Source organism: Curvibacter gracilis ATCC BAA-807 (assembly GCF_000518645.1).
In the GTDB taxonomy this organism is placed as follows: Bacteria; Pseudomonadota; Gammaproteobacteria; order Burkholderiales; family Burkholderiaceae_C; genus Curvibacter; species Curvibacter gracilis.
On record NZ_JADZ01000005.1, the window covers coordinates 1 to 57,362 of the forward strand.

Genomic DNA, 57,362 nt, shown 5'->3' on the forward strand with positions numbered 1-57,362 from the left:
CGGAAGTTCTCAATCGCATCGAAGTCGCTCTTGCCCTGCACCAGCAGGCCCAGGTAGCTGCGCAGGATGTCGCTGTTGGCAACGCCATTTCTCACGGGCAAGGCGGCATCGAGTCGCTTGAACACTGGCGCGAGTCGATTCAGGTGATGTCCGACCAGCGCCAGACCGGCTACCGGGGTGAGGTCGTAGTCGAGCTGCTTGACGATGAAGGGGCGCATTGGAAGAACTCAGGTACTGCGTTTGCAACAGGCCCATCAACGCCCCACACCTGTCTCGCGTTTACCAAACTACCTCAAATCGAACGCACCCGCAGGGTGAGGCACTTTCACTCTTGGGCTCACGGATTCAGGTCAAAATATAAATTAACATAATTTAATTATTTGTCAAGATTTATTTTTAAAAACAAAAAAACCTACTTTCGTAGGTTTGTTTTGCCCGCCAGGTGCTTTTTAATTTGATACTTTATTTTAAGCCGCACAAGTGCGGAACATAGATTTTTAAAATATCAAACCGTCCTTTATAATATGATTTATTTTTATTAATTTGTCAATAGCAATATTGAAATATTTTAATAATAAAAAAGCACCTCAAGGGTGCTTTTCTTGTTTTATGTATTTGAGATATGTTTCTTCAGCTTCTTTAGCTAACTTCTCAAGAAATTCTTTACTTTCTTCAGAGTTTAAAAGTTCTTCCCAAATCTCATCATCAGTTTTATTAGTGGTTGATGAGCAAGTCATCAAGTGAACCTCCTGCATTCAAATGAGCTTCAACCCATTTTGGTTTAATACCTCTGCCTGACCAAGTGAGGGAACCATCAGAGTTCTGATATTTTGGTGCTACTGAACCTGTTTTGGCAGGAGTAGGATTGAATTTGTTGTTAATTGGAAATACTGTAAAACCCAATTCTTGGGCAGTAATTCCATATTGAGAAATTTTAGCTTTAATATCTGCCACAACTTCAGCAAGTTCAGCTTTTCTCAATTCTTCAGCTTTCTCCTGAAGTTCTTTAATTTGAGCCAAAATTTCAGTGTAAGAACTAGACATTGGTTTGCTTTTTTTGGTTGATGAAGTAGCCATTGTACAGAAAAAATTAATTAGTGAAAAGATTCAAATTTTCATAAGAAAGTATTTTTTCTGTGGCATTTTTCAAATTAATAGGACTGTGCTTCTTGGAATATATTTTTTCATTTGTGCCTTGGCCTTCATGTCCTACCAAGTCTTGTCTGATTTCAGAATTTACACCATGTTGTTTTAGTCTGTTATTAACTGTATGTCTAAAAAAGTACATGGTTTTTCCATCAATTCCTATCGACCTTAAGAATTTAGAAAAATCTTCACTAATAAAAGTTGAATAAGTTTTGGCTGATGGTTTCCTCAAATCAAAAACCATTCCTAATGGTCTAGATTTTAAATAATCGAGAAAACCATTTTCGATAAGAATTCGATGAAGATATATAGTTCTTTTGCTTGCTTTTGTTTTTAATGTTTGTCCTCTATCTTTATTTTCTGTAATTCTAATATTGTAAATTTCATCTTCTTCATAAATATCATCAGTCCAAAGCTGACATATTTCATTAGGTCTTGCGCCTGTAGTGAGTAACAAAAGGCAGATGAAATAGAGTTTTTTATTAGACTTTAACCAATCATTTGTAAAGATTTTTTCCAACTCTTTACCTGTAAAAGGTTGCCTTTGTGTTTCCTCTACTTCCAAGCGATGACCTACAAACGGATTAGCTTCTTTGGCTTCTCCAATTGTCACTAAATAATTATAAAAAGTAGAAAGTACAGCAATAATATTCTTGATGGTTTTATCTGCTTTTTTCTCTGTTTTTTGTAGATATTGAATATAGGAAAAGGCTAATTTTCTATCGATTCCATCAATGGTTTTAATTTTGAAATTGTCACAGTATGAAATAAATTTATCTATTGTTGTTTCATATCTGTAGATTGTGCCTTTGCCTACTTTTAAATTTGACAAATAATCTTTAACTAAATCCTGAAGACTTTTTGAATTTTCTATTGGTTTTTTAACCTCAAGAGAGGATAGTATTCTTTCATAAAGGGCAAGCTTTTGCTGTCCCTTTTCTGTTGACAAAAATTCTTCTAATTCTCTTTCTTTTTTGATTTTTTTACTTTCTTCAGCTTCGGAATTTCTTTTAATTCTTTCGATTTCTCTTAATTTTTCTAGTTCTCTTTTATGCTCTTCAGCCTTATGAATTTCTCTTAATTTCAAAAATTCTTGAAGCTGAATTGAGTCTTCAGGACTGGTAACGGAAACAGATTTAATTTGATTTCTATCATCAAATTGAACTTCGAATTTTCTAATATTATTTGGGTCAATCATTTCAATACGAGCTTTGATTTGAATTGCCAAAATTTTAGCTACTTTAGGATTTCTTGTGTGAAGGCTCACACGTTTCGAAACCTGCTTGGAACCATCGAAGATGGTTTGTCTGAAGTAGTAGATTCCTGAACTTCTTCGTTCAAGGTTGTACCCATAGGTCATGGAAAGACTGACACCATACAAAGGGGTTGCTGTTGCAGGAGCACCCCTAGTTGTGGATGTACAATGACACACCCAACTGACACTGTTAGCCACTTTTGGCAGGACTGACTAGAAAAAGTTCTTTAAAATCAACAGCTTACGTTGTGCGGGTGTAGTTCAATGGTAGAACGGCAGCTTCCCAAGCTTCATACGAGGGTTCGATTCCCTTCACCCGCTCCAGATTCCTGTCTCATACGGCCTCAAGGCCTCTCAGAACCCGCTGACATCCCTCTGGCAGCGGGTTTTTTGTTGTCTCACGCCTGGTGCTTTCCTGATGTTCGTCTGCAACTTGGCTTTGAACCGGGACAGGGTCTCCTCAGCTGCGCAGGCACCCCACTTCTCGCTTCAGCGAGCTGACCCTCGTTCAACGGCACTGCACCTGCATGGGGCCGCTTCTTCGGTTGTTCCGCCGTCGGTGCGCGGTGACTGTCCCTGTTGCAGCCCCTTTGCGTTTAGCGGTGTGGCGCCTTCTCACCGGCACGCCATCCCGAGAGGGGAGCTGCCGATTCACCGATGCCCGTGGGGCCTCGAGCTTGAATTGGCACTGAGCTTGCCACCTGGGTGCTTGTGCGTTCGAGCTCTAAAAATACCAGGGACAACATCCTTCAAGCGGCCTGTGGCACTGCCAGAATGCAGGGGCAGGTCTTTTGAACTTTGTAACGTCGGAGACGAGGAGCAACCATGAAATTATCGACAAGGCTGGCAGGACTGGTGGCTTGTTCCGTACTCGGTCTGATAGTGATCGCGTTTTTTTCATTGTTGACGCTGCGGTCTTTGCTGCTGGACGACAAACGGGCAGAGATCCAGACGGTGCTGGGCTTGGCTGCGGCATCGGTCAAAGAGTTTCAGGCGCAAGAGCAAAGCGGCAAGTTGTCACGCGATGAGGCCCAGGCCAAGGCCGTTGATGTGCTGAAAACACTGCGCAATGGCAAAGCAGCCTACGTGTGGGTGCGTACAACGGGAGCTTTGGGCCTGGTCCTGCCCAATCAGGCGGATGTTGGCAAGGTGGACTTCGGGAAAAAATTGCCGGATGGGCGATTTGATTTTCAACGCTACCTCGACGGCCTGGCCAATCAAGAGATTGCCTATGTGCAGTTGATGGTCAAAAAGCCTGGCACCGATGTGGAGGTGCCCAAAATCAATGGGGTCGTCAAAGTTGCCGGCTGGGACTGGGTGATTGGCTTTGGCGTCTGGGTTGACGATGTGGACGATATTTTCTGGCGCACCGCCTGGAGCGTCATCGGTCTGAGCCTGGCCGTCTTTGTCGTCTTGGCCTTCTGGGCCGTGCGGGTCAGCCAAGGCATTTACAAGACGTTGGGAGGGGAACCCCAGAAGGCCGCCCAGATTGCGGCGTCGATCGCCAATGGCGACCTGCGTCGCCAGAACCAGGAGACCTATCGCCCTGGCAGCTTGATGGAATCGGTGTCGACCACCCAGGCCTCGCTCAACCAGTTGGTCACCCAGGTACGCAAGGCCTCTGAGAACCTGGAAACGGCCAGCATCGAAATCGCTCAAGGCAACCAGGATCTGAGCAGTCGAACAGAAAGCCAGGCCAGTGCGCTGGAAGAAACCGCAGCCTCGATGGAGCAACTGAGCAGCTCAGTGCGTCAGAACGCGGACAGTGCGCAAGTGGCCAACCAGTTGGCCCAAAATGCCAGCCAGGTCGCCGTGCGTGGCGGCGATGTGGTGACCCAGGTGGTGGAAACCATGAAGGGCATCAATGAGTCGTCCAAGAAGATCGCCGACATCATTTCCGTGGTCGACGGGATTGCATTTCAAACCAATATCCTGGCCTTGAATGCCGCGGTGGAGGCGGCCCGGGCCGGTGAGCAAGGGCGTGGTTTTGCCGTGGTTGCCTCGGAAGTGCGTAGCCTGGCCGGCCGCAGTGCGGCCGCCGCCAAAGAGATCAACACCTTGATTTCGGCCAGCGTCGAGCGAGTCGAACAAGGCAGTACCCTGGTTGACCAGGCAGGCAACACCATGAGTGAAGTGGTGGCCTCCATCCGCAGACTGTCAGACATCGTGGCGGAGATCAGTGCTGCCAGCAGCGAGCAAAGCATGGGCGTGGCGCAAGTCGGGGAAGCTGTCCAGCAAATGGATCTGGCCACGCAACAAAACGCTGCGCTCGTCGAACAGATGGCGGCGGCTGCGGCCAGCCTGGAGGTTCAGGCCCGCGATTTGGTGGGCACGGTCACTGTGTTCAAGTTGGACGTCTAAAGACCTCCAAGAAAGGCGGCAAGCCTCCAATCGCAGGGCTTCAACGCGTGGGCTGTGGGCCTGCCGAGACAGGGGCTGGGTGCGGTGTCTGAGATCTGTCGCGCAGCAGCGCCGCGGCCAGCATGGCGATGGCCACGGCGGCCATGTGGAGCAGCAGGCACACCTTGAAGTCCTGCGCGCCATAGGTGCTGAAATCTGTGCGGCCCCCATGCAGCCGATCGATCCAGTAGCCACTGAGCTGCTGCAGCAAGGCCGCCCCGAGGAAGCCGCCCGTGTTGGCGATGCTGACCGCCATGCCGGCGTGGGCGGGTGACGCGGCATCTTTGGCGCACGCCCAGGACAAGGTGAAGCCACTGGCCGAAAACCCCATCACTGCCAGATTCAGGGCCAGTGTGGGCGGGCGCACCGGTCCAGGCAAGCCAAACCAGGCCAGGGCGCATAAAAACAGCGCCCCCGTCAGCATGATCAGGGTTTTGCGCGATCCCAAGGCATCTGACACCCGACCCATGAAGGTCGACCCCGTCGCGAACGCAATGAAGAAGACACTGCTGAACAGGCCGCAGTCGGCCAGCGACAGGCCTTTGGCCTGCACGAGCAAAGAGCCTAGCCAAAGGCCCGAGAAAGACATGAACGAGCCGGTGAAGCCAAAGTTCACGACAAAGGCGGCCTGGATCTGTCGGTGTTGAATCAGGAGTCGGATGACCTCCAGCCACGGGCGCGTGTCGGCATCCTGGGGCCCGGGATGGGCGCCGGACGCTTGCCTGTCCGGGATCAGCATCCAGGCCAGCACGGCGACCAGGGCTGTGAGGCCTGCGCCGACCACCGAGAGGCAACGCCAGCCGAAGAGATCGGTGGCCCAGGCCAGTGGTGCGCCGGCTGCCACGGAGCCGCTGGCCCCCAGCAACATGCCCACACCCGTCATGGTGGCAAATTGATGGGGTGGAAAGTGCACCGCAATCAGTTTGATCATCGAGACAAACAGCACCGAGGAGCCCAGACCGATGAGCAGGCGCCCGAGCACCGCCCCCGGGTAGTCGGGGGTGAGTCCGAACAGGGCTGCGCCGGCGGCAACGATCAGGCAGCCCATGGCGATGAGTCGCCTGGGGCCGATCCGATCGCTCAGGACGCCAGCCGGAATCTGCATCAGCACCGTGACCCAGAAGTACACCGACGACATGAAACCGAGCGCGGAGGCCGTGGTGTGGAAGCTGTCGGCCAACCGTGTGGCCAATGTGGAGGGAGCCACCCGGAAGGCGTAGCTCAGAAAATAGGCGGCAATGGCGACCGCCAGGGTGGCCATGCGGCGCTCGGGGGCCTGGGTCATGCGAAGCCTTCCAGCGCCACGTGAGCACCGTGACGCGAGCTAGCGCGCTGCGGCCGGGTGTAACGCACGATGCCGTCGGTGCCGGCTTGAACCCTGGGCCCCAAACCTTCACGGGCGCTTGCCAGCACGTAGGTCCAGGCCATCAAAGGGGCCTCATCATCGGATGTGACAAGGATGAGCTGCCTGACAAAGACACACCGCGAGCCGCGGGGCGGTGGCCCTTGCCTGCCGAAGTTCAGTTCCTTGCTGTCCAGTTGTGCCAGGGTGCTCAAGCTGCAGTGCGGCGCCCATGTCAGCAGTTCGCCTTCGACCCTCGAATCTCCCTCGGGAGAGTAGGTGACGGTTCTGCCGGGCGCGTCTTGATCGTCGACATAATCCACATAATGCAATGCCCCGCGCACTTCGGCGGGTCGGCAGACCGTGGTGTAAGGCTTTATCAAGTGAGCATTCGGCCCATCAGAACGCAGTGTTCCGTACACGAATATTGGAATCTGTGTCAGCAGCATGGTGGTCAAAAGGGGGCTTTGCAAAAACTTGGCACCGGGCCCACCCCGACGGCAGTTCGATCCGGGATGTCGCGGCTCAATCAAATAAAATTCGAATTTATCGAGTCGCCCGGATTTTTCATTGAATCCATGCGACAGCCCTCAAGATTTCACGCTGTCAAATGGATTGAGCAGCTTGTTGACTCGAAGCACTGGATTAATGACGCTATATTCCAATGATCTGAATTCAAAAAGAAAAGGCGGGATGGCGTGCCATCTTCTGGTCCGGTCGCTGCGGGATGTTGTGGAGGTTCCAGGGCCTGAAAATCAACTGTTTGCCGATTGCATCCATGCCGCCTTTCAGGGCCATGTGCCGGTGGATCATTTCAGGCAGGCATGGGGCCCGTGCCCAGTCGGCGGGCGGACCTGAATCCCTTCGGAATGCGACTGAAAGCCACCCGTTCAATGGCTCAATTGTTGGCGCTTCATCGGCGATTCAATCCATGCGCCAGTCTTCCGATCCGATCCTTGCTGAGGCAGGATGACGGTGGGCGATTGCAGTTTGAAGGCGCTTGTTGCCACGCAGGCTGATTTGGCGTGGGTCAGTCCCTGCAGCACGATGCTGCCGCTGCGGCCGACGCTGCTCGCTCAAGCCTTACGCCAGGATGCGGGCCATCTGGTCTGCCGCACCCCCAGCCTGACATGGGACCACCCGATGAATTGGCTTTTCAGGGTGGTTCTTCAGCGCTTGAGAAAATGCGCAGGCTTGAAATCCCAGCAGAAAAAAAATCAATGCCAGGCGATGCATTTTATCGAGTGAAGAAGGATCCGTGATGCTCAGTTTTGTTGGGCGCTACTGCTTGATTGGCCGTTCGCGGTTGTGCGGGTCAAACACCTTTGGTAAATCAAAGCATAGGTCTCCCGGGGCGTGCGGGTATCGTTGCTCAATAACCTTGCCAGTTTTTCTGCATAATCCATGGTCAGACCGTCAAAGCCTGAATCGTCGACCCCTAAAAACAGGTTGCAACTGTTGGGGCCCTGCGCAAAATCTTCCACCAGATCGTTCAGTTTTTGCACGGGCTCATTTTGTGCGTGCGCATTCGAAAGGTTCAAAGTACAGAGCAAAGTGGCCAGAAGAACGTGTTTCATGTGTTTGATTGTTTCGATTGATCGTAATTTCCCTGAGCGCGGTAGTGACAGCTCGTGGACGATTGAACCACCGGCCTGCTGGCAAAGATTGAATCTATGCGTCATGTATGACGTCGGGTGAGCCGCTACGGTGTCGGCCCTCAGGCGTGCCCTGGACCTTGTATGGCCTGCCAGGGCACAGTTTTGGCGACACGGATGGCGACTTTCCAACAACTTGGGTTCACTGAGCTCTGTGCGACAGCGAACATCATCTTTCCAGCATTTATGATTTAGTAACTAAGTGTTGCCGAGCGTCTTCTGGAGCCAGGAATGGTGTGCCCAGGCGGCTTCAAAACAAATCAGGGGAGGGTGCATGCCAACAAGGCTTGCATATCATTTGGTGGTCAGTGCCATGGAGGCGCGCGCAGGTGTCACACCCGTGCAGCGATTGGTGGCCACCATCCAGTCCGTCGTCCATGGTCACCTGGACTACAACCGCTATGTGGCGGCCGGCGAGCACCGGGCCCGGCAAGGGGCGGGGGCCGAGTCGATCGCCCGGGATTTGCGTGAGTTCTTCCAGACCGATCTGAATCCGGCGGTGCGAGGGGCCCATGGCTTGACCAGCCCGGCTGCTGTGGCCTTTGCCTACAACAGCTACAACCAATCCGCCCAGATTGCGGTCAAGACCGAGATCAGTCTGAGCTCGGGCGCTGGCACCCATGGCTCGGGGGTCTCGACCCGTCGCACCCTGGTTCAATCCACGGTCGATCTGGAGCTTTGCAGGGTGGCCACTGTGCTGGTGTTTGATGAGTTGCGGGGGCAGGCGGCCAGCAACCGGTCTGCCAGGCATCCTTTGGGCATGAAGAGACTGGGGGACGTGGCAGGAATTCTGGGCATTGAGGCGTCGCCGGTTGCACAACTGGCCGCGTTGTTCGAAGCCCAGGGCTTCATGCCGATCGGCGAGGCCGCCAGGGCCTTGGGCTGTCACCAGCGCACGCTGGAGCGGCACCTGAAGAAGGAGGGCACCACGGCCGAAGGCATACGCATGGCCGCAAGAATCCTGCGGGCGCACCAGCGTTTCAGCGGGCCGGAGAGCCTGACGACCATTGCGCACGACGAGGGGTTCTCGGATCTGGCCCACATGACCCGCACCTTCAGGGCCTCATGCGGCATGACACCCACCTTGTTGAGGCAGGTGTTGCAGGCAGGGCAGGCGTCGATGGCTTGAGTGCCCGAGGCTTACTCTGGGCGGCGGGCACCTCAGCCTGGCAGCGCAATGGCATGGCCAGGCGCCCGCCCCAGCAAGCCTGCGGTGGTCTCCAGCTTGAAGTGCCTCACCACCTCGGCCAATTGCTCCGACTGTATTTTGAGACTCTGTGCCGCCGCCGCACTCTGCTCCACCAGCGCAGCGTTCTGCTGCGTCATCTGGTCGAGGTGCATGATGGCTTCGCCAACCTGTCCGATGCCAGAGCTTTGCTCGGCTGACGAGGTGGAGATGTCCGCGATCAGGGTGCTCACCTTCTGAACCTGCGTCACGATGTTGTCCATGCTGTGGCCGGCGCTGTCCACCAACTGGGTGCCGTTGTCCACTTTCTCGACGCTGGCTGTGATCAGTGACTTGATCTCGCGTGCAGCTTCGGCCGAGCGACCCGCCAGGCTGCGCACTTCGCTGGCGACCACTGCGAAGCCCCGGCCCTGTTCGCCGGCTCGGGCAGCTTCGACCGCCGCGTTCAGGGCCAGGATATTGGTCTGGAATGCGATGCCATCAATCACCCCGATGATGTCGGAGATGCGCTTGGACGAATTTGCGATGTCCTGCATGGTGCTGACCACCTGGGCAATGACCTTGCCGCCGTCCTCCACCGCTGCCGCAGCCTGCCGAGCCAGTTGGTTGGCCTGCAGAGCACTGTCGGCATTGGTTTTCACGGCGCTGCTGAGCTGCTCCATCGACGCGGCGGTCTCTTCGAGGTTGCTTGCCTGTTGTTCGGTGCGGTGGCTCAGATCGCTGTTGCCGGCCGCTATTTCGGCCGATCCCGTGGCAATGCTGTCGCTGCTGCCACGCACCTGGGTCACCACGCTGGACAGGCTGTCGGTCATGGCGCGCAGGGATTTCAGCAGAGCGGCGGGTTCATCCCGACCTTCGACATGGATTTCGTGGGTGAGGTTGCCAGCCGCCACCGAGTCGGCAATCTCCACTGCCTCGGTCAGCGGAATCGTGATGGAGCGGGTGGTGGCAATGGCCAGGCCCAGGCCCACCGCCAAGGCCAGACCAAAGATCGAGATCGTGACCAGCGTGGCCATTTTGTAGGTCGAGGCGGAGGCCTGGATGGCCGAATCGCCGCCGCGTACATTGAGTTGCACCAGGCTGTCGATGTCTTTCATCAGCGCTTGGAAGGCCTGACCGGCCGGGCCGAAGACCATTTGACGCGCTTCCAGCAATTTCGATTCTCCCGCACCCGACAGGGCCAGAAGTTCGCGGTCAAGCGCCGTGAACTGGCTGAGCTTCTGGCGCATGCTGTCATACAGGGCCCGTTCTTCCGGGCTCGCGATCATCGGTTCGTAGCGAGCCAACAGGGCAGGCAACAGCTCATTCACCGATTTTTCGTGGCGCTGGGCTTGTTGAGCTTTGGCATCGGGGCTCACTTCGATCACGCTGCGCATGCTGATGCGGCGCAGCTCGTTGGCCGCACTCTTGATCTCGCCCAGCACTTCGATGCTGGGCAGCCAGTTGGTGCCCAGGTCGACGGCATTGGCATTGAGCCGGTTCATCTGGATCAGACTGGCCGCCAACATCACGGCCATCAGCAGGATCAGCAGACCAAAGCCCCACGCAAGTCGGGCGCCGAGTTTCAATTGTCGCAAGATGGCCATGGGGGTGTTCCTAAATGATTTCGAGTCAAATCCATATCATATATCGCATTGTAGTCATAATTGCCGAATTTCATTTGATAACTTCCTGTTCTTTAGTAGAGCGAATGGTCTTTTATTAACAATTCAACGCCTGTGATGGCCGTCCCCCTTGTCATGGGCGTGGAGGCCTCTCCCAAGCGTCTGAAAGTTCGCATGGGGTGCTTGGGCATGCTGGCGATCTCGCGTATCCCCTGGTCACAGCGGCGTCACGACGCCCCCCCTATACTGCGCGGTCTTGCAAATTGGATGCGCTTGTGTACTTTCGTTTGAATCAACTTTCTGGGCTGCTGCTAGGCGCCTTCACTTTGGTCGCGATGCCTGCCTGGGCCGATGGTGGCGCTGACGCCGAATCGCCGGTGGCAGAGGAAACCAGCATGGCGCGCTTCCAGAGCACCTACATCTGGCAAAAGAAGAAGGCCTTTCAAGCAGCCTATTCGGGCCCCAACAGCCTCACACCGCAGGCAGAGCGAAGCTACACCCTGACCTTCGATGCCTACCTGGGCTTCAAGCCCTGGAAAGATGGCGAGGTCTATTTCGTTCCCGAGATCAACCAGGGCTTGCCGCTGTCGTCCCTCACCGGACTGGGCGGTTTCACCAACGGTGAGGCCACGCGGGTCAGCGGCACCAACCCCACGCTGTACCGCCAAAAGCTCTTCCTGCGCCAGACCTGGAACCAGGGCGGCGGGCAGGACAAGGTGGACGCTGCCGTCGATCAGATGGCCGGCACGGTGGACCGCAACCGCTGGGTGCTGACGGCCGGCAATTTCTCGACACTCGACGTGTTTGATGACAACGCCTACGCCAAAGACCCGCGCACCCAGTTCCTGAACTGGTCGGGCATGTCGCACACCTCGTACGACTACGCGGCCGACGCCCGCGGTTTTGGCTGGGGCGCAGCGCTTGAGTGGTACCAGGGCCCCTGGGTGCTGCGGGCCGGGCGCATGACCGGGCCCACCACACCGAATGGCCTGCCCGTCGATTTCCGGATCTTCCAGCACTACGGGGATCAGTTTGAAGTCGAGCACGCCCATGAACTGGCCGGCCAACCGGGCAAGGTGCGCGTGCTGGCCTGGCGGGCTCGGGCGCAACTGGCCCGCTACGATGCTGCGCTGGCCTATGGTTTGGCCAACCCCAGTGCCGACAAGCAATGGATCACGGCGGTGCGCGGCGCCGAGCAGACCAAATACGGCCTGGGCCTGAACATCGAGCAGGCCATCAACCCCGAGTCCGGTGTGTTCATGCGGGCCATGAAGGCCGACGGCAAGACCGAGACCTATGCCTTTGCCGAGGCCGATGCCTCGTTCTCGACCGGCTATTCAAGCTCAGGCAAGGCCTGGGGCCGGGCGCAAGACACCGTGGGCTTCATGTTCGCCAAGAACATGCTGTCGTCCGACCGCCGCGCCTACCTCGCCGCCGGCGGTATCTCGTTCTTCATTGGCGATGGGGCGCTGCGCTACAAGCCCGAAACCCTGGTCGAGCTTTACTACAACTTCAACGTGAACAAGAACCTCTGGGTGTCGCTCGATTACCAGCGCATCAGCAACCCGGCCTACAACGCCGACCGGGGCCCGGTCAACGTGGGTTCGGTGCGCCTGCACGCCGAGTTCTGAGCCCGAGCCTGGGGGCTCGCTGCGGCCTCCGGCTCAGGCGTCGCCCCCCTCGGTGGCCGTCCAGCGGATGCCGGCCACGCCGAGGTTGTGCTCGCTGATGTGTTCGGCAAACACCGGGATCAGGGTGGTCAGGTGGTTGTGGTAGCGCTCCTTCCACATGGCGCGCAGGTGGCTCAGGCCTTTTTCATTGCGGTACAGCGTGCCGTCCCAGCCGATCAACAGCACGGCGGCTTCGCCCTCATCCACCAGCACACACAGCAGGGCGTCGTCGGCATCGTCATTGAGCGAGGCCGCCAGGGCCACCTCGTTCGCGGCAATGCCCTCCACATACAAGTCCAGGCTCAGCGGCAGCTGGCCCGAAAAAGCACGCAGCAATTCGCTGGCGATCCGGATTTGGTCTGTCATGCGCGAAGGAGCCAAGGGCTCAAGAGTTGCTGCCGCCCATCCTAGCAGCGGCCAAGCCTCTCCAAAGCCCAGCGCTTCGACAAATGCGCGAGGATTGCCCCCTTGTTTGAAAGGGAATGACTCGGAGGCGCAAAACCGCCTCAACCATGGTTTTAGTTCGTCACCACCTCAAGGCTCAGATGGCCGCGGAGCAGGCCAAGCCAGCAGCACCCGAGGAGCTGGCTTTGCCAGGCCTCTGGGTGTGCCCCTTGAGGGGGAGGGGGCCACACGCAGTGAGGCCCCAACAGGGTGGGCCTATTTCATTTCAAGATGTCACCCAAGCACAGGTACTTGAGTTCCACATAGTCGTCCATGCCATGGTGCGAGCCTTCGCGGCCCAGGCCCGACTGCTTGACGCCGCCGAAGGGCACGTGCTCGGTGGCGATGATGCCGGCATTGATGCCCACCATGCCGTACTCCAGGGCCTCGCTCACGCGGAAGATGCGGCCCACGTCGCGGCTGTAGAAATAGCTGGCCAGGCCGAACTCGGTGTTGTTGGCCGCGTCGATGGCTTCTTGCTCGGTCTTGAAGCGGAACACCGGTGCGAAGGGGCCGAAGGTCTCTTCGCGGGCGCACAGCATGTCGGCGGTGGCGTCGGCCACCACGGTGGGTTCGACAAACTGGCCGGGCAGCTTGTTGCCGCCGGCCACCACGCGACCGCCCTTGGCCAGGGCGTCGGCCAGGTGGCGCTCCACCTTCTGCACCGCAGCGTCTTCGATCAGCGGGCCCTGGTTGACGCCTTCTTCGAAGCCGTTGCCCACCTTGAGGGCGCGCACCTTGGCGGCAAACTTCTCCACAAAGGCGTCGTACACGCCGTCTTGCACGTACAGGCGGTTGGCGCACACGCAGGTCTGGCCGGCATTGCGGTACTTGCTGGCCATGGCGCCTTCGACGGCGCTGTCGAGGTCGGCATCGTCAAACACGATGAAGGGTGCGTTGCCACCGAGTTCGAGCGACATCTTCTTGACCGTGGGCGCGCTTTGCGCCATCAGGATGCGGCCCACCTCGGTGCTGCCGGTGAAGCTGATGTGGCGCACCACGTCGCTGGCGCACAGCACCTTGCCCACGGCAATGCTGTTGTTGCCATCAGCGGTCAGCAGGTTCAGCACCCCGGGCGGGATGCCGGCGCGCACGGCCAGCTCGGCGGCGGCCAGCGCGGTCAGGGGGGTGAGTTCGGCGGGTTTGATCACCACCGGGCAGCCGGCGGCCAGGGCCGGGGCCACCTTGCGGGTGATCATGGCCAGCGGGAAGTTCCAGGGCGTGATGGCGGCGCACACGCCGATGGGCTGCTTGAGCACCATCAGGCGGCGGTTGTTGTCGAACTGGGGCAGGGTTTCGCCGTTCACGCGCTTGGCCTCTTCGGCAAACCATTCCACAAAGCTGGCGCCGTAGGCGACTTCACCCTTGGCCTCGGCAAAGGGCTTGCCCTGTTCGGCGGTCATGATGCGGCCCAGGTCTTCCTGGTTGGCCATCAGCAATTGGTACCACTTGAGCAGGATGGCGTGGCGCTCTTTGCCGGTCTTGGTGCGCCAGGCGGGCCAGGCGGCGTTGGCAGCCGCGATGGCGGCTTCGGCATCGGCCGGGCCCAGGTTGGCCACATCGGCCAGTTTCAGGCCGGTGGCCGGGTCGTTCACGTCGAAGCGGCTGCTGCCGGCCACCCATTGGCCGTTGATCAGTGCATCGGTCTTGAGCAGGCTGGGGTCGTTCAGCAGGGCGAGGGGGGAGGTCTTCATGTCCATGGCTTGGATTTCCTGGTTTGGAAAATAAAAGGGGGTAGGCAGGAGGGCGGGCCGGGCTCAGCGGTAGGGCACGCCGGGCAGCACACACAGCATTTCGTACAGCAGGTTGGCGGCCAGCAAGGCCGTGTTGCCGCTGGTGTCGTAGGGCGGGCTGACCTCCACCAGGTCGCACCCTACCACGTTCAATCCGCGGCAGCCGCGCACGATTTCCAGCCCCTGCGGCACGCTCAGGCCGCCGATTTCAGGGGTGCCCGTGCCGGCCGCGTAGCTGGGGTCGAGGCCGTCGATATCAAAGCTGATGTACACCGGGTGCTCGGGGCCGATGCGTTCGCGCACCTGGGCCATCAAGGGGGTCAGCGACTGGTACCAGACCTCGTGCGCGGGCACCACGGTGAAGCCCTGCTGGCGCGGCCAGTCAAAGTCGTCGGCGGCGTAGCCGGTGCCGCGCAGGCCGATCTGCCACACCTTGTCGCCCGCCAGCAGGCCTTCTTCGACGGCGCGGCGAAACGGCGTGCCATGGGCGATCTTCTCGCCAAACATGTCGTCGTTGATGTCGGCATGGGCGTCGACGTGGATCAGGGCGACCGGGCCATGTCGCTTGGCCACGGCGCGCAGAATGGGCAGGGCGATGGTGTGGTCGCCACCCAGCGTCAAGGGCACGCAGCCGTGTCCCAGAACCTCGTCGTAGAAGGCGGTGATGATGTCCACCGACTTGGGCAGCGAGTAGGTGTTGATGGGCACATCGCCCAGGTCGGCCACCTGCAGGGCGTCAAAAGGCGCGGCGCCTGTCGCCATGTTGTAGGGGCGCAGCAGGCAGGATTCGGCCCGGATCTGGCGCGGCCCGAAGCGCGTGCCCGAGCGGTTGGAGGTGCCGATGTCCAGCGGCACGCCGATGAAGGCCGCGTCCAGGCCCCGGGCCGAGGTGGTCACGGGCAGGCGCATCATGCTGGCCAGGCCGGCAAAACGCGGCATGGCGTTGCCGCCCAGGGGCTGGTTGAGGTGGGAGGGGGCTTGGCTCATGAAGCGCTCCTGTCTCAGCGCTTGCGCCCGCGCAGCCATTCCAGGGCCAGCAGCAAGGCGGTGGTGAAGCAGATCAGCAGCGTGGCCACGGCGGCAATCGTGGGCGAGATGTTCTCGCGGATGCCGGTGAACATCTGGCGCGGCAGCGTGGCCTGCTCGGCCCCGGCCAGGAACAGCGTCACCACCACTTCGTCAAACGAGGTGGCGAAGGCGAACAGCGCGCCCGAGATCACGCCCGGTGCGATCACCGGCAGGGTGATGCGGAAGAAGGTGTTGAACGGGGTTTCGCCCAGGCTCAGCGAGGCGCGCACCAGGTTATGGTTGAAGCCCGCCAGCGTGGCCAGCACCGTGGTCAGCACAAAGGGCGCGCCCAGGGCGGCGTGCACGATGATCAGGCCGAAGTAGCTGTCGGCCAGGCCCAGCGGTGCAAAGTACAGGTAGGTGGCCACACCGACCACCACGATGGGCACCACCATGGGCGCGATCAGCACGCCCATCAGCAGGCCCTTGAACGGGAAGGTGGCGCGCGACAGGCCCACCGCCGCCAGCGTGCCCAGCGAGGTGGCCAGCAGCGTGGCGGCCGGCGCCACGATGAAGCTGTTGCGCGTGGCGCGGGCCCATTCGGTCGATTCGAACAGGTTGCGGTACCACTTCAGCGACCAGCCCGGGATCGGGTAGGCCAGAAACGAGCTGTCCGAGAACGACAGCGGCACCATCACCAGGATGGGGGCCAGCAGAAACACCAGCACGGCCACGCACAGCAGTCGCACGGCCCACCAGCCGGCCTTGTCGGCGGCGGTGGCGTACAGGGGGAATTCAGGCATTTTGATCATGTTCATCTCTTTGGGCTTCAACCCAGACTGAGTTCTGCTTTGCCCATGCGGCGGTACACGCCATACAGGACCAGCGTGGCGCCCAGCAGGATGGCGCCCAGGGCGCAGGCCATGCCCCAGTTCACCTCGACGTTGGTGTAGCGGGCGATGTAGTAGCTCAGCATCTGGTCGTCGGCGCCGCCCAGCAGGGCCGGGGTCACGTAGTAACCGATCGACAGGATGAACACCAGCAGGGCGCCGGCGCCGATGCCCGGGTAGGTCTGCGGCACATAGACGCGGAAGAAGGCGGCCAGCGGCGCGCTGCCCAGCGACACGGCGGCGCGCAGGTAGGTGGGGGGCACGTTCTTCATCACGCTGTACAGCGGCAGGATCATGAAGGGCAGCAGGATGTGTACCATGGCGATCACCACGCCGGTGCGGTTGAACAGCAGGGGCAGGGGCTCGTGGATCAGGCCCAGGCCCATCAGGCCGCTGTTGACCAGCCCTTCGGACTGCAGCAGCACGATCCAGGCGGCCACGCGCACCAGGATCGAGGTCCAGAACGGCACCAGCACCAGGATCATCAGCACATTGGCCGAGCGCTCGGGCAGCGAGGCCAGCCACCAGGCCAGCGGGTAGCCCAGCAGCAGGCAGCAGATCGTCACCACCAGGCTGATGTGGAAGGTGCGCAGCAGGATGGCGCCAAAGGCGCGTTGTTCTTCGGGCATGCGCTCGATGGCGCCCTCGGTGTCGCGCTTGAGGTCCAGCGAGGCCAGCAGGTAGTCGGGCGTCCAGCGCGAGCCGTTCTTGGCAATCGCCTGCCAGAACGGGGCCTCGCCCCAGCGCGGGTCGGCCTGCAGCAGGCGGGCCTGGATGTCGGCGTCGCTGCCCTCGAAGGGCAGGGCGCGGTAGGCGCCCATCACCAGCGAGCGGGCACCGGCCACCTCGGTGTTGAGGCGGCGCGCCAGCTGGCCGGCGTCGGCGCTGTCGGGCAGGTGCGCCAGGTCTTTGACCAGGGCACCATAGGCCGCGGCCGAGGGGGCTTCGCGCCCGTTCCAGCCATCCAGCGCGCGGATGGTCTGGGGCAGGGCGTTGGCCACCTCAGGGTTCTCGACCGCGCGCTGCAGCAGCGCGACGATCGGCACCAGCAGGGTCAGGAGCAGAAACACCAGCAAGGGCAGGGTCAGTCCGAAGGCCCGCCACTGGCGGCGCGCTTCGGCTCGGGATAGGGCTTTGCGCAGTGCGCCGGGCTCTTCGCCCGGGGCAATGGCGGCTCGGATGGGTTCTGCCATGGTGAATCGGCTCCGTCTCTCAGTCAGTGTGGCTCAGGCTCAGGTGGGCTTACTGGGTGGCCCAGGCAGCGAAGCGCTTTTCGAGGGCTTCGCCCTGGTCGGCCCAGAAGCTCACGTTGAACTGCAGGGCTTCCTTGGCGTTGGCAGCCGAGGTGGGCAGGTCGTCCAGCACCTTCTTGTCGAGCTTGGCCAGGGCCTTGCTGTTGGTCGGGCCGTAGGCGATGTTCTGGGCGTACACGGCCTGGTTGGCAGCCTGCAGGCCGAAGGCGATGAACTTTTGCGACAGTTCCTTGTTCGGTGCGCCCTTGGGGATGACCCAGTAGTCCAGGTCGTAAATGCCGCCGGGCCAGTAGATCTTCAGGTTGCGGCCTTCGCGGTTGGCGGCGTCGATGCGGCCGTTGTAGACCGTGCTCAGCACCACGTCACCGGCCACCAGGAACTGGGGCGCCTGGGCGCCGGCTTCCCACCACTGGATGTTGGGCTTGAGTTCGGTCAGCTTCTTGAAGGCGCGGTCGGCGCCTTCCTTGGTGGCCAGCACCTTGTACACGTCGCCGGGCTTCACGCCATCGGCCAGCAAAGCGAATTCGAGGTTGTAACGGGCACCCTTGCGCATGCCGCGCTTGCCAGGGATCTTCTTGGTGTCAAAGAAATCGGCCCAGCTGCTGGGGGCGCTCTTGAGCTTGTCGCCGTTGTAGGCCATCACGGTGGACCACACGAACACGCCCACGCCACACTCGGTGACGGCGGCCGGCAGCAGATCAGCCTTGTCGGCGAGCTTGCTGTAGTCGAGCTTTTCGAACAGGCCTTCGTCGCAGCCGCGCACGGCGTCGGGCGATTCGACTTCCACCACGTCCCAGGTGACCTTCTTGGTTTCGACCATGGCCTTGATCTTGGCCTGCTCACCGTTGTATTCCACCGGCACCACCTTGACGCCGGTCTTTTCGAAGGGCTCGTAATAGGCCTTCTTCTGGGCGTTGGCATTGGCGCCGCCGAAGTTGACGATGGTCAACTGCTGCTCGGCAAAGCTGGGCAGGGCCAGGCAGGCGGCCAGGGCGGCGGCTGCGCAGGGGATCAGGCTCTTTTTCATGGCACGTTTTCCTTTGTTGGAAGTTGAGGTTCTAGAGAGAGGGAGCACGAAAAAAACAGGTGGCCGGGCTCACACCGCGTACAGGCGGGTGGCCGCGGCCGGGAACTCCAGCCGCACCGCCTCACCGGCTTGCGGATGGGGGTTGCTGTCGGCGCGGGTCAGGGGCAGCTTGACGGTGGCTTCGGCCTGGCCCTCGCCCAGCGAGCACAGCAGGCGCAGGTGGTCGCCGTAATAGATCACGCGGGCCACGGTGGCGGCCAGCGAGTTGGGTACCGGCGCGGCCGAGCCCAGGTGCAGCACGATGCGCTCGGGCCGCACACAGGCCTCCACCGCGGCGCCGTTGGCCACGCCGTTCACATTCAGGCCTTGCAGGCGCTGGCCGTCGGCCAGCTGCAGGGTGTCGCCACCTTGCAGGCTGCCCTTGAGCACGGTGCTGTCGCCCACAAAGCCGGCCACAAAGCGGTTGCTCGGGGCCTCGTACAGGTCTTCCACCGGGGCCAGCTGCTGGATCACGCCTTCGTTGAACACGGCCACGCGGTCGCTCATGGTCAGAGCCTCGCCCTGGTCGTGGGTCACGTAGACGAAGGTCACGCCGAGTTGGCGGTGCAGCTCCTTCAGCTCGATCTGCATGTGCTCGCGCAGTTGCTTGTCCAGCGCGCCCAGCGGCTCGTCCATCAGCACCAGCTGCGGCTCGAACACCAGGGCGCGGGCCAGGGCCACGCGCTGCTGCTGGCCGCCCGAGAGGCGGGCCGGCAGGCGATCGGCCATGCCGCCCAGGCGCACCATGTCCAGCGCCTTGGCCACGCGGCGGGCCTGCTCGTCCTTGGGCACCTTGCGCACCGTCAGCGGGTAGGCCACGTTCTGCCCCACGGTGAGGTGGGGAAACAGGGCGTAGTTCTGGAACACCATGCCGAAGTTGCGCTTGTGCGGCGGCGTGCCGGTGATCTGACGGCCGTCCAGCAGGATGTCACCCGCAGTGGGCGACTCGAAGCCGGCCAGCATCATCAGCGTCGTGGTCTTGCCCGAGCCTGAAGGCCCCAGCAGGCTCAGGAATTCGCCGCGCTGGATGTCCAGGTTCAGATCGCGCACCACGAGCTGTTCGCCGTCGTAGGTCTTTTGCACGCCGGAGAAGCGCACCAGGGGTTCTGCTTGAGACATGTTTTTGGGGAAGGCAGAGTAGGGCGTGAAGGATCAGCGCTGAGATTTGAAGCTCTCGGCCAAAATGGCCAGGCCTTCTTCAATCAGGGCATCGGAGGCAGTCAGGGGCACCAGGATGCGGATCACGTTGCCGTAAGTGCCGCAAGACAACAGCACCAGACCGCGGCGGGCGGCTTCGGCCACCACGTTCTTGGTCAGGTTGGCGTCGGGGCGGCTCTTGTCGCCGTTCTCGAACAGCTCGATCGCCACCATGGCGCCCAGGCCGCGCACATCGCCAATCGATGTTTCGCTTTCGGCGATGCGGCGCAAGCCTGCTTGCAAGTTTTGGCCCAGGGTCTTGCTGCGCTCCAGCAGCTTCTCGTCTTCAAAGGCCTGGATCACGGCCAGGGCGGCGGCGCAGGCCACCGGGCTGCCGGCATAGGTGCCGCCCAGGCCGCCGGCGGCGGGGGCGTCGATCACCTCGGCGCGACCCACTACACCCGACAGCGGGAAGCCGCCGGCCAACGACTTGGCGGTGGTGATCAGGTCGGGGGCCACAGGCCATTGCTCGCAGGCAAACCAGGTGCCGGTGCGGCCGGCGCCGGTCTGCACTTCGTCGGCGATCAGCAGGATGCCGTGGCGCTCGGCCAGGGCCTTGAGGCCGGAGATGAACTCGGGCGGGGCCACGTTGAAGCCGCCTTCGCCCTGCACGGGCTCGACGATGAAGGCCGCCACGCGCTGGGGTTCGATGTCGTTCTTGAAGATCAGCTCCACCGAGTGCAGGGCGTCGGCCACGCTCACGCCATGGAGTTCGTTGGGGAACAGGGCGTGGTAGATCTCGCCCGGGAAGGGGCCGAAGCCGACCTTGTAGGGGGCCACTTTGCCGGTCAGGCCCAGGGTCAGGTTGGTGCGGCCGTGGTAGCCACCGGTGAAGGCGATCACGCCGGGGCGGCGGGTGTGGGCACGGGCGATCTTGATGGCGTTTTCAACCGCTTCGGCACCGGTGGTCAGCAGCAGGCTCTTCTTGGCAAAGTCGCCGGGGGCCAGGGTGTTCAGGCGCTCGCACACCTCAACATAGGGTTCGTAGGCCACCACCTGGAAGCAGGTGTGGGTGTAGAGCGCCAGCTGGGCCTGCACGGCGGCGATCACCTGGGGGTGCAGGTGGCCGGTGTTGAGCACGGCGATGCCGCCGGCGAAGTCGATGAAGCGGCGGCCTTCCACGTCCCAGAACTCGGCGTTTTCGGCCTTCTGGATGAAGATCTCATGCGACTGGCCCACGCCGCGGGCGACGGCGGCCTGGCGGCGGGCAAGAAGGGCGGCGTTGGTGAAATGGCGTTCTGACTTCATGGTTCTCTGGCGGTTTGTTGAACAGATGGGCGGACTTTACGGACCGTTTCTGTTTTGAACCATGTACACACACTTCGAGTTTTGGATGCACTGTGCAGGTCGTGTTTCCTGTACATGGAATCCCTGATCTGGTGCCTTGCACCGCTGTGGCGCAAAAGAGGGGCGCTGCGGGCTGCCCATGCGCCGGCCTGGGGCATGAAGGGATTCTGAATCTCGGGTTAACCCTTGGTTTTGCCCGTGATCAAGGCCCCGCTTTGGGGCATTCCCGTACCGGCGGCCTGAATCGGTGTATTGGCGAACTTGGGGGTTAGACTTCTCGTTGGCAATCGCCAGGCCAGTGATCCCCTGGCGCCGTGTTTTTCCGATCCGGGTCCTCTGTTTTTTTGATGCTCACACTCCGTACCGATCTCCAGACCCCACTCGTGAGCCAGATCGTCGATGGCTTGCGTGGCCTGATCGCCGGTCAGGTCATCAAGCCGGGCAGCAAGCTGCCTTCGATCCGGGCCTTTGCCGCAGCCCATGGCGTGAGTGTGTTCACCGTGGTCGAGGCCTATGACCGCCTGGTGGCCCAGGGCTGGCTGGTGTCGCGCGCCAATGCCGGCTTCTTTGTGAAGCGGCGCGACGAGGGCGGGGCCCCTGCGGTGGCCGGACAGGCCCAGCGTGAGGCGCCGCGCTTTGATGCACGCTGGTACCTCAAGCAGATCTTCGAGAACCGCAACCTGCCCATGAAGCCCGGCTGTGGCTGGCTGCCACACGACTGGTTGTTCGGTGACGCGGTTCGGCGCAGCCTGAGGCAGCTCTCCACCGATGGCCCCGAACTGGACGGCTATGGCCTGCCCTCGGGCCACATGGCCTTGCGCATGATGATTGCCGAGTCGCTGGCCGAGCATCAGATCACCGTCGATGCCGACCAGGTGCTGCTCACGCACGGCTCCAGCCAGGCGCTGGACCTGGTGGCGCGCTGCCTGCTCAAGCCCGGCGACGCCGTGCTGGTGGACGACCCGGCCTACCCCAACCTGCTCTACATGCTGCGATTCGCGGGCGCCCAGCTCATCGGCGTGCCGCGCACCCCCACGGGCTACGACCTGCCGGCGCTCGAGGCGCTGGTGCAGCAGCACAAGCCCAAGGCCTTCTTCACCCAGCCCCGGCTGCAAAGCCCGACCTGCTCGCTGGCCTCGGTGGCGCACCTGCACCGGTTGCTGCAACTGGCCGAGCAGCATGATTTCGTGCTGGTCGAAAACGACCTGTACGCCGACATGGACGGCACCTCACGTTCCTCGCTGGCCAGCCTGGACCAGTTGCGCCGGGTGGTCTACATCGGCAGCTATTCCAAGACCATCTCGCCCAATCTGCGCGTGGGCTACCTGCTGGCGCGGCCCGACATGCTGGGCGAGTTCGTGCAGCTCAAGATGGTGGCCGGCCTGACCTCGTCGGACATTGCCGAGCGGGTGACCTTCGGCGTGATCACCGACGGGCGCTGGCGCAAGCACCTCAAGTCGCTGCGCGACCGCCTGGGCGAGGCCCACCGGCAGGTGGGGCGGCGCCTGGACAGCCTGGGCTTTGAGCTGTTCCACGAGCCCGAGGCCGGCATGTACCTGTGGGCCCGCCACCCCGATCTGCCCGACAGCGCCGAGCTGTCCAAGGAGGCCACGGCCGCCGGCATCATGCTCGGGCCGGGGCAGTTGTTCCTGGTCGAGCCGCGGCCCACCGGCTGGCTGCGCTTCAATGTGGCCTTCTGCCAGGACGAGCGCCTGTGGCAGTTTCTGGCCCAGCGCATCGAGCTGGGGCGCCAAGTAGCCCAGTGAGGCCCAGTGAGGCCCGTCCCTGAGGCAGTCGCAGGCCGCCGAATCTTATAATCCGCTGTTTGGCCCGGCACAGTGACCGGGGCCTTCGGCCGGATATCCAACCCGAACCCTCTCTTCGCACCCCATGAGCACACCTATCACCGTCGCCCAGATTCGCAAGACCTTCCTCGATTTCTTCGCCTCCAAGGGGCACACCGTGGTGGCGTCGAGCTCGCTGGTGCCGGGCAACGACCCGACGCTGATGTTCACCAACTCGGGCATGGTGCAGTTCAAGGACGTGTTCCTGGGCACCGACAAGCGCCCCTATGTGCGTGCGGCCTCCGTCCAGGCCTGCCTGCGTGCCGGCGGCAAGCACAACGACCTGGAAAACGTGGGTTACACCGCGCGCCACCACACCTTCTTCGAAATGCTGGGCAACTGGAGCTTTGGCGACTATTTCAAGCGCGAGTCGCTGAAGTGGGCCTGGGAGCTGCTGACCGAGGTCTACAAGCTGCCGGCCGACAAGCTGTGGGCCACCGTGTACATCGACGACGATGAGGCCTACGACATCTGGACGAAGGAAATCGGCCTGCCGCCCGAGCGCGTGGTGCGCATCGGTGACAACAAGGGCGCCAAGTACGCCTCCGACAACTTCTGGATGATGGCCGACACCGGCCCCTGCGGCCCCTGCAGCGAGATCTTCTACGACCACGGCCCCGAAATCCCGGGCGGCCCTCCGGGCAGCCCCGACGCCGACGGCGACCGCTACATCGAGATCTGGAACAACGTGTTCATGCAGTTCGACATGCAGCCTGACGGCTCGGTCAAGCCGCTGCCGGCCCCCTGCGTGGACACCGGCATGGGCCTGGAGCGCCTGGCCGCCATCCTGCAGCACGTGCACAGCAACTACGAGATCGACATCTTCGACACGCTGATCAAGGCCGCCTCGCGCGAAACCGGCGAGAAAGACCTGGGCAACAAGAGCCTGCGCGTGATCGCCGACCACATCCGTGCCACCGCCTTCCTGGTCAGCGATGGCGTGATCCCCTCCAACGAAGGCCGCGGCTACGTGCAGCGCCGCATCGTGCGCCGTGCCATCCGCCACGGCTACAAGCTGGGCCAGAAGACCCCGTTCTTCCACAAGCTGGTCAAAGACCTGGTGGCGCTGATGGGCGACGCCTACCCCAAGCTCAAGAGCGACGAGGCCCGCATCACCGAAGTGCTGAAGGCCGAAGAAGAGCGCTTCTTCGAGACCCTGGCCAATGGCATGGAAATCCTGGACGCCGCGCTGGCTGACGGCAGCAAGACCCTGCCGGGCGAGGTGGCCTTCAAGCTGCACGACACCTACGGCTTCCCGCTCGACCTGTCGGCCGACGTGTGCCGCGAGCGCGATGTGGCGGTCGATGAAGACGGCTTCAAGCTGGCCATGGACAAGCAAAAGGCCCAGGCCCGCGCGGCCGGCAAGTTCAAGATGGACCGCGCCCTGGAGTACACCGGCGCCGGCAACACCTTTGTGGGCTACGACAAGCTCGAAGCCCCGGCCAAGGTGGTGGCCCTGTACGTGGACGGCACGCCGGCCGCCGAACTGAAGGCTGGCCAGACCGGTGTGGTGGTGCTGGACACCACCCCCTTCTACGCCGAAAGCGGTGGTCAGGTGGGCGATGAAGGCGTGATCAGCAGCGGCTCGGCCACCTTTGCCGTGGGCGACACCCTGAAGATCAAGGCCGATGTGTTCGGCCACCACGGCACGCTGGAGGCCGGCACCCTGGCCGTGGGCGACCACGTGACAGCGGCCGTGGACACGGCCGTGCGCGCCGCCACCATGCGCAACCACTCGGTCACCCACATCATGCACAAGGCCTTGCGCGAAGTGCTGGGCGATCACGTGCAACAAAAGGGCTCGCTGGTCAACGCCGAGCGCACCCGTTTCGACTTTGCCCACAATGCCCCGGTGACCGATGCACAGATCCGTGCCATCGAGGCCCAGGTGAATGCCGAGATCCTCGCCAACGCGCCGACGCAGGCGCGGGTGATGGACATCGAGTCGGCCCAGAAGACCGGCGCCATGATGCTGTTCGGCGAAAAATACGGTGAGACCGTGCGCGTGCTCGACATCGGCAGCAGCCGCGAACTGTGCGGTGGCACCCACGTGCAGCGCACGGGCGACATCGGCCTGTTCAAGGTGGTGGCCGAGAGCGGCGTGGCCGCGGGCGTGCGCCGCATTGAAGCCGTCACCGGCGCCAATGCGCTGGCCTACCTGCAAGACCTCGAAGCCACGGTGCACCAGGCTGCAGGCACTTTGAAGGCCCCGGCTGCCGAGCTGCAAGGCCGCATCACCCAGGTGCTGGACCAGGTCAAGACCCTTGAGAAGGAAGTGGCGGCGCTCAAGGGCAAGCTGGCTTCTTCGCAAGGCGACGAGCTGATGGGCCAGGCGGTGGACGTCAAGGGCATCAAGGTGCTGGCCGCCTTGCTCGACGGCGCCGATGCCAAGACCCTGCGCGACACCCTGGACAAGCTCAAAGACAAGCTCAAGACCGCCGCCATCGTGCTGGCCGCCGTGGACGGTGGCAAGGTGCAATTGGCTGCCGGCGTCACGGCCGACAGCGTGGGCAAGGTCAAGGCCGGCGAACTGGTCAACTTTGTGGCCCAGCAAGTGGGCGGCAAGGGCGGCGGCAAGCCTGACATGGCCATGGCGGGCGGCACCGATGCCTCCGGCCTGGCCAAGGCCCTGGCCTCGGTGCAGGCCTGGGTGGCCGAGCGCGCCTGAGGCGGCTCAGGGCAGGGAGGCTGCCGGGGTTCTTCATCCCCGTGAAGAGCCCCAGGCCTGCAGGGCTGGGGCTTGCCCTGTGGCGCCCCTGGCCTCCGTGCCCATAATGCGGCCCATGGCCTTGCGCCTTCCTCGCCCTTGCTATTGCACTTGCCCTTTTAAACCTTGCCGGGGCAAGGGGCAGACCCTCTCATGGATCCCTGTCGTGCCTGCCGCTCTGTACCGCCTCTTTCTGCTGCTGCTGATCGCGCTGGGCCTGCTCGGGCCGGCGCAGGCCGTGTCGGTGACTTTCATCAACCCGGGGCGCAGCAACGAAGCCTATTGGGTGGCGGCCGCCTCGGCGATGGTGCAGGCAGCACGCAGCCTGGGCCTGCAGCTGGAGGTGAAGTTCGCCGAGCGTGATCACCTCAAGGCGCTGGAGATCGCGGCATCGCTGGCCGCCCGCCCGGTTGCCCAGAGACCGGACTACGTGGTGTTCTCCAATGACTATGCGACGGGGCCCGAGATCCTGCGCCTGCTGAACGGCTCGGGCATCAAGGCCATGATGGCCTTCAGTGGCATCCATGGTGCAGACCGCCGTCTGACCGGTGGTCCGCGTGAAAAGTACGATTTCTGGTTGGGCACCCTGGAGCCCCGGGCCGAGGATGCGGGTTACCTCACCGCCAAGATGTTGATCGAGAAGGGCCGTGCTGCGCAGTTGCGGGGGGCTGACGGCCTGCTGCACGTGATCGCCATCGCTGGCGACCGCTCCACGCCCAGTTCGGCGGCCCGCAATGCCGGTCTGCAACGCGCCCTGGCCGAGGCCTCCGATGTGGTGCTGGACCAGATCGTGTATGCCAACTGGAGCCGCGAGACGGCCTTGAACAAGTCGCGGTGGCTGGTGCGCAGGCACCCGGACGCGCGCCTGGTCTGGGCAGGCAGTGACCAGATGGCCTTTGGCGCCATGCAGGCCTGGCGGGAGCACGCCGATGTGCCGGGCAAGGACGTGCTGTTCAGCGGCGTCAACACCTCCACCGAAGCCCTCAAGGCGGTGCGCTCAGGCGAACTCTCCGCGCTGGCGGGGGGGCATTTCATGGCGGGTGCCTGGGCGCTGGTCATGATCCACGACCATGCCAAAGGGCGTGACTTCGCCCCATCGGAAGGCCTGGAGTTGGTGCTGCCCATGTTCATCCTTTTCACGCCGCCATTGGCGGAGCGCTTCATGCAACGGTTTGCGGGCGACCACACGGTGCTGGATTTCAGGCGCTACAGCCGGGTGCTGAATCCGCGCCTGACCCATTACGATTTTGACGTTGGCGACCTGTTACGCTAAGCCGACATGTCTTTGAATCAGCCTCATTACCGTTCGATCGCCGCGACGCTGATCCGGCGCATCGTGCTGCTGGCCGGGCTTTGCCTGCTGGCCATGACCTTGCTGCAAGCCGGCCTGGCGTACCGCAGCAGCCAGGCACAGGTGGAGCATGCGGTCTCCGAAATCGCCGACAACAGCCTGCCGATGCTGTCGCTGTCGCTGTGGGACATCGAGCCCGAGGTGATCCAGCGCCAGATGAACTGGCTGGCGGGTCTGCCCGAGATCGGCCGCGCCCGGGTGCTGGCCAGCACCGGCCAGGTCTTCGAGGCGGGCGCCCTGTCGTCCGAGGTAGGGGGCGATACGCCGCCGACGCACATGCTTGAGATCGTGTCGCCTCAGGGCGGCAAGCCCGTGGGCCAGTTGCAGCTCTGGGTTGATCCGGGCTATCTGTACCACCAGATCCTGGCCAACACGCTGACCATTGCGGCAGGCTACGGCGTCTTCACGGCCTTGCTCTGCCTGGTCGTGGCCTGGATGCTGCGGCGTGACCTGCAGCAACCCCTGCAGCAGATTGCGCGCTTCGCCTCTGAACTCAAGCCGCAGGAGATCTCACGCCCGCTGGTCCTGGACCGGGCCCGCAGTGATCACCTCGATGAGATCGACCTGGTGACCCAGGGCTTTCGCCAGCTTCAGGGTGAGCTGCAAAGCCACATCGCCAACCTTGATGGCCTGGTGGCCGAGCGGACCCAGCAATTGGAGAAGCTGATCGGCGAGGTGCACCGGCTGTCGATCACCGATGCGCTGACCGGGTGTTTCAACCGCCGCGTGATCGAGGAGCGTCTGCCTTCAGAGATCGAGCGGGCGCGTCGTTATGGGCGGCCTCTGTCGGTGATCTTTGCCGATATCGACCATTTCAAGACCATCAACGACACCCACGGCCACGCGGCAGGCGATGCCGTGCTGCGCGACTTTGGCACCTTGCTGCTGGGCCAGTTGCGCAACCAGGTTGACTGGGTGGCCCGCTATGGTGGTGAGGAATTTCTGATTGTGCTGCCCGAGAGTGACCTGGTGCATGCGCGCCAGGCGGCTGAGCGCCTGCGCGAATTCGTCGCCTCCCAGCCTGCGATCTGGGAGGGCATGGTCATTGCGCGCACCGCCAGCTTCGGCGTGGCCCAGTGCGGACCGGACGAGGGGGTGGCTGACTTGCTCGCCCGCGCCGATGCCATGCTCTACCACGCCAAGAACGAAGGGCGTGACCGCGTCGAAGTGAGCGGTTGATCTGCCCCAGGCTGGGCAGGTGCGGGGCGGTCGATTCGGGATCAGGTCTTGTAGCTGGGATCCAGGCGTTCCAGCTTGCGCAGCAACGAGGGCCAGACAAACTGGCCTCCCAGGCCGCTGGTCTGGACTTTCATCGCGTGCGCCACGCCGTCGAGGATGGCGGGGTTGACCGAGACCACCTCACTGCCGCCGGCCAGCGCGTCGATCTGGATCCGGCAGGTGTTCTCGAAGGTGTACATGGCCAGAAAGGCCTCCGGGATGTTGCGCCCCACGGTCAAGAGCCCGTGGTTGCGCAGCACCAGGTAGTTGGCGGTGCCGAGATCGGCTTGCAGCCGGGTTTTCTCATCGTCGCGGATCGCCACCCCTTCGTAGTCGTGGTAGGCCAGCGAGCTCAGCACGAAGGTGGATTGCTGGCTCAGCGGCAGGATGCCGTGCTTTTGCGCGCTCACCCCCACGCCCGCCCGGGTATGGGTGTGCAGCACGCAGCCGGCCTCGGGCCGGGCTTCGTGGATGGCACTGTGGATCACGAAACCCGCCGGGTTGACCGGGAAGGGGCTGTCGTGCAGCTTGTTGCACTGCATGTCCACCTTGACCAGGCTGGAGGCCGTGATCTCATCGAACATCAGGCCATAGGGGTTGATCAGGAACTGGTGTTCATCGCCCGCCACCGAGCTGGGCAGCTTGGCACTGATGTGGGTGAATACCAGATCGCTCCAGCCATAGGCTGCCACCAGGCGGTAGCAGGCGGCCAGATCGACACGCAATTGCCATTCTTCGGCACTGACCTGCTGCTGCAGGGAGGGGATGTTCATGGTTTCTCCTGAAGAGCCCCCGATGGGGGTGCCGCATCTTGCCCCAGGCCTGCGCCAGCCCATGTCAAGGATTTGACAGTGCCTGGCCGGTCTTGTGCCGACCGCTTGGTCGGAGCTTGATGGGCATCAATGTGACAACAGGCCCCATCCCTAGAATCCGCCCCTGGCGTCCATTTACCCACCATGCTCCGTCCCATCACCTCCCGCTGGCTGTTGCTGATGGCCTTGTGCCTGGCGCTGACGATGGCAGGCTTGTCGGTGCACTGGGCGCGCACCGATCTGCGTGAGACCTGGGTGCGGGTGGCCGAGCACGATGCAAGAGTCCTGTCCCAGTTGAGCCATGAACTGGCGCGCAACGTGAGCCAGGGCGACCGCCTGCTCAGGGCTGTCCGCGATGATTGGCAAGACCCGGGGCTGCAGCGCTTGGGCCCTGAGCTGCGTCAGCGCCTGCTGTTCAAGCAGGGGGTCGCCGAGCCCGTCTTTGCGGCCACCCTGGTGCTGGACGCGACAGGCCGCGCCGTCGCTGACAGCGCAGGGTTGACGGCTCGCCCTGTGGTGGCCACGGAGCGCGACTATTTTCAGATGCAAGGGCGCGCCGACCATGACGCGCTCTACATCAGCCACCCCTTTGTCAGCCAACTCAAAAAAATCCCCTCTCTGGCACTGAGTCGGCGGCTGCAGGATGAACAGGGCCGCTTTGCGGGTGTCGTGGTGGGCCTGGTGCCACTGGCCCAATGGCAGGGGCTGCTGGACGGCGCGGCCCTGGAGGACGACTCGATGCTCTGGCTGGAACACCGCGACGGCACGCGGCTGGCCGGGGCTGCCAGCCCTGGGGGCAACTCGCTCAGTGGCAGTCTCAATTGGCCGGAGCAGGGCCCGCAGGGGCCCGCAAGCCTGGGCAGCTTTCGTTCGGATCTGGCGGGCGATGGCGTGCCCCGTCTGGTCAGCTACCTGCAGCTCGATGACGCACCCTTGCGCTTGGTGCTGATGCGCCCGGTGAGCGTGGTCGAGTCGCGCTGGTGGCAGCGCGTGGCCAGCACGGGCGGCGTGACCCTGTTGTTGGTGGCGGGTTGCCTGGGCCTGGTGCTGTTGTTCGAGCGCGAGCTGCGGCATCGCCAGCAGGTATCGCAGTTGCTGGCGCATGCCGAAGGGCACTTGCGAACCATCGTCAACCACCTGCCGTCCCTGATCAGCTACTGGGACCGGGACTTGCGCAACCTGTTTGCCAACCACCTGCACCGCGACCTGTTCGGCCTGCTGCCCGAGGTGTTGCGCGGGCAGACCCTGCCCGATGTGGTCGGCCCAGCCCTGATGCACCGCTATGGCCCCTACATCCAGCTGGCCCTGGCGGGTGAAGCGCAAACTTTCGAGTGGCCCGTCAAGCTGCCCGATGGTCTGCTGCGCACCCTGCTGGTGTCCTTGGCCCCGGATCTCCGGGACGGGCGGGTGGCGGGCATTTTTGCCCAGCTGATGGACATCACCGACCGCAAGCAGGCCGAAAGCCAGGTGTTCGAGGAAAAGGAGCGCTTCCGGGTCACACTGAGCTCAATCGGCGATGCGGTGATCACGGTGGATGTGGCCGGGCGGGTGACCTACCTCAACCCGGTCGCAGAGTTGATGACGGATTGGCGCCTCGACCTGGCGCGCGGTGAACCGGTGGAGGCGGTGATGCCCATCGTCAACTCGGTTGACGGCAGCCCTTTGCGCAACCCGGTGCGGCTTGCGCTGGAGTTGCAGGACACCGTGGGCCTGGCGGCCGACACGGCCCTGGTCAGGCGCGATGGTCAGCGCTTTGACATCGAAGACTCCGCCGCGCCGATCAAGGACCGGCACGGCGAGATCATCGGTGCGGTGATGGTGTTCCACGATGTCAGCGAGATGCGTTCGATGGCCATCCGCATGGCCCACCTGGCCCAGCATGATGCGCTGACGGGCCTGCCCAACCGGCTGATGCTTTACGACCGGGCCGAGCAGGCCATCCGGCTCGCAGAGCGCGAGCAGGAGCAGGTGGCGGTGATGTACCTCGATCTGGACCGCTTCAAGACCGTCAACGACTCACTGGGCCATGAGGTGGGCGACCGCCTGCTGGTGGACTTCGCGCGGCGCCTGTCCAGCGCCATGCGCCATTCCGATACCCTGAGCCGCCAGGGCGGTGACGAATTCGTGATCTTGCAGACCGGCCTGAAGGATGCGACCCAGGCCAGCCAGTTGGCCCGCAAGCTGCTGCGCCTGTGCAGCGAGCCCTTCGTGGTGCAGGGCCGGGAGCTCAATGTGTCCGTGACCATCGGCATCGCCCTGTTCCCGGCCGATGGCAGCAACTTCGATGAATTGGCCAAGCACGCCGATGCCGCGCTCTATGCGGCCAAGAATGCCGGGCGCAACCGCTTCCATTACTTCACGCGTGAGCTGGGGGTGGCGGCCCATCTGCGCCTGCAGCAGGAGCAGGCGCTGAAGGCGGCCCTGGGGCATGGCGAGATCTTTCTCGAGTACCAGCCCAAGGTCGATTTCAGCGCCGACCAGGTCGTCGGGGTGGAGGCGCTGGCGCGCTGGTCCTGGTCGGGGCAGCGCGTGTCGCCGGCCCAGTTCATCCCGGTGGCCGAAGAAAGCGGGCAGATCATCGAGATCGGGCGCCACATCCTGCGCATGGCCTGTGAAGAGGCCAGCCGGCTGTGCGGTCTGGGCCTGCTCAGGGCGCCGATGGCGGTCAATGCCTCGATCCGACAGCTGGCCGATCCAGGCTTTGTGACCGAGGTACAGCAGGTGTTGCAGCGCACCGGCCTGCCGCCGGCCCTGCTGGAGATCGAGGTCACCGAAAGCGGTCTGATGCAGAACATGGAGGCCATGGCCGGGGTGCTGCATGCCCTCAAGGCGCTGGGGGTGCGCATCGCCATCGATGACTTCGGCACCGGCTACTCCAGCCTGGCCTACCTGGCGAGTCTGCCGGTGGACGTGCTGAAGATCGACAAGTCCTTTGTCGATGCCTACCAGGCCAGCCCGAAGAACATGGCCATCATCACGGCCATCATCGATTTGGCGCATCACCTCCAACTGGAGGTGATCGCAGAGGGCGTGGAAAGCCGGGAGCAGGCAGATTTTCTGGTCGCCTTCGGCTGCTGCAACATGCAGGGCTATTACTTCAGCAAACCCGTGTCGGCAACAGACCTGCAAACCTGGTGTGAGACCCGCGCCAGCCTGCAGGTCTGAGGTTCAGGCCTGAGGCGCAGACCCGGGGTGCAGCCCTTTTCGGGGCGCTGTGAGGCTGCCATGCAGCGCTACCACAGGCCTCAGAACAGTTCCACCTCGGCGTGGTCCTGTGTCTGCTTTTTCAACTGGCCGGTGCTGATCAGCTCGTGGTAGTGGCAGACCTGGTTGCGGCCATGTTCCTTGGCGTAGTACAAGGCCTGGTCGGCATGCCCCAGGATCTCGACAGCCGATCCTTCGTGAGTGCTCACGAAACCCAGGCTCACCGTGACGCGACCGACCTGAGGGAAATCATGGTGCTCCACCGTCTGGCGAAAGCGGTTGAAGATCTGCCGGGCCGTGGCCAGCGTGGCCGAGCGCAACAGGATCACAAACTCCTCACCCCCGAAGCGGAAGATGCGGTCCTGGGCGCGGAAAGACGCGCGCAAAAGGTTGGCCATCAGGATCAGCACCTCGTCACCGTACAAATGCCCGAAGCGGTCGTTGACCTGCTTGAAATGGTCGATGTCGACCACGGCCAGCCAATGCCTCGGGCTGTCTTCGTCGGTGGCCGCATGCGCGCCTGGGGTGTTCGGACTGTGACCCGGGCGGGAGAACTCGGCGTCAAAGGTCTTGCGGTTGAACAGGCCGGTGAGGGCATCGCGCTCGCTGTAATCGAGCAGGCTCTGGTAGTTGCGGTAGACGTGGAAGATGCCATGGATCACGTTGAGCGTGTCCTGGCCAAAGGCCTGGTCGTTTCGGATTTCGAGACAGGCCACCACCTTTTCCTGCAGCCACACCGGCAGCCACAGTTCGTATTCGCCACTGGCCGAGCGCTCTTCACGGCCTGCCGACTTGTCGGCGATGCAGGCGGCCAGCGCCGGATAGGCCAGCAGGGGCAGCCGCGGGATCTCGGCGTGTTGCGGGTCTTCGATGGACTGCAGTGCGCCGTCGTTGATCCAGGCTTTGGGGCGAACAAAGGTTTCCTCCCCAATGGTCACCACCTCCAGCGCACGGACCTCTTTGACATTGCCCAATTGGTGCAAGGCTGAAATGACCGAGATTTCCAGGCGGGCATGATCACGGTGGCCCGTGATCTCGACCAGATGCTGCAAAAGTGGATTCATTGTCAAAACCGGTTGCACACAAGGGGAAATGACGAGTTCGAGCCGGGCCGAAGGGGGCGGATCCGTTTCAATCCCGGCAGAAGATGGATGAGGCGCGATGGTAGCCAGTTTTTGTAAAAGCACGCTTGTGCCGTGCCGAGCTGTCCTGAGATTTGTTCGAAATCGGGTGGTTCTGTCGCAAAAATGCACCAGGCTCTGGCGTTGCCCGCGGCTTTGTGTCTATGCCCGTCTGGCAGCTCCGGGCGCATCCCCGGGGCGGCTCACGCCGAGGCACAAGCTGTCAGCTGACCTTCTCGAACACCAGGTCCCACACCCCATGGCCCAGGCGCAGGCCACGGCGCTCGAACTTGGTCTCGGGGCGGTACGCCGGGCGATCGGCGTAGCCGCCGCTGGCCTGGCGGTTGCGCAACAGGGGGTCCGCGCCCAGCACCTCCAGCATCTGCTCGGCATAGGGCTCCCAGTCGGTGGCGCAATGCAGGTAGCCGCCGGGGCGTAAACGAGCCGCCAACTTGGCCACCAGTGGTGGCTGGATCAGGCGGCGCTTGTTGTGCTTGGTCTTGTGCCAGGGGTCGGGAAAGAAGATGTGCACCCCTTCGAGCACGCCCTGCGGCAGCATGTGGTCGATGACTTCGACCGCGTCGTGCTGCAGGATGCGGATGTTGCTCAAGCCACGTTCGCCCACCTGCTTGAGCAGCGCCCCCACACCGGGTTCATGCACTTCGCAGCACAGGAAATGGGTGTCTGGCATCAGGGCCGCGATGTGGGCCGTGGCGTCGCCCATGCCGAAGCCGATCTCCAGCACCACCGGGCCGGGTGCGCCGAAGGCCTCATTCAGGTCCAGAGGTGCGGCGCGGTAGGGCAGCACAAAACGCGGGCCCAGCAGTTCAAAGGCCTTGGCCTGGCCGGTGGTGGTGCGGCCGGCGCGCCGCACAAAGCTCTTGATGGTCTTGGGAAAGGCCACGCCGGCCGGGGCGCCGGCGGGCTGGGCCTCTGAGGCCGTGCCAATCGCTTCGGTCGCTGCTTGGGGGGCCACGGGGGCGGTGTTTTCTGGGTGTTCTTGCATGGTGTCGGGGTTTCAGGCGCAGGGCCGGGCGCGATCAGAGCGCGATCGAGGCGCAAACAGGGCGCCAAATGGAGTGAGATTGTAGGCAAGCGGGCGCTGTCTGCGCCCATTCAGGCCTGTTCAGCCCCAGCGGGCCCGCCACATGGCGGTCCACCTGAGCAATTGATCGCTGATGCCGGTATCGGACGTGGGTTCATCGGGCAAACCCAGCGCCTGGGCTGCCTGGCGCAGTGCCGCCAGGCAACTGGCCGCGCTGCGGGTGTCGATGGCGGGTGCGCCGTGTTGCTTGGACAACTTCTCGCCGCGCTCATCCAGCACCAGCGGGGTGTGCAGGTAGCGCGGCGTGGGCAGGCCCAGTGCGCGTTGCAGCAGGATCTGGCGCGCCGTGTTGTCGCACAGGTCGGCGCCGCGCACGATGTCGGTCACGCCCTGGGCGGCGTCGTCCACCACCACGGCCAATTGGTAGGCCCAGAGCCCATCGGCCCGTTGCAGCACAAAGTCGCCGACTTCGGTGGCCACATTCTGGGCTTGGGGGCCCAGGCGCCGGTCTTGCCAGTGCAGGTCGGTGGCCCCGGGGATCTTTTCCACCTCCAGCCGCCAGGCCCGCACGGCGCGGCCAGGGTTGCCCTGGCGGCAGGTGCCCGGGTAGACGGCCTGCTGGTGCCGGGCCCGTTGCACGCCCTGGGCCTGCAAGGCGGCTTCGATCTCCTTGCGGGTGCAGGCACAGCCATAGGCCAGGCCGGCCTGGATCAGGCGCTGCAAGGCCTTGGCGTACAGGGCGTGGCGCTGGGATTGCCACACGGGTGGCTGGTCCGGGTGCAGGCCGCAGGCCGCCAGTTGCTGCAGCAGAAACAGGTCGGCGCCCGGGCTGCAGCGAGGGGGGTCGATGTCTTCGATGCGCACCAGCCACTGCCCGCCATGGGCTCGGGCGTCCAGCCAGCTGGCCAGGGCGGCCACCAGCGAGCCGGCGTGCAGGGGGCCGGTGGGGGAGGGGGCAAAGCGGCCGATGTAGCCGCCAGGGGGCAGGGGCATGGCAGGCGGGGGCGGCTGCAGGGCTGCCCCAGGGGCAGCTCAGCTCAGCGAGAGTGCCAGGCTCAGGCCGGACACAAAGGCGTCTTCCACCCGGTGGCCCAGGCACCAGTCGCCGCACAGGCCGATGCCGTTGGCCGGGTCCCAGAGGTGGGTCTGGCCCAGCGCCTTCAGGGTTTTGGCGTGTTTCCAGCGCTTCAGGGCGATGTGGCTGGGCTCGGCATGGATGCCGGTGACGTCGACAAAGGCGCGGTGCAGCTTGCCCTGCACGCGCTCGGCGCTGTCATCCAGGTGTTCGCTCGACCAGACATCGCTGGCCTGCACGGTCCAGCGCTCGATCTGGCTGCGCCCGGGCTTGGACGACTCGCGGGCCAGCCAGGCGATGCGGTGGTGGGTGCTGCGGGCAGCGTTCCACTGCGGGCCCAGGGTGGTCAGGCCCGGTTGCACCGCCTGCGGGAAGGCCAGCATCAGGGTCCAGCAGGGGGCGATGGTCACGGGCTGCAGGGCTTCGGCCAGGGCGCCGGCGCTGGGCACGGCGGCCAGCAGTTCGGCGGCCTGGGGCGCGGGCAGGGCCAGCAGCACGGCATCAAAGCCGGCATGCACCTGGCTGCTGCCGTCGTCACCGGCGGTGTGCAATTGCCAGCGCTGGGGTTGCAGGGTGTCGCGTTGCAGGGCACTCACCCGGGTCTGGGTGAGCAGCCGCCCCTGGGCTTGCAAGGGGGCGGCCCAGTCGCGCACCAGGCGGTTCATGGCCGGCACGCCCACCCAATGGGGTTCGGGGTGGGGCAGGCTGGGGGAGCTGACCTGGCCGTGTTCATCGAGGATGCGCACGGCGTTGGCGCTCCAGCGGCGGGCGGCGTTGGGCGCGGTGGCCAACGCCAATTCAAAGCGGGGGTCGCGCACCGTGAAGTATTGGGCGCCGGTGTCGAAGCTGCCAAAGGCCGTGTCGGTGCTGGCCATGCGGCCACTGGCGCCGGCGCTTTTCTCGAACACGGTGACGTCGTGCCCCGCCTGGGCCAGGGTGCGGGCGCAGGTGATGCCGGCCATGCCGGCGCCCACGATGGCAATGCGTTGGGGCACCAGGGTGGGTGGGGCCGGCTTCTTGCGCGGGCCGGTCGAGCTTCGAGGGCGTTTTGCCATGCTGAGTCTCCGATCAATGAGGACGTCACAAAGCCTAACCCAATTGGCGGGCCTTCCGGGCGAGTTGGATCAGCGTTTTGCGCTGCGGGCTTCAGGGCTTTCCCACCCCCGGCGTGCCGTCGCAGCCTGGTTGTCAGCGCACCACATGCCGGGGCTGCTCCAGCAGGGCCTGGCAAGTGGCGGCCGATTCCAGACGGTCCAGCCACCATTGCAGGGCCCGGCCGGGGCGTTGGCCGGGGCTGGCGCGCCAGGCGTAGCTGCAGCGCATTGGGCGCGAGGCCCGCTCCAGGGGTTTGTGGATGAGCATGCCGGCATCGAGGTAGTTGCGCACCATGGATTCAGGCAGGAAGCCCGCACCCAGGCCGCGTAACTGGGCTTCGACCTTGGCCTGCATGGTGGGCACGGTGAACACGTCCTGGCCAGGCAGCAGGTTCACGGTCATGCCGCGGCCACGTTGGCTCGAGTCGGCCACGGCCACCGCGCGGTGTTGCCGGATCAGGTCGTCGCACAGCGGCTCCTGCACCTTGGCCAGGGGGTGGTGCGGTGCCACCACGTAGATGAACTGCATGGTGCCCAGCTCGCGTTGCTGGATGTCGCTGGGGGTGGATCCATCCATGATCACGCCCAGCGCCAGATCGGCATGGCCCAGCACCAGGGCCTGCAAGGTACCGGTCATGATCTCGTCGCGGATGCGCAGGCGGGTGGGCGGGTTGAGCTGGAAGAAATCGCCCGTCAACTCCAGCAGGGTGCCGCGGGTGATGACACCATCCGCGGCCACGGTGAACTGCGGCTCCCACCCGGTGGCCACGCGTTTGACGCGGTTGGCCACGGCGTCGATCTCGTCGAGCAGGCGCGCGCCTTCGCGCAGCAGCTCTTGCCCGGCCTCGGTCAGGCGGGCCTGGCGGCTGCTGCGGTCGAACAGCAGCACGTCCAGCGCATCTTCGATGGCGCGCACCCGGTAGGTGAGGGCGCTGGGCACCAGATTGAGCTGGCGCGCCGCAGCGGCAAAGCTGCCGCTCTGCGCGATCTCCTTCAGCATGCCCAGGGCATCGGGGGTGAGGACATCGCGGGCCGTGGGTTTCGTGGAGGGCATGGCCACCGTCGATTCAAAAAAAATGAATGATGCCATCAATCACCGCGCATTGCAGAGGCTGGGGCGGGCCCTAAAGTTCAGCCTCAGGAGATGCACACCATGCTCAGCGTTCGCAAATCAGGGGAAAGAGGTTATGCCGATCACGGCTGGCTGAAGTCCTTCCACAGTTTCTCTTTCGCCGGCTACCACGACCCCCGCCACATGGGCTGGGGCAATCTGCGGGTGATCAACGAAGACCGCATTGCGCCGGGCACCGGATTTGGCACCCATGGTCACCGTGACATGGAGATCATCAGCTATGTGCTGAGCGGCGAACTGGCCCACCAGGACAGCATGGGCCACGTCAAAGGCATCCGCCCCGGCGAGGTGCAGCGCATGAGTGCAGGCCGCGGCGTGACCCACAGCGAGTTCAACCACGCGCCGGGCCAGAACACCCACTTTCTGCAGATCTGGATCCTGCCCGATGTGCAGGGCATCGAGCCCGGTTACGAGCAAAAAGCGTTTTCGGACGCCGACAAGCGCGGCCGCCTGCGCCTGGTGGCCTCGCCCGATGGTGCCCAGGGCTCGGTGCGGCTGCATGCCGATGCCAGCCTGCATGCCGGCATGTTCGACGGGGAGGCCGAGCAGGCCACCCTCGCGCTGCAACCGGGCCGCAAGGCCTATGTGCACCTGGTGCGTGGCCGTCTGCTGGCCAATGGCCAGATGCTGGAAGGTGGCGACGCGCTGCTGCTGGAGCACGAGAACCAGTTGACCCTCAGCCACGGCAGCGATGCCGAGGTGCTGGTGTTCGATCTGGCGCCCTGAGCCGGGCGGCAGAATTCATTTTTCTCAACCTAGGAGTCTTTCATGGCAAAAGTCGTTGTTGTTTTCCACTCGGGTTATGGTCACACCCTGCGCCTGGCGCAATCGGTGGCCGAAGGCGCTGGCGGCACCCTGCTGGCCATCGATGCCGAGGGCAACCTCCCCGAAGGCGGCTGGGACACTCTGAACGCTGCCGACGCCATCGTCTTCGGTTCGCCCACCTACATGGGCTCGGTGAGCTGGCAGTTCAAGAAGTTTGCCGACGCCAGCTCCAAGGCCTGGTTCACCCGCGCCTGGAAGGACAAGCTGTTTGCCGGCTTCACCAACAGCGCTTCGCTGAACGGCGACAAGCAAAGCACCCTGCAATACCTGATGACCCTGGCCATGCAGCATGGCGGCCTGTGGGTGGGCCTGGGCGAGTTGCCGAGCAACAGCAAGGCCGCTCAGCGCAACGACTCGAACGTGCTGGGTGCCTCGCTGGGCGCCATGGCCCAAAGCCCCTCGGACAGCTCGCCCGCCGAAATGCCGCAGGGCGACCTGGACGGTGCCAAGGCCTTCGGTGCCCGCGTGGCGGCCGCTGCGGCCCGCCTGGCCAAGTAAGCGTTGCCAGTCTGGGGCCTGCCACCCGGTGGAGCGCAGGCCTTTCGTTGATTTCACAAGGAGCACAGCCCATGACGGCCTGGACCGCGATCTCGCCCCACACCAAAGACCTGGGTGGCGGCTTTCTGGTGCGCCGCGCCTTGCCCGCGGCGCAGCGTCAGGCCGTGGGGCCCTTCCTGTTTTTTGACCACTTCGGCCCGGTGCAGGTGCAGCCGGCCGACCAGTTCGACGTGCGCCCGCACCCGCACATCGGGCTGGCCACGGTGACCTACCTGTTCGAAGGCGCACAGATCCACCGCGACAACCTGGGCTTTGAGCAACGCATCGAGCCCGGTGCGATCAACTGGATGACGGCCGGCCGCGGCATCGTCCACTCCGAACGCCGCCCGCCCGACCTGGCAGACCAGTCTTATGCCATGCACGGCTTGCAGCTGTGGGTGGCCCTGCCCGAAGCGCTGGAAGACGTGACGCCGAGCTTTGTCCACACCCCGGCCGAAGCGTTGCCTGAAATTCAATACCCCGGTGTGCAGGTGCGCGTGCTGGTGGGTGAGGCCTTCGGCCAGCGCTCACCGGTGCAGACCCTGTCGCCCACGCTGTACCTGGATGTGCAGATGGCGCCCGGTGCCACCTTTCACCTCCCCTTGCTGGCGCAGGAGCAGGCCTTGTATGCCGTGCAGGGCGGCTTGCTGGCGGGCGATCAGGCCTTGCCTTTGCAGCAACTGGTGGTGCCGCAGGGCTCGCTGGACCTGCAGGCCGGGCCTGAAGGCTGTCGCTGGGTGTTGGTGGGTGGCCAACCCCTGGGGCACCGCCACATCCGCTGGAATTTCGTCTCGACCTCGAAGGCCCGCATCGAGCAGGCCGAGCTGGACTGGGCACAAGGCCGTGCTGAAGCCGGCATGGGTCAGGTGCCCGGCGAGACCGAGCGCATCGAGCAGCCCCAGCGACCGGGGCACTGAAACGGAGGCGCGGAGTCAGCGCAGCGGTGACAGATCCGGCGCCAGCGCCTCGCGCTCGTCAAACACAAAGCAACTGCCCTGGTAATGGGCGCCATCGGTTTCCTCGAAGTACTTGAGGATGCCGCCCTCGAGCTGGTACACATGGGGGAGGCCTTCCTCGCGCATCAGGATGGCCGCCTTCTCACAGCGGATGCCGCCTGTGCAGAAGCTCACCACCGTCTTGCCTAGCAGATCGGCCTTGTGGGCGCGCAAGGCGTCGGGGAATTCGGTGAACTTGTTGATGCGCCAATCCACCGCGCCTTCAAACGTGCCGTGGTCCACCTCGAAGGCATTGCGGGTGTCCAGGGTGACCACCGGGCGGCCTTCGTCGTCATGGCCTTGCGCCAGCCAGCGGCGCACCGTGGCCGGTGTGACGGCGGGCGCACGCCCTTCGGCCGGGCGGATGGTGGGGTGGTTCATGCGGATGATCTCGCGCTTGACCTTGACCAGCATCTTGCGAAACGGCTGGTGGTCCGACCAGCTCTCCTTGGGCGCCAGATCGGCCAGGCGGGGGTCCTGGCGCAGGGTGGCCACCACCTCGCGCACGGCCTCGGCGGACCCGGCCAGAAAGAAGTTGATGCCTTCTTCGGCCAGCAGGATGGTGCCGCGCAGCGCCAGGCGCTGGGTTTGTTCGGCCAATTGATCGCGCAGCTGGGCCGCATCGGGCAGCGGCACAAACTTGTAGCAGGAGATGTTGAGGACCTGGGTGTTCACGGCGCGCATTGTAGAAGCCCACGGGGCCTGGGGCTCACTGGCTGGAGGTGACGGAGCAATTGCTGTCGCTGGCCGAAACAGGGGTGCAAACCCGGGCTCTGCCGGTTCGGGCCAGAACCAGGATGCGGGTCTGGTTGGGCTGCAATGTGCTGCCCACGTCGTTGCGCTGGATGCGCAGCGTCATGGACTGGAAGCCGCTGTTGTCCGCAGTCTTGGAGTAGCCCGAGCCATCGATGCGGATCAGGCCCAGCGCTGTACCTGAGCCGTCGTTGGTGCTGATGTTGATGTATCCCTCTTGGGCCGGCACGGTCTGCAAAAGCAGATCCTGACCATCTGTGTAGGTTGCTGAGGCCCCGCTGATGGTGCCGGTGTAGGTGTTGCTCGAGGCACTGAAGCCCGGACGGGAGACAAAGACCTTCCAGCCGCTGGCCCAGTTGGTGCTGGTGTTGGGCACCACAAACGCGGTCTGGTTGCGCTTCATGGCTTCACCGCGTGCGGTGTTGATCGAGGCGAGCAGCGCGTTGGCCACCGAGGTCATCTGCGAGTTGCGCTGGAAGGTGACAAAGCTGGGCACTGCCACCAAGGCCAGCACCACGATGATGGCCATGACGACGATCAATTCGATCAAGGTGAAGCCCCGGCTGGGGCGCTCGGGCGATTTCATGGCCAGCATAACTTGGCATTGGTGCTCGACGCTGTGCCCGTACAGGTCTTGGTGCCGGTGCTGGTAACTTCAAGCACGTTCACCACAGTATCAGTGAACTGCGGAGTCGCAGTCACTTTCACACAGTCGGCCAGCGTGATCGTATTGCTGCAACGGGAGGCGCTCAACAGATAGGCAGAGTTGGCCACCGTGTCGCCAGAGTAAAACTTGAACGGAAACGTCGCGGCGGTGAAGGACGGCGTGCCACCGCCACATTCACCGCTGTTGTAGGCCAAGGCCGAGGCTGCGCTGGTGGTTGAGCTGAACGACAGGTAGCAGTTGCGTTGGGTCATGTAGCGTTCTTGCTGCAACAGCAACTCGGCAATGGCCGAGCGGCCCTGGGCCCGTTTGCCTTTGAGCACCGAGTCTTGGTAGGCGCCGAAAGCCACGCGGGCCAGAATGCCGATGATGGCCACGGTGATCATCAGTTCGATCAGGGTAAAGCCCCTGTTGCGGTGTTTCGTGCTCATGGTGCAGTTTTCAAATCCCAGTAATTATTGATCTGTCGCCAGCTCAGACGTCCCACCACGTCGGTGATGGTGACCGAGCTCCCGGCCACCGCCGAGCCTGTCGAGCCGCTTTGCACGCTGGTCTTGACTGTGGTGCGGGTGCGTCGGCCCGTTGAATCGCTGGCACTGTAGGTGATGGACGATTCCAGATCGACATACATGGCGCCACCGAGCAGGCCCACCGTCGAGGTGCTGAAGGTACCGTCACCGGTGGCGATGTCGATCACATACTGGTTGCCGCTGCCGGGCGTGGCGGTGCAGGTGCCAGAGGTTCCGGCCGCTCCGGGGATGATGGTGTTGAAACTGGCCGAGGGACTCAGGTCCAGGAAGCTGCTGATCATCTTCTCACCACTCGAGGGCAGGTCGAAATACCAGCCCGAACGCAGGGGCTTGGTGACGGCGGTGCCGGTGCTTGAATCGCTGTAGGTGGCCGTGTCGGTCATGGCCCGACCCCAGACAAAATCACCCACCGAAACCGTATGAGGGGTGACGCTGGTATCGACGGTACCCTGGGCCAGGCGGGTGCGACCGGTGATCACGCTGGCTGTGCTGGTGGTGGTCGTCGCGCTGTCTGATTGGCTCAGGCCGGTCACGCCGTTGTCGTAGACGGCATAGATCGAATTCTGGGCCGTGGAGGTCTTGTCCGACGATTCGAGGAATTTGCCTGTGCCAAACAACACATAGAAAGTCTGCAGATTGTTGACCACCGGCCCGGTGAAAATTCGGGGCGCCGAGAAGATGGGCTGCACATTGGAACTGCCGTCCTTGGCGATGTACATCGGGTAGGCCTCAGGCGTGGAGGCTGTGCCTTTGTTGAAGAAGGACAGCTTGTTGACATTCCAGTCGGCCGTGACCGTTGGGTTGAAGGCGGCGCGGTCGGTCGTGGCGTTGCGCGGTGTGAAATCGAGCTTCCAGAGCTTGCCATGCAGGTCGCCGACAAAAATGCGATTGACGGCACCTGCCGAGTCGTAAAGGGGTGTGAAGTTGGCGACGCCTGGTGCTTTGGTCGCCGCCAGGGTGGTGTCCAGGGGCAGGGCCACCTTGTAGTAGTTGGTGCCCGGTGTCCAGGCATCGCCCGCGGCCTTGTCCAGCGCCAGGAAGAACAGCGTGGGCTGACCCGTGCTGCTGTAGCGCCCATTGGCGTCGGTTACATAGTTGTTGACACCACTGGCGACCACGGCGAACCAGCGGTAAGTGGTGGAGGTGGCCCCTGGCGCGCTGGTGACCAGCTTGAGGATCTGCGGCTGGCCCACCACATAGCCCAGGTCGGTGTCGTCGGCATTGGTGAACTCCCACATCACCTTGGAAGCAGAGAAGGCTGTCGGGTCGGTCACATCAAGGGCGAACACGCCCCGACCGCCAGCGCCGGTACCTGACACCAGCACGGTCTTCCAGGTGCAGGTGCTGGCCGTGAGGGTGTGTGAGGGGCCGACGCAGGCCTCGCCCACGGCCGGCAGTCCGTCCACATAGCTCTGGTGGTTGTTGACGTAGCTGGTGCTGGTCAGGGCGGAGAGCTTGCTGGCCATCCAGCTCGGGATGTAGGCAAACAGCTCGGCCCCGGAGCTGGCGTTGAACGCATGCAGCATGCCGTCGTTGGCGCCCACGTAGACAGCCGCTGTGCGACTCGCATTGTCGCTGTAGAAGGTGCTGTAGCTGTTTTCGGTGTAGCCCTTGGCCGGGGCACCGGTGTAGACCACGCTGGAGTTGACGATGTCACCCAACAATTTGCTGCGACGGCGGAAGGTGGTGCCTTCCAGCGAGCGGTCGCCGCGCAGGTAGTTGAGGCGGCTTTCGCCAAGGTTGTCGTTTGCGGCCGAGGGTGAGGCCTTGTTCAAGGGGGTCCGGATCGTCGTGAGGTCGACGGCGCTCCACAGAAAATCGGTGGCCACCGGGTTGGACGTACCGCCCACCTGCCCCATCACGATGTTGCGCGTGGTGGCCGGGTTGGCCCGGTTGGTCAGCACATCGGCCGCACTCCAGTTGGGGGTGGTGCCGATCGAGACGGCGCCATTGGCCACCGTCAGCGGCAGGGCCACCACATCACCGGTCCAGTTGCTGGTGTCAAACGCGCCCTGGTAGATCACGCTGCCGTTGGTGGCCGTGAGGTACTTGGATTGCAGGGAGACCCCGGCGATGTTGCGCGAGGAGTTGGCGGCCCGGCTGAAAATGCCGTTGAAGGCACTCAACACCCCGCGGGCTGAACTCTGAAGGTAATAGGTGCTGGCTTCACCGGGAGAATTCAGGTTCTGCCACACATCGTTGTTGTTGTTGCCACTGTTATCCTTGAAGGGATTGCCCCAGGTGTTGTAGGGGTTGCCGCCCACGTTGGAGGCATCGGCTTCGAAGCCACCGTATTTGGACGCCATGAAGAACTGGTTGGCGTAACGGCGGGTGTTGGTATCGTTCTGAGCGCCGTACTCGTTGACGTCAAAGAGGAAAGTCTTGACGCGAAGGCCGGGGCGTTGTTTAGACGTTGCATTGGTCCAGGTGCTGCCTCGGATGTCATGGGTGTGGGCCCAGTAGGCTGAGCCCATGATCTGGCTGGTGCTGCTGCCCGATGGCACGCTGTAGTTGGCGCCATTGGGGTTACCGGTGGTTCGTTGAACCGCGGTGGGGGTCGTGCCATCTAGGTAGTTCGATGACACATTTTTCTCAAAGTTCTGCACCGTGGTTCGCCATGCATTGATGTCGATGATGTTGTTGGCTGCGTCTGGGGTAGGCAGTCGATTGCCATCATGGGTGTTGATGTCGCCAATCACCACGATATTGCTGCGCACGCAGGAGTAGTCGGCCGAGGCGGAGCGGCTGCCACCATAGGGATCGGTCCAGGTCGTGAAGACCGGGAAGCCGTCCTTGTAGGTGTCGGTGATGTTGCTGATGGCATCGGCACTGGGGCTCAGGCCCTGCAGGTAGCGCAGCACCTCGTAATGCAGCTCGCCCACCGGGTCATAGATCTTGTAGCGGCCAGCGACTGGACCGGTGCGGCCGAATTTGTTGAGGTAGTTGACCACCCCGCTGATGCCCATGGTGTCGCCATCCGGGTTGGTGACAAAGACCCCGGTGGTGTTGTTCCACTCGATGTTGGCGTTGCCCGTGCTGGGCGTGTTGTCATTGCCGCTGTCGTCAAAAGTCTTGTAGCCCACATACTTCATGGGGGCGCGCAGCACGCCGCCGTAACGACCACCGGAGTTGTAGCTGGCTGTCTGGTCCATCAGATAACCAAAGGCGGCCAGGCGGAGTTGATCGCTGTACTTCTGGATCACGCCTGTCGGTTTGTAGTTGCCGCTAGGGTATAGCGAACAGAGTCCGTAGTCGCGCACATCGGCCAGGGCGCCACCACTCTTGTTGCAGACCTGAACCCGTGAGTAGAAAAATCCATCACTGTTGAGTTGGGTGCCGGCAGCCGTGGGCGGTGTCCAAGACCCCGTGTAATTGCGGTAGTAGCAAGCCTTGACCGTGCCCGAATAAGGGTCGCCAAACACGTTGTTGTTGCAACCTACCCCGTTGTAGGCGGGTGCTACGGCCCAACGGTTGCCTGCGCCGTACCAGACCTCCTTGGTTCCGGTGAAGGCGCAGGTGCCGTTCTCAGAAGCGCAGTTCGTCATGCCGCTGGGTTGGCTGATGTTGGTGTTGGTAACCACCGGCCCCACCGCCTGGGTGGATGCTGGGCTGTTCAGCACATAGCTGGCCGGGCCGGTCGAGCAGTTGCCCGTGGCCGAGGTGCCGAAGTAGATTTTGTTGAGCGTGTTGGCCACATAGATGTCGCTGCCATTGGCGGCCGTGATCATGGCGGTGGGCACGGCTCCCCAGTAGGTGCCGGCGCCACCGCCGTCCTTGGTGAGTTGCTTGGCCGGAAAGTTGCTGCTGTTCCACATGCAGATCGGGTCGCCATTGGGGATCAGGGCGCGCTGCAGAATGGTCAGACCGTCCTGGTCGATGTAGCGGTCGCCGCCCGAAAGCGCCAGGCGCAGCATGTCGATGGCCGAACTGCTGGCCCAGTTCAGGAAGTTGCCACTGAAGGCGTTGCTGCATTTGCGGTTGGTGGCGGCACCGCTGCGGTCAAAGCGCTTGTAATCGCTGGCAGTCAGTCCCGTGGCAGGCGTTTCGCTGGGGCTGTCGTTGTAGGTGTAGCAGGATTCGGCGTCGTAATAGCCCAGGTACTCGGTGGCGTTCGAGTAGGTGTTGTCACTGCTGCCGCCCGGGGTGTACTGGGCACCCACGGTGGGGTACTCCACCGACAAGGCCAAGGCCAGGCTGGGCTTGTCGACAGGGGTGGTGGCATACAAGGGGGTCGAGGACAGAGCAATCGGGGTGTAGGCCGGGGCTGTGGTCTGGCTGTGGACCAGCCAGGACAGGCCGAGGCCGGCGCCGACGATCAGGCCCAAGGCGGTGACGAAGCCGGCGCGCTGGTGCACGCCCAGTCGCAGACGTTGCAACCAGGCGGTGGGGGCAGTAAGGGCGTTCATGGTTGGCTCGCTCATTCGCGGTAGATCATTTGAATGACCGCCTGGATGTCCTGGCGCGGGCCGAAGCCCATGGCCGTGACGCGGTACACGTAGCGTGATTCAGGGATGCCTTTGGTCTGGACCTCTGTGGGGTCTTTGATGGCCTCAATCACATAGCGCGGGGCCTGGGCAGACTTCAGCCCCCCACCCGTGGGGTAGGGGTTGGAGGTGCTGCGGCCAGTGAATGTGCCCCAGGCCACGGTTTTGGCGCTGCTGCTGGTGTCCAGGAAGTCGACCGACAGCCAGGCGGGCTTGCCCGTGACGGTTTCTGCACACAGCCCTTTTTGGTTGCCACTGCTGCCACAGCCAATCACGAATTGGCTGGTGTCAGTCGCCGGCATGAAGACCGAGGTGCGGGTACCGACAATCACGCCTTTGGAGTAGATGTCGAATTCAGCATCGACCAGGGCCGCCTCGGCCGCCTGCCAGGCGATCTGCTGGTCGCGGTCATTGCGGGCGCTGCGCTCGCCCATGGTGGCCAACTGGATGCCACCGACGCCCAGCAAAGAGACGATGATCAGCAGGATCAGTACCACCATCAGCGACACGCCGCGCTGACGCTTCGATGGGCTGTTGAATGGTGGGTGGGTGGTGGCCATGTCAGCTGCTCTGGTCATTGCTGGGGTGTTGTGCATCTCAGGGCCCTGGGCAGGCGCCTGTTGATGTGCAGCTTCCTTGGGAATTGCGCAGGTGGATCGTGAACGTGACGCTGCGGCGCAGGCGCCGATCAGTGAACAGGGTGCCGGCACTGCCCAGTGTCCCAGGGTCGGCGCTGCTTCCCATGGCGGTGGCCACGGCGCCTGCAGAGCCATCGGCAGCCAGACCGAAGGGATAGAAGCTTGCTGAACTGACATCGTTGGACTGGCCGTTGGCGCTGCGCAATGTCAGCCCGACGCGGACACTGCGCACGCGGCGCCAATTGAAGTAGGTGGCGGCCAGGTTGCCGCTGACGGTCAGCTGATCGGCACGCAGGTAGCGGTCGGGCATGATGTCGGAGGCGCTGCTCACGGCCGTGCTGGTGTTGGCGGGGCCTATCGAATCCACGCCGTAGAGCACCTGGAAGTTCTCGACGCCGCGCACCAGCATGGTTTGCGTCACGGTGGTGCTGTTGATCGGAATCGAACTGCACATCAAGGCGGGCTCGCCATCGCTGTCAGTGCCCACATGAAGGATGCTGATCGCGTAGTCATCCCGGCTGGTGGCGGGCGTGGTCAGGCTTTCTCCGTTGCAATTGATCATGCTGCCGTCGGCGGTGCCGGCGGTCGACGAACTGGAGTTGGGCTGAAACCGCAGCACCAGGATGTCACTGCCGTAGCCGACTGTGCCCTGCACTCGGTCGGTCCCGCCATCCCAGGCGTCGGAGCTGGTACGGCTCTGGTTGTTCTTGCCATAGATGACGGGCGGCGGATTGCTGACCACACCCGTCACATTGGTGGGGCGGTTGGTGGTGGAGTATGCGAGGTCCTTGAAGCCGGTCTGCACCACCAGGCGCTGGACCAGGTCCGTGATGAAGCGGCTGTTCTCGCGCAACTGGGAGGCAGCATCGTTGACCGTGAAGCCCTGGCGAGCGACGTTCAGCGCGGCCATGGCGGCCAGCACGACAATCAGGCTCACGGCGAGGGCCACCATGAGTTCGATCAGGGTGACCCCGAGGTGTCTGGTGGGGCGGGCGTTCGTGCGCATCAACTGTTTCCTGCCGTGATCGGCACGATGAGAATGGGGCGGGTGCTGGCCTGTACGAACGCCGCAGAGCCTGTGTCGCTGCGATCCGTGCTGGTCTGGGTCCAGGCAATCTTGACGTACATCACGAGATCTCCGGCGCCGGTGCCATTGCAGCCCCATTGAGGGAGGTTGTTACTGTCGTAAGGCTGATTGTCAAAACAGATCTGCACTCTTGGCGAGGGCAATTCGCTGTTGACGCGGCTCAGCCACTCGGTCATTTGGGCATTGGCGATCGCCAGCCCGCTGGTGCAACCCGTGCTGGCATTGCTGACATTCATGCAGTATTCGGCGGTGGTCGGTGTCAGGGGAGCCGTGAAATTGCCCACATAGGGGTTGTTGGTCGTGAGGCGGGCCTGATCCTTGTTGCCTCGCATCATTTCGCCCATTTCGCGCACCAAGCCCGCCGCCGTCGAGGCGAGCCGAGCCTGCCGATTGGCCTGCAGCGAAAACGACTGCATGCCCACCATGCCCAGCATGCCGAAGGACAGCACAAAAATGGCCACCAGCACCTCCAGCAAGGAAAAGCCACGCTGCATTCGACCGCCGGCATGGCTGGCACGAGCGGGGCGAGGCGAACTGGGGGGCAGGAGCGCAGGCATGGGTTTTGTAACTGGAATGATCAATGGATTACCACCGATACCAAATCTAACATTGCCAGCGCAGACGGTTCAGATTTGGTGAATTGAGGTGATGATTGGTAAATATTGAACGATGAGTGGTGATTTTTACCGCTCGTCGGGTGTGGGTGGTGCGCGGACGCCGCCAGGGCTCGGAAGGCGGCCACCGCATCGCCGGCGTCAAGGATTTGTGCTGCCAAGCCCTCGATGGCGGGCGGCCTTTCCTACAATGGCCGGATGTTTGTTCACCTGCGCCTGCACTCCGAGTTTTCCGTGGTCGACGGAACCACCCGCATCGATGAAGTCGTCAAGCTGGCGGCCAAGGATGCCCAGCCCGCCCTGGCGCTGACAGATTTCAACAACCTGTTTGGCGCGATCAAGCTGTACAAAGAGGCCCGTGGCAAGGGCGTCAAGCCCATCATCGGGGCCGAAATCGTGCTGGAAGGCACGCCGCAGGCCCCCACCCTGGTGTCGCGCATGCTGCTGCTGGTGCAGAACCGCCAGGGCTACCTGAACCTGTGCGAATTGCTGGCCCGGGGCTGGACGCGCAATGTGCACAACGCCCAGGCGGTGTGCACGCGGGCCTGGCTGGCCGAGCTCAACGAGGGGCTGATCGCCTTGTCGGGCGCCCATTCGGGCGCGGTGGGCCAGGCGCTGCTGCGCGGCGATGAAGGCGCTGCGGCCGATCTGGCCCTGCAGATGGCCAGCGTGTTTCCGCACCGTTTCTATATGGAGGTGCAGCGTGCCGGCCGGGCCGAGGACGAGGCCCATGTGGTGGCCGCGGTCAAGCTGGCGGCGCGCCTCAAGCTGCCGGTGGTGGCCACCCACCCGGTGCAGTTCACCGGGCCGGACGACTTCGAGGCCCACGAGGCGCGGGTCTGTATTTCAGAAGGTGAAATTCTGGCCAACCCGCGGCGGGTGCGCAAGTTCACGCGCGAGCAGTATTTCAAGAACTCCGAGCAGATGGCGGCGCTGTTCGCCGATCTGCCTTCGGCGCTGCGCAACACGGTCGAGATCGCCCGCCGCTGCAGCCTGTCGCTGGTGCTGGGCAAGCCACAGCTGCCTGATTTCCCGACGCCCAACGGCATGCCGATCGCCGAGTACTTCCGCTTTGCCTCGCACGAGGGGCTGGAAGAGCGCTTGAAGCTGTTGTTTCCCAAGGCCGAGGAGCGCGACGCGCAGCGGCCACGCTATGTGGAGCGGCTGGAGTTCGAGCTCAACACCATCCTGAAGATGGGTTTCCCGGGCTACTTCCTGATCGTGGGCGACTTCATCCAGTGGGCCAAGACCCACGGCTGCCCGGTGGGCCCGGGCCGGGGCTCGGGGGCGGGCTCGCTGGTGGCCTATGCGCTGAAGATCACCGACCTGGACCCGCTGCAATACAACCTGCTGTTCGAACGTTTTCTGAACCCCGAGCGGGTGTCGATGCCTGACTTTGACATCGACTTCTGCCAGGGCAACCGCGACCGCGTGATCGATTATGTGAAGGACAAATACGGCAAGGACGCCGTGAGCCAGATCGCCACCTTCGGCACCATGGCGGCCAAGGCGGCCATCCGCGACGTGGGGCGCGTGATGGACATGAGCTACACCTTCTGTGATGGCATCTCCAAGCTCGTGCCCAACAAGCCGGGCATGTCCTACACCCTGCAATACCCGCCCAACCCCAAGAAAGAGGGCGACAAGAACAACTACGCCATCGAACTGGAGCCGGTGCTGGCCGAGCGCATCCAGAAGGAAGAAGACGTCAAGACCGTCATCGAGATGGCGCAAAAGCTCGAAGGCATGACCCGCAACATCGGCATGCACGCAGGGGGGGTGCTGATTGCGCCGGGCAAGCTGACCGATTTCTGCGCCCTGTACCAGCAGCCGGGCAGCGAGTCGGCCGTGAGCCAGTACGACAAGGACGACGTGGAGGCCATCGGCCTGGTGAAGTTCGACTTCTTGGGCCTGGCCACGCTGACCATCCTGGAGATCGCGCGCGAATTCATCATGAAGCGCCACAAGGGCCAGGAGAACTTCAACTTCGAGACCATCCCGCTCGACGACCTGCCCACCTACCGCCTGTTCCAGGAGGGCAAGACCGAGGCCGTGTTCCAGTTTGAAAGCCGCGGCATGCAGGGCATGCTGAAAGACGCCAAACCCTCGCGCCTGGAAGACCTGATCGCGCTCAACGCCCTGTACCGCCCGGGCCCGATGGACCTGATTCCCAGCTTTGTGGCCCGCAAGCACGGCCGTGAAGAGGTGGAGTACCCGCATCCGCTGGTCGAGCCCGTGCTGTCGGAAACCTACGGGATCATGGTGTACCAGGAGCAGGTGATGCAGACCGCCCAGGTGCTGGGGGGCTATTCGCTGGGGGGCGCCGACTTGCTGCGGCGTGCCATGGGCAAGAAAAAGGCCGAGGAAATGGCCGAGCACCGCAAGATCTTCCGTGAAGGTGCTGCCAAGAAGGGCATCGACGAGAAGAAGGCCGATGAGGTCTTCGACTTGATGGAGAAGTTTGCGGGCTACGGCTTCAACAAGTCGCACGCGGCTGCTTACTCGCTGCTGGCCTACCACACGGCCTGGCTCAAGGTGCATTTCACCGCCGAGTTCTTCTGCGCCAACATGACCGTCGAAATGGACGACACCGACAAGCTCAAGGTGTTGTACGAAGACGGTGTGAAGATGGGCATGAGCTTTGAGCCGCCGGATGTGAACCGGGGTCGCTACCGCTTCGAGCCGGTCACCAACACCGTGATCCGCTACGGCCTGGGCGCCGTCAAGGGCACGGGCCAGTCGGCCATCGAGGCGGTGGTGGCCGCCCGCGAAGAGGGCGGCCCCTTCAAGAGCCTGTTCGACTTTGCCCTGCGGGTGGACCGCAAGGCCATCAACAAGCGCACCGTCGAGGCGCTGATCAAGGCCGGGGCCTTTGATGCCATCGAGCCCAACCGGGCCGCGCTGGTCGCCTCGATTGACCGGGCCTTCGAATTTGCCGCCGCCACGGCGGCCAATGCCAACCAGGGCGGCCTGTTCGACATGTTCGGCGACGATGCGCACGGCTCCAGCACCCAGGAGCCGGGCCTGGTCGAAACCCTGCCCTGGGGCATCAAGGAGCGGCTCACCTACGAAAAGACGGCGGTGGGCTTTTACCTGTCGGGGCACTTGTTCGACGAGGTGGCCACCGAGGTGCGGCGCTTTGTGCGACGTCAGATCGATGAACTGGCCGACAGCCGCGACCCCCAGATGGTGGCCGGCATCGTCAGCGATCTGCGGGTCATCAACGGCCAGCGCGGCAAGCTGGCCATCTTCAAGCTCGACGACAAGAGCCGCACCATCGAGGCCACGGCCGACGAGGCGCTGATCAATGCCAACAAGAACCTGCTGAAGGACGATGAAATGATCATCGTCAGCGCCAAGTGCCAGCCCGACCGGTTTTCGGGCGGGTTGCGCCTGCAAGTGGTTCAGATCTGGGACCTGGCCTCGGCGCGCTGCCGCTTCGGCAAGCACCTGCAGGTGGTGGTCAATGGCCGTGCACCCGACATCGCCCGCCTGCTGCGCGAGCACCCGCCACGCCTGGAAGAGTCCGAGTCGGGCACCCTGGAGCGCGGCATGGACATCCGCCTGCAGGTGTTGCGTGAAAAGGACGGCATGGCCGTGTCGGCCGAGTTGCACCTGGGTGAAGGGGCGCGATTCTTCCCAAGTGATGCCGCTCTGGCGGGTTGGACGGCCCAGGCCCATGAGGGCCAAGCCCGCATCGTTTACGACTGAGCGGCCAGATATTGCCATTGAGCGGCTGTTGAAAGGGTTATTTTTTCATTTTGTGAAAATTTAGGCCTTGAAATGTCCGCTCGTGGGGGCCAATTGCCCTTTGAGCCCACGGGCCCCCGAGACCGTCATTAGAATGAAATTCATGGCAACGAAATCACCTTCCAAACCCGCTGCACCCAAGCTGGCGCCGCCGGAGCATGGCGGCGGCGATTCCGTGGTGCTCGAGCGCTTGACGCAAAAGGTCAAACCGCCGCAGATGTACCAGGTGGTCATGCTGAACGACGACTACACCCCGATGGAGTTCGTGGTCCTCGTGATCCAGGAGTTTTTCAACAAGGACCGCGAAAGCGCGACCCAGATCATGCTGAAGATCCATCTCGATGGCAAAGGCGTCTGTGGCGTTTACTCGCGGGACGTGGCCGCCACCAAGGTGGACCAGGTCATGGATGCGGCCCACAAGGCCGGTCATCCGCTGCAATGTGTCAGTGAGCCTGTTGAATAAATGGCTTTCGATCCGATTTAAAGTTCAACCACTTAAAGCAAGGCAAAAGGAATTCACATGATTGCCCAGGAATTGGAAGTCAGTCTGCACATGGCCTTTGTTGAGGCCCGCCAGCAGCGCCACGAGTTCATCACCGTGGAGCACCTGCTGCTCGCCTTGCTCGACAACCCCAGCGCCGCCGAGGTGCTGCGGGCCTGCTCAGCCAACATCGACGATCTGCGCAAATCCTTGACCAACTTCATCAAGGACAACACCCCTCAGGTGGCCGGCACCGACGAGGTGGACACCCAGCCCACGCTGGGTTTCCAGCGCGTCATCCAGCGCGCCATCATGCACGTGCAGTCCACGGGCAATGGCAAGAAGGAAGTGACCGGTGCCAACGTGCTGGTCGCCATCTTCGGCGAGAAGGATTCGCATGCCGTGTACTACCTGCACCAGCAGGGCGTGACCCGTCTGGACGTGGTGAACTTCATCGCCCACGGCATCAAGAAGGGCGAGCCGCCGGAACCCGTCAAGGGCAACGACCAGCCCCAGGCCGAGCAGGAAGAGGGCGGTGAACGCAACGAGAAGGCCTCGCCGCTCGAGCAGTTCACGCAGAACCTCAACCAGCAGGCCAAGGAAGGCAAGATCGATCCGCTGATCGGGCGTGAGTACGAGGTCGAGCGCGTGATCCAGATCCTGTGCCGCCGCCGCAAGAACAACCCGCTGCTGGTGGGTGAAGCCGGCGTGGGCAAGACCGCCATCGCCGAGGGCCTGGCCTGGCGCATCACCCAGGGTGATGTGCCCGAGATCCTGGCCGAGGCCATCGTCTACTCGCTGGACATGGGCGCCTTGCTGGCCGGCACCAAGTACCGCGGCGACTTTGAGCAACGCCTCAAGGGCGTGCTCAAGACGCTCAAGGAAAAGCCCAACGCCATCCTGTTCATCGACGAGATCCACACCCTGATCGGTGCAGGCGCGGCCTCGGGCGGCACGCTGGATGCGTCCAACCTGCTCAAGCCGGCGCTGTCCAGCGGCCAACTCAAGTGCATCGGTGCCACCACCTTCACCGAGTACCGTGGCATCTTCGAAAAAGACGCCGCCCTGTCGCGTCGCTTCCAGAAAGTCGATGTGGTCGAGCCCACCGTGGACCAGACCATCGAGATCCTCAAGGGCCTGAAGTCGCGCTTTGAAGAGCACCACAGCGTCAAGTACGCTGCGGCCGCCCTGCAGGCCGCGGCCGAGCTGAGCGCCAAGTACATCAACGACCGCCATCTGCCCGACAAGGCCATTGATGTGATCGACGAAGCCGGCGCTGCCCAGCGCATCCTGGCCCCGTCCAAGCGCAAGAAGACCATCGGCAAGACCGAGGTCGAAGAGATCGTGGCCAAGATCGCCCGCATCCCGCCCGCCAACGTCTCCAATGACGACCGCGGCAAGCTGCAAACCCTGGAGCGCGACCTCAAGAGCGTCGTGTTCGGTCAGGACAAGGCACTTGAGGTGCTGGCCTCTGCGGTCAAGATGGCCCGTTCGGGTCTGGGCAAGGGCGACAAGCCGATTGGCGCCTTCCTGTTCAGCGGCCCCACCGGCGTCGGCAAGACCGAAGCGGCCAAGCAACTGGCCTACATCATGGGCATCGACCTGATCCGCTTCGACATGTCGGAGTACATGGAGCGCCATGCCGTGAGCCGCCTGATCGGCGCGCCTCCGGGCTACGTGGGCTTTGACCAGGGCGGTCTGTTGACTGAAGCCATCACCAAGAAGCCGCACGCGGTGCTGCTGCTCGACGAAATCGAGAAAGCGCACCCGGACATCTTCAACGTGCTGCTGCAGGTGATGGACCACGGCACCCTGACCGACAACAACGGGCGCAAGGCCGACTTCCGCAACGTGATCCTGATCATGACCACGAACGCGGGCGCCGAGACCATGAACAAGGCAACCATCGGCTTCACCAACCCGCGTGAGGCGGGCGACGAGATGGCTGACATCAAGCGCCTGTTCACACCCGAGTTCCGCAACCGCCTGGATGCCATCGTCGGCTTCAAGGCCCTGGATGAACAGGTCATCCTGCGCGTGGTCGACAAGTTCCTGCTGCAACTCGAGACCCAGCTGGCCGAGAAGAAGGTGGAAGTCACCTTCACCGACAAGCTGCGCAAGTACCTGGCCAAGAAGGGCTTCGATCCGCTGATGGGTGCCCGCCCGATGCAGCGCCTGATCCAGGACACCATCCGCCGTGCGCTGGCCGACGAACTGCTGTTCGGACGCCTGACCGACGGTGGTCGCCTGACGGTCGACCTCGACGACAACGCAGAGAAGCCGGACGTGGTGCTGGACATCCAGCCCCTGCCCAAGAAGGAGCGCACTCCCAAGGCCGAACCGACCGAGCCGGAAGAGGCCGCCGCCGCCGACTGAGCTGCCCCGGCCGCCCGAGGCTGATCTCAAGAGCTGACCCAGGAGCGATCCGGGTCAGCTTTTTTGTTTTTCGGCGGCATGGAATGAACAGTTGGTGTTGATATCGGCGCAGCGGCCTGTGAGCATCAAACCACTGTGCCGCAAGCCACCTAGATAGGGTGCACGCGGTGTTGGATCACCTTTGATGCCAAGGAGTCGCCATGTCGTCCCGCCCCATGTCTTTGAGTTCAGAGGCCAGCCCAGTGCGGCCTCGCCAGCGCTACATCAAGTGGGCCGACACGATCCGGCTGTTGGCTGGCGTGGGCGTGATCGGCTCCAGTGCGGTCGGTCTGCTGGCCTATGGTGGGCTCCGACTGCCCGCCGGCTCGGATGCTGTTGGGGCCGTGGTGCTGATGCTGGTGGCCCTGGTGTTCGTGGTGCGTCGATGAGTCCGCCTGACGGCAACCCCATCGACATCTTGTGCATCGTCATGGCCTTGTTGGCCACCCTGGTCCGTCTCTGGCGAATGCTCGGCGCCCGCAATGATCGCGAGCTCACCCTGGATGTGGCGCGTCTGATCACCGATGCCTCTTGCGCAGCCACCATTCCCCCGTTGTTGTGGATGATCGGTGCTGTCGCCTGGAAGGCCTTGCTGCCCATGTTGTTGGCGTCGAGCACGGTTTCTCTGGGCCTGGCCGGACTGGCCTCTCTGGTGTTCGCCGTGCGCGAGTTGTTGCGATAAGCGCATGGCATCGCGTCCGGTCACGTTCTAGAAATCTCCATCGACAGCATCACCCGGCTGTCGGGACAGTCTCCCCAACGATGTATCGGCGCGTAACTGCTGAAATATGTCAGATCGTTGCGGTTCACGAACCACTTTAATAACAAGCACTTAGCAGCGCTTGGTGCACGTTCCAGCCAGGCTTTGTAGCGGCGGCTTACACCCCGATGCGCCTCTGCGGCTGCCCTGCCACTATGACTCCTAGACTGCGCGGCTTTCAGGCCCGAACCCTGGGTGCCGAGGCCTGGAACCTCGGGGTGCCTTGCTCATGTGGCGCCATGGTGCCTCTTGCGGGCGATGTCGGCTGGGCTCTTCATGCAGTGCTTTGTTTCTTTCCTGGCGGCGATCCGTCGCATCGTGGCGGTGTGCCGCACGGGTGGCTTGTTCCACTTGGGCGGCCTGGGCGGTCTGACCCTGGGCTTGTTGTGTTGTCAGCCCGGGATGGCCTGGGCGGGGCCGGCGGGTGTGTCCTACCAGCTTTACCTGGACAGCGACGGCCAGCAGCAAGGCGGCTGCACAGCGGCTGCTTCAGCCTCAGGAGGCCCTGCCACAGGGTTCGAGTTCCGATTGCAAGTGGATCTGGATGCGCAGGGCGAGCCTCTGCCCGCGAAGTGGAGCGTTTGTCAGGGCGGCGCCTTTGTCGAAGTGGTCCCTCCGTGGCCCATCGAGGTGCTGGCCAGTAATACCTTGTCCGGGCCCACTGGGCTGGAAGATGTGCTGGATCTGGCCGTGCCCTGGGCCCTGTTGGGTGATGCCAAGGCGGTCCGGGTGCTGGTGGGTGCCGGGGCGGATGTGCTTGAAGCCGGGGCCAGCGGCGGCGGTCCGATCTGGCTGGCCCGGTCTGATGCGAGCGGATTGCCGACCCCCGGGGTGGGGGCCGTGCAGGCGGTGCCCGCGCTGCAGCCGGCCCTGCGGTGGGTTTTGATGATCGCCCTGGCCGGTGCCGCTGGGTGGGGCTGGCGTCGCGGTGGGCGTTCCGTTTGGGCTGTGGGCGGCTTGGGCCTTTTGCTGGTGGCGACGCCCTGGCAAGGCGGTGCCTGGGCCGAGATGCCATCCGAGCTGCCATCAGAGATGCCGGTGGTGAGCGTGGATGCCGCAGGCGATGTTCCCGCTGGCAGCCCTGACCTGC

47 protein-coding genes, 1 tRNA gene and 1 pseudogene (1 of these 49 running past the window's edge) are annotated in these 57,362 nt (G+C 63.0%); 19 read left to right on the forward strand and 30 right to left on the reverse strand.

The window, feature by feature from the left end; translation table 11 throughout:
* From L880_RS0102820 to L880_RS34775, 4 genes and pseudogenes are all read right to left on the reverse strand, one after another.
* A pseudogene (locus tag L880_RS0102820) lies at positions 1-218 on the reverse strand (IS1380-like element ISCARN34 family transposase); the annotation flags it as partial.
* 369 nt (positions 219-587) lie between these two features.
* Complete coding sequence (locus tag L880_RS35430; RefSeq protein WP_157462555.1) at positions 588-737, reverse strand: hypothetical protein; 150 nt, start codon at positions 735-737, stop codon at positions 588-590.
* The gene (locus L880_RS34770; RefSeq protein WP_169737716.1) at positions 715-1,044 is read right to left on the reverse strand and encodes an H-NS histone family protein; all 330 of its coding nucleotides are present in this window, start codon (positions 1,042-1,044) and stop codon (positions 715-717) included. Before L880_RS34770 ends, L880_RS35430 begins: the two co-directional genes overlap by 23 nt.
* Before the next feature lie 46 nt (positions 1,045-1,090).
* A complete protein-coding gene (locus L880_RS34775) occupies positions 1,091-2,506 on the reverse strand; it encodes a site-specific integrase (RefSeq protein WP_084460965.1) in 1,416 nt (471 codons plus the stop codon).
* 145 nt (positions 2,507-2,651) lie between these two features.
* Between L880_RS34775 and L880_RS0102830 the strand changes: the two genes are divergently transcribed.
* Both L880_RS0102830 and L880_RS36610 read left to right on the forward strand, forming a co-directional pair.
* Positions 2,652-2,725 (forward strand) — tRNA-Gly (locus L880_RS0102830).
* Positions 2,726-3,226: 501 nt separating this feature from the next.
* Positions 3,227-4,762 (forward strand): methyl-accepting chemotaxis protein, encoded by a 1,536-nt coding sequence (locus tag L880_RS36610; protein ID WP_027474375.1) that lies wholly within the window; start codon positions 3,227-3,229, stop codon positions 4,760-4,762.
* Between the two features lie 40 nt (positions 4,763-4,802).
* On the opposite strand, the gene L880_RS31425 is transcribed toward L880_RS36610, so the two are convergent.
* The 3 genes from L880_RS31425 to L880_RS36615 form a co-directional block, all read right to left on the reverse strand.
* Positions 4,803-6,086 (reverse strand): MFS transporter, encoded by a 1,284-nt coding sequence (locus L880_RS31425; protein ID WP_051443012.1) that lies wholly within the window; start codon positions 6,084-6,086, stop codon positions 4,803-4,805.
* Positions 6,083-6,592: a gamma-glutamylcyclotransferase family protein gene (locus tag L880_RS0102845; protein WP_043328373.1), complete on the reverse strand. Its 510-nt coding sequence runs from the start codon at positions 6,590-6,592 to the stop codon at positions 6,083-6,085. Before L880_RS0102845 ends, L880_RS31425 begins: the two co-directional genes overlap by 4 nt.
* A 226-nt stretch (positions 6,593-6,818) precedes the next feature.
* Positions 6,819-6,941 (reverse strand): hypothetical protein, encoded by a 123-nt coding sequence (locus L880_RS36615; RefSeq protein WP_281174753.1) that lies wholly within the window; start codon positions 6,939-6,941, stop codon positions 6,819-6,821.
* 171 nt (positions 6,942-7,112) lie between these two features.
* Between L880_RS36615 and L880_RS0102855 the strand changes: the two genes are divergently transcribed.
* Positions 7,113-7,391: a hypothetical protein gene (locus L880_RS0102855; RefSeq protein WP_027474377.1), complete on the forward strand. Its 279-nt coding sequence runs from the start codon at positions 7,113-7,115 to the stop codon at positions 7,389-7,391.
* Between the two features lie 17 nt (positions 7,392-7,408).
* Here L880_RS0102855 and L880_RS35435 read toward each other — a convergent pair whose 3' ends face one another.
* On the reverse strand, positions 7,409-7,720 hold the full coding sequence (locus tag L880_RS35435) for a hypothetical protein (protein WP_157462556.1): 312 nt from the start codon (positions 7,718-7,720) through the stop codon (positions 7,409-7,411).
* Between the two features lie 418 nt (positions 7,721-8,138).
* Between L880_RS35435 and L880_RS34165 the strand changes: the two genes are divergently transcribed.
* A complete protein-coding gene (locus tag L880_RS34165) occupies positions 8,139-8,927 on the forward strand; it encodes a helix-turn-helix domain-containing protein (protein ID WP_169737717.1) in 789 nt (262 codons plus the stop codon).
* Between the two features lie 32 nt (positions 8,928-8,959).
* On the opposite strand, the gene L880_RS31435 is transcribed toward L880_RS34165, so the two are convergent.
* Positions 8,960-10,570 (reverse strand): methyl-accepting chemotaxis protein, encoded by a 1,611-nt coding sequence (locus tag L880_RS31435; protein WP_051443014.1) that lies wholly within the window; start codon positions 10,568-10,570, stop codon positions 8,960-8,962.
* 413 nt (positions 10,571-10,983) lie between these two features.
* On the opposite strand from L880_RS31435, the gene L880_RS0102870 reads away from it, so the two are divergent.
* A complete protein-coding gene (locus tag L880_RS0102870; RefSeq protein ID WP_245614909.1) occupies positions 10,984-12,219 on the forward strand; it encodes a carbohydrate porin in 1,236 nt (411 codons plus the stop codon).
* Positions 12,220-12,252: 33 nt separating this feature from the next.
* On the opposite strand, the gene L880_RS0102875 is transcribed toward L880_RS0102870, so the two are convergent.
* From L880_RS0102875 to gabT, 8 genes are all read right to left on the reverse strand, one after another.
* Positions 12,253-12,624: a hypothetical protein gene (locus L880_RS0102875; RefSeq protein ID WP_027474380.1), complete on the reverse strand. Its 372-nt coding sequence runs from the start codon at positions 12,622-12,624 to the stop codon at positions 12,253-12,255.
* A gap of 299 nt (positions 12,625-12,923) precedes the next feature.
* On the reverse strand, positions 12,924-14,402 hold the full coding sequence (locus L880_RS0102880; RefSeq protein WP_027474381.1) for an NAD-dependent succinate-semialdehyde dehydrogenase: 1,479 nt from the start codon (positions 14,400-14,402) through the stop codon (positions 12,924-12,926).
* A gap of 57 nt (positions 14,403-14,459) precedes the next feature.
* Entirely contained in the window at positions 14,460-15,422 is a 963-nt protein-coding gene (gene speB / locus L880_RS0102885; protein ID WP_027474382.1) for an agmatinase, read from the reverse strand.
* Positions 15,423-15,436: 14 nt separating this feature from the next.
* On the reverse strand, positions 15,437-16,255 hold the full coding sequence (locus L880_RS0102890; RefSeq protein ID WP_027474383.1) for an ABC transporter permease: 819 nt from the start codon (positions 16,253-16,255) through the stop codon (positions 15,437-15,439).
* 17 nt (positions 16,256-16,272) lie between these two features.
* Positions 16,273-17,526 carry an ABC transporter permease gene (locus L880_RS0102895; RefSeq protein ID WP_051443015.1) on the reverse strand — a complete coding sequence of 418 codons (1,254 nt, stop codon included), beginning with the start codon at positions 17,524-17,526 and terminating at the stop codon, positions 16,273-16,275.
* Positions 17,527-17,575: 49 nt separating this feature from the next.
* Positions 17,576-18,613: an ABC transporter substrate-binding protein gene (locus L880_RS0102900; RefSeq protein WP_027474385.1), complete on the reverse strand. Its 1,038-nt coding sequence runs from the start codon at positions 18,611-18,613 to the stop codon at positions 17,576-17,578.
* A gap of 69 nt (positions 18,614-18,682) precedes the next feature.
* On the reverse strand, positions 18,683-19,771 hold the full coding sequence (locus L880_RS0102905; RefSeq protein WP_027474386.1) for an ABC transporter ATP-binding protein: 1,089 nt from the start codon (positions 19,769-19,771) through the stop codon (positions 18,683-18,685).
* Between the two features lie 33 nt (positions 19,772-19,804).
* Complete coding sequence (gene gabT / locus L880_RS0102910; RefSeq protein ID WP_027474387.1) at positions 19,805-21,097, reverse strand: 4-aminobutyrate--2-oxoglutarate transaminase; 1,293 nt, start codon at positions 21,095-21,097, stop codon at positions 19,805-19,807.
* A gap of 386 nt (positions 21,098-21,483) precedes the next feature.
* Here gabT and L880_RS0102915 point away from each other — a divergent pair, with 386 nt between their 5' ends.
* The 4 genes from L880_RS0102915 to L880_RS0102930 all read left to right on the forward strand — a co-directional run bounded on the left by L880_RS0102915 (position 21,484) and on the right by L880_RS0102930 (position 28,217).
* Positions 21,484-22,902, forward strand: coding sequence for an aminotransferase-like domain-containing protein (locus L880_RS0102915; protein WP_027474388.1), 1,419 nt, complete (start codon positions 21,484-21,486; stop codon positions 22,900-22,902).
* A gap of 124 nt (positions 22,903-23,026) precedes the next feature.
* On the forward strand, positions 23,027-25,648 hold the full coding sequence (alaS, locus tag L880_RS0102920) for an alanine--tRNA ligase (protein ID WP_027474389.1): 2,622 nt from the start codon (positions 23,027-23,029) through the stop codon (positions 25,646-25,648).
* A gap of 205 nt (positions 25,649-25,853) precedes the next feature.
* Positions 25,854-26,960 carry an ABC transporter substrate-binding protein gene (locus L880_RS0102925; RefSeq protein ID WP_084460967.1) on the forward strand — a complete coding sequence of 369 codons (1,107 nt, stop codon included), beginning with the start codon at positions 25,854-25,856 and terminating at the stop codon, positions 26,958-26,960.
* Between the two features lie 6 nt (positions 26,961-26,966).
* On the forward strand, positions 26,967-28,217 hold the full coding sequence (locus L880_RS0102930; protein ID WP_043328375.1) for a sensor domain-containing diguanylate cyclase: 1,251 nt from the start codon (positions 26,967-26,969) through the stop codon (positions 28,215-28,217).
* Positions 28,218-28,258: 41 nt separating this feature from the next.
* On the opposite strand, the gene L880_RS0102935 is transcribed toward L880_RS0102930, so the two are convergent.
* A complete protein-coding gene (locus L880_RS0102935) occupies positions 28,259-29,029 on the reverse strand; it encodes a class II aldolase/adducin family protein (RefSeq protein WP_027474392.1) in 771 nt (256 codons plus the stop codon).
* Between the two features lie 183 nt (positions 29,030-29,212).
* Between L880_RS0102935 and L880_RS34170 the strand changes: the two genes are divergently transcribed.
* Positions 29,213-32,233, forward strand: a complete 3,021-nt coding sequence (locus L880_RS34170; protein WP_051443016.1) for a bifunctional diguanylate cyclase/phosphodiesterase — start codon at positions 29,213-29,215, stop codon at positions 32,231-32,233.
* Positions 32,234-32,313: 80 nt separating this feature from the next.
* On the opposite strand, the gene L880_RS0102945 is transcribed toward L880_RS34170, so the two are convergent.
* The 5 genes from L880_RS0102945 to L880_RS0102965 all read right to left on the reverse strand — a co-directional run bounded on the left by L880_RS0102945 (position 32,314) and on the right by L880_RS0102965 (position 37,661).
* Positions 32,314-33,336, reverse strand: coding sequence for a GGDEF domain-containing protein (locus L880_RS0102945; RefSeq protein ID WP_027474393.1), 1,023 nt, complete (start codon positions 33,334-33,336; stop codon positions 32,314-32,316).
* A 280-nt stretch (positions 33,337-33,616) separates the two neighbouring features.
* On the reverse strand, positions 33,617-34,399 hold the full coding sequence (gene trmB / locus L880_RS0102950) for a tRNA (guanosine(46)-N7)-methyltransferase TrmB (protein ID WP_027474394.1): 783 nt from the start codon (positions 34,397-34,399) through the stop codon (positions 33,617-33,619).
* Positions 34,400-34,519: 120 nt separating this feature from the next.
* Positions 34,520-35,431 (reverse strand): tRNA glutamyl-Q(34) synthetase GluQRS, encoded by a 912-nt coding sequence (gene gluQRS, locus L880_RS0102955; RefSeq protein WP_027474395.1) that lies wholly within the window; start codon positions 35,429-35,431, stop codon positions 34,520-34,522.
* Positions 35,432-35,470: 39 nt separating this feature from the next.
* Complete coding sequence (locus L880_RS0102960) at positions 35,471-36,568, reverse strand: NAD(P)/FAD-dependent oxidoreductase (protein WP_027474396.1); 1,098 nt, start codon at positions 36,566-36,568, stop codon at positions 35,471-35,473.
* 133 nt (positions 36,569-36,701) lie between these two features.
* On the reverse strand, positions 36,702-37,661 hold the full coding sequence (locus L880_RS0102965; RefSeq protein ID WP_027474397.1) for a LysR family transcriptional regulator: 960 nt from the start codon (positions 37,659-37,661) through the stop codon (positions 36,702-36,704).
* Positions 37,662-37,760: 99 nt separating this feature from the next.
* Here L880_RS0102965 and L880_RS0102970 point away from each other — a divergent pair, with 99 nt between their 5' ends.
* From L880_RS0102970 to L880_RS0102980, 3 genes are all read left to right on the forward strand, one after another.
* On the forward strand, positions 37,761-38,465 hold the full coding sequence (locus L880_RS0102970) for a pirin family protein (RefSeq protein WP_027474398.1): 705 nt from the start codon (positions 37,761-37,763) through the stop codon (positions 38,463-38,465).
* A gap of 42 nt (positions 38,466-38,507) precedes the next feature.
* Positions 38,508-39,062: a flavodoxin family protein gene (locus L880_RS0102975; protein WP_027474399.1), complete on the forward strand. Its 555-nt coding sequence runs from the start codon at positions 38,508-38,510 to the stop codon at positions 39,060-39,062.
* Positions 39,063-39,133: 71 nt separating this feature from the next.
* Positions 39,134-40,018 (forward strand): pirin family protein, encoded by an 885-nt coding sequence (locus tag L880_RS0102980; protein WP_027474400.1) that lies wholly within the window; start codon positions 39,134-39,136, stop codon positions 40,016-40,018.
* A gap of 15 nt (positions 40,019-40,033) precedes the next feature.
* Here the strand turns inward: L880_RS0102980 and L880_RS0102985 are convergent, their stop codons facing one another.
* The 7 genes from L880_RS0102985 to pilV are packed head-to-tail and all read right to left on the reverse strand — an operon-like array spanning position 40,034 to position 48,809.
* Positions 40,034-40,780, reverse strand: a complete 747-nt coding sequence (locus L880_RS0102985) for a sulfurtransferase (protein WP_027474401.1) — start codon at positions 40,778-40,780, stop codon at positions 40,034-40,036.
* A 25-nt stretch (positions 40,781-40,805) separates the two neighbouring features.
* Positions 40,806-41,444 carry a GspH/FimT family pseudopilin gene (locus L880_RS31445; protein WP_043328377.1) on the reverse strand — a complete coding sequence of 213 codons (639 nt, stop codon included), beginning with the start codon at positions 41,442-41,444 and terminating at the stop codon, positions 40,806-40,808.
* Positions 41,432-41,944 (reverse strand): type IV pilin protein, encoded by a 513-nt coding sequence (locus L880_RS0102995; RefSeq protein ID WP_027474402.1) that lies wholly within the window; start codon positions 41,942-41,944, stop codon positions 41,432-41,434. Before L880_RS0102995 ends, L880_RS31445 begins: the two co-directional genes overlap by 13 nt.
* A complete protein-coding gene (locus tag L880_RS0103000) occupies positions 41,941-46,449 on the reverse strand; it encodes a pilus assembly protein (protein WP_043328379.1) in 4,509 nt (1,502 codons plus the stop codon). The genes L880_RS0102995 and L880_RS0103000 overlap by 4 nt, the downstream gene beginning before the upstream one ends.
* 11 nt (positions 46,450-46,460) lie before the next feature.
* Positions 46,461-47,087 carry a pilus assembly PilX family protein gene (locus L880_RS0103005; protein ID WP_084460969.1) on the reverse strand — a complete coding sequence of 209 codons (627 nt, stop codon included), beginning with the start codon at positions 47,085-47,087 and terminating at the stop codon, positions 46,461-46,463.
* A gap of 37 nt (positions 47,088-47,124) precedes the next feature.
* A complete protein-coding gene (locus L880_RS31450) occupies positions 47,125-48,171 on the reverse strand; it encodes a PilW family protein (protein ID WP_051443017.1) in 1,047 nt (348 codons plus the stop codon).
* Positions 48,171-48,809 carry a type IV pilus modification protein PilV gene (pilV, locus tag L880_RS0103015; RefSeq protein WP_169737718.1) on the reverse strand — a complete coding sequence of 213 codons (639 nt, stop codon included), beginning with the start codon at positions 48,807-48,809 and terminating at the stop codon, positions 48,171-48,173. The genes L880_RS31450 and pilV overlap by 1 nt, the downstream gene beginning before the upstream one ends.
* Positions 48,810-49,064: 255 nt before the next feature.
* Between pilV and dnaE the strand changes: the two genes are divergently transcribed.
* From dnaE to L880_RS34175, 6 genes are all read left to right on the forward strand, one after another.
* Positions 49,065-52,577 (forward strand): DNA polymerase III subunit alpha, encoded by a 3,513-nt coding sequence (dnaE, locus tag L880_RS0103020; RefSeq protein WP_027474406.1) that lies wholly within the window; start codon positions 49,065-49,067, stop codon positions 52,575-52,577.
* A 133-nt stretch (positions 52,578-52,710) separates the two neighbouring features.
* Positions 52,711-53,079, forward strand: coding sequence for an ATP-dependent Clp protease adapter ClpS (gene clpS / locus L880_RS0103025; RefSeq protein ID WP_019575601.1), 369 nt, complete (start codon positions 52,711-52,713; stop codon positions 53,077-53,079).
* Positions 53,080-53,136: 57 nt separating this feature from the next.
* Entirely contained in the window at positions 53,137-55,473 is a 2,337-nt protein-coding gene (gene clpA / locus L880_RS0103030; RefSeq protein WP_027474407.1) for an ATP-dependent Clp protease ATP-binding subunit ClpA, read from the forward strand.
* A gap of 200 nt (positions 55,474-55,673) precedes the next feature.
* A complete protein-coding gene (locus L880_RS0103035) occupies positions 55,674-55,901 on the forward strand; it encodes a hypothetical protein (RefSeq protein ID WP_157462557.1) in 228 nt (75 codons plus the stop codon).
* On the forward strand, positions 55,898-56,194 hold the full coding sequence (locus tag L880_RS0103040; RefSeq protein ID WP_027474409.1) for a hypothetical protein: 297 nt from the start codon (positions 55,898-55,900) through the stop codon (positions 56,192-56,194). Before L880_RS0103035 ends, L880_RS0103040 begins: the two co-directional genes overlap by 4 nt.
* Before the next feature lie 354 nt (positions 56,195-56,548).
* On the forward strand, positions 56,549-57,362 hold the beginning of the coding sequence (locus tag L880_RS34175; RefSeq protein ID WP_157462558.1) for a hypothetical protein. Its footprint extends 1,430 nt past the window's final position; the window shows 814 of its 2,244 coding nt (coding positions 1-814); its start codon is at positions 56,549-56,551; its stop codon lies beyond the right edge, outside the window.

Excerpts from the sequence above, each read along its gene's own strand:
- L880_RS35430 (WP_157462555.1), bottom strand. The coding sequence starts at position 737 with ATGACTTGCTCATCAACCACTAATAAAACTGATGATGAGATTTGGGAA.
- L880_RS34770 (WP_169737716.1), bottom strand. The coding sequence starts at position 1,044 with ATGTCTAGTTCTTACACTGAAATTTTGGCTCAAATTAAAGAACTTCAG.
- L880_RS34775 (WP_084460965.1), bottom strand. The coding sequence starts at position 2,506 with ATGACCTATGGGTACAACCTTGAACGAAGAAGTTCAGGAATCTACTAC.
- L880_RS36610 (WP_027474375.1), top strand. The coding sequence starts at position 3,227 with ATGAAATTATCGACAAGGCTGGCAGGACTGGTGGCTTGTTCCGTACTC.
- L880_RS31425 (WP_051443012.1), bottom strand. The coding sequence starts at position 6,086 with ATGACCCAGGCCCCCGAGCGCCGCATGGCCACCCTGGCGGTCGCCATT.
- L880_RS0102845 (WP_043328373.1), bottom strand. The coding sequence starts at position 6,592 with ATGCTGCTGACACAGATTCCAATATTCGTGTACGGAACACTGCGTTCT.
- L880_RS36615 (WP_281174753.1), bottom strand. The coding sequence starts at position 6,941 with ATGGCCCTGAAAGGCGGCATGGATGCAATCGGCAAACAGTTGATTTTC.
- L880_RS0102855 (WP_027474377.1), top strand. The coding sequence starts at position 7,113 with ATGACGGTGGGCGATTGCAGTTTGAAGGCGCTTGTTGCCACGCAGGCT.
- L880_RS35435 (WP_157462556.1), bottom strand. The coding sequence starts at position 7,720 with ATGAAACACGTTCTTCTGGCCACTTTGCTCTGTACTTTGAACCTTTCG.
- L880_RS31435 (WP_051443014.1), bottom strand. The coding sequence starts at position 10,570 with ATGGCCATCTTGCGACAATTGAAACTCGGCGCCCGACTTGCGTGGGGC.
- L880_RS0102870 (WP_245614909.1), top strand. The coding sequence starts at position 10,984 with ATGGCGCGCTTCCAGAGCACCTACATCTGGCAAAAGAAGAAGGCCTTT.
- L880_RS0102875 (WP_027474380.1), bottom strand. The coding sequence starts at position 12,624 with ATGACAGACCAAATCCGGATCGCCAGCGAATTGCTGCGTGCTTTTTCG.
- L880_RS0102880 (WP_027474381.1), bottom strand. The coding sequence starts at position 14,402 with ATGGACATGAAGACCTCCCCCCTCGCCCTGCTGAACGACCCCAGCCTG.
- speB (WP_027474382.1), bottom strand. The coding sequence starts at position 15,422 with ATGAGCCAAGCCCCCTCCCACCTCAACCAGCCCCTGGGCGGCAACGCC.
- L880_RS0102890 (WP_027474383.1), bottom strand. The coding sequence starts at position 16,255 with ATGATCAAAATGCCTGAATTCCCCCTGTACGCCACCGCCGCCGACAAG.
- L880_RS0102895 (WP_051443015.1), bottom strand. The coding sequence starts at position 17,526 with ATGGCAGAACCCATCCGAGCCGCCATTGCCCCGGGCGAAGAGCCCGGC.
- L880_RS0102900 (WP_027474385.1), bottom strand. The coding sequence starts at position 18,613 with ATGAAAAAGAGCCTGATCCCCTGCGCAGCCGCCGCCCTGGCCGCCTGC.
- L880_RS0102905 (WP_027474386.1), bottom strand. The coding sequence starts at position 19,771 with ATGTCTCAAGCAGAACCCCTGGTGCGCTTCTCCGGCGTGCAAAAGACC.
- gabT (WP_027474387.1), bottom strand. The coding sequence starts at position 21,097 with ATGAAGTCAGAACGCCATTTCACCAACGCCGCCCTTCTTGCCCGCCGC.
- L880_RS0102915 (WP_027474388.1), top strand. The coding sequence starts at position 21,484 with ATGCTCACACTCCGTACCGATCTCCAGACCCCACTCGTGAGCCAGATC.
- alaS (WP_027474389.1), top strand. The coding sequence starts at position 23,027 with ATGAGCACACCTATCACCGTCGCCCAGATTCGCAAGACCTTCCTCGAT.
- L880_RS0102930 (WP_043328375.1), top strand. The coding sequence starts at position 26,967 with ATGTCTTTGAATCAGCCTCATTACCGTTCGATCGCCGCGACGCTGATC.
- L880_RS0102935 (WP_027474392.1), bottom strand. The coding sequence starts at position 29,029 with ATGAACATCCCCTCCCTGCAGCAGCAGGTCAGTGCCGAAGAATGGCAA.
- L880_RS34170 (WP_051443016.1), top strand. The coding sequence starts at position 29,213 with ATGCTCCGTCCCATCACCTCCCGCTGGCTGTTGCTGATGGCCTTGTGC.
- L880_RS0102945 (WP_027474393.1), bottom strand. The coding sequence starts at position 33,336 with ATGAATCCACTTTTGCAGCATCTGGTCGAGATCACGGGCCACCGTGAT.
- trmB (WP_027474394.1), bottom strand. The coding sequence starts at position 34,399 with ATGCAAGAACACCCAGAAAACACCGCCCCCGTGGCCCCCCAAGCAGCG.
- gluQRS (WP_027474395.1), bottom strand. The coding sequence starts at position 35,431 with ATGCCCCTGCCCCCTGGCGGCTACATCGGCCGCTTTGCCCCCTCCCCC.
- L880_RS0102960 (WP_027474396.1), bottom strand. The coding sequence starts at position 36,568 with ATGGCAAAACGCCCTCGAAGCTCGACCGGCCCGCGCAAGAAGCCGGCC.
- L880_RS0102965 (WP_027474397.1), bottom strand. The coding sequence starts at position 37,661 with ATGCCCTCCACGAAACCCACGGCCCGCGATGTCCTCACCCCCGATGCC.
- L880_RS0102970 (WP_027474398.1), top strand. The coding sequence starts at position 37,761 with ATGCTCAGCGTTCGCAAATCAGGGGAAAGAGGTTATGCCGATCACGGC.
- L880_RS0102975 (WP_027474399.1), top strand. The coding sequence starts at position 38,508 with ATGGCAAAAGTCGTTGTTGTTTTCCACTCGGGTTATGGTCACACCCTG.
- L880_RS0102980 (WP_027474400.1), top strand. The coding sequence starts at position 39,134 with ATGACGGCCTGGACCGCGATCTCGCCCCACACCAAAGACCTGGGTGGC.
- L880_RS0102985 (WP_027474401.1), bottom strand. The coding sequence starts at position 40,780 with ATGCGCGCCGTGAACACCCAGGTCCTCAACATCTCCTGCTACAAGTTT.
- L880_RS31445 (WP_043328377.1), bottom strand. The coding sequence starts at position 41,444 with ATGCTGGCCATGAAATCGCCCGAGCGCCCCAGCCGGGGCTTCACCTTG.
- L880_RS0102995 (WP_027474402.1), bottom strand. The coding sequence starts at position 41,944 with ATGAGCACGAAACACCGCAACAGGGGCTTTACCCTGATCGAACTGATG.
- L880_RS0103000 (WP_043328379.1), bottom strand. The coding sequence starts at position 46,449 with ATGAACGCCCTTACTGCCCCCACCGCCTGGTTGCAACGTCTGCGACTG.
- L880_RS0103005 (WP_084460969.1), bottom strand. The coding sequence starts at position 47,087 with ATGGCCACCACCCACCCACCATTCAACAGCCCATCGAAGCGTCAGCGC.
- L880_RS31450 (WP_051443017.1), bottom strand. The coding sequence starts at position 48,171 with ATGCGCACGAACGCCCGCCCCACCAGACACCTCGGGGTCACCCTGATC.
- pilV (WP_169737718.1), bottom strand. The coding sequence starts at position 48,809 with ATGCCTGCGCTCCTGCCCCCCAGTTCGCCTCGCCCCGCTCGTGCCAGC.
- dnaE (WP_027474406.1), top strand. The coding sequence starts at position 49,065 with ATGTTTGTTCACCTGCGCCTGCACTCCGAGTTTTCCGTGGTCGACGGA.
- clpS (WP_019575601.1), top strand. The coding sequence starts at position 52,711 with ATGAAATTCATGGCAACGAAATCACCTTCCAAACCCGCTGCACCCAAG.
- clpA (WP_027474407.1), top strand. The coding sequence starts at position 53,137 with ATGATTGCCCAGGAATTGGAAGTCAGTCTGCACATGGCCTTTGTTGAG.
- L880_RS0103035 (WP_157462557.1), top strand. The coding sequence starts at position 55,674 with ATGTCGTCCCGCCCCATGTCTTTGAGTTCAGAGGCCAGCCCAGTGCGG.
- L880_RS0103040 (WP_027474409.1), top strand. The coding sequence starts at position 55,898 with ATGAGTCCGCCTGACGGCAACCCCATCGACATCTTGTGCATCGTCATG.